A 57,671-nucleotide genomic window follows, 5' to 3' on the forward strand; every position below is an offset into this window, starting at 1 on the left:
TTCCTCCTTCGCTCTGCGTGAGCTGTTGAGGATCTATTGGATCCAGCGAATGCCAGTATCTGGCCTGGCATCGTAAGAGGCGCACGCAGAGGAAGAGGGCGTCAGCGTGATCTCGCGCTGCTGAGGCCCCCAAGCGGGATGACGGTGCTGGCCCGTGTGCTGTCGCTGAACGTCCGCCGCCCGCGCCTGGACAATGACCTGTGAGCGACCGCGGAGCGGCACTTCGATGTAGCCCAACTGACCGGTGGCGATGGAGATGCGTGTCACGGTGGACACCTGCGTGGGTGCCTCACGAACTGTCGAGCCAGTCGAACTACTTCATCAAACCGCTCGCCGCGTGCAGCAACACCCCAACCAGGCCGCCGACCAGCGTCCCGTTGATGCGGATGAACTGCAGGTCGCGCCCGATCTGCAACTCGATCTTCCGTGACGTGGCGTCGGCATCCCAGGCCGCGACCGTGCTGGCAATCAGTCGCGCCACTTCCTCGCGCGCCTGCTCCACCGAGTAGGTCACGAGCTCCACGATCCAGCCGTTCACCTTCTCGGCCAGCACCGCGTCTTCCAGCACCTTGTGGCCCAGGCCCGTGAGCCAGCGCTCAATCTGATCGGGTTCGCGCTCGGCGTCGTCAGCGAGACGCGCGGCATAACTGCCCAGTCGGCCCTTCACATCGGTCCACACTTCGCGCGAGAACTCGGCCACTCCCGGATGGTTGAGCACATCGAGCTTGATCTGCTCGGCGCGCGCCATGGTTTCCGGATTGTCGCGCAGATTGGCCACGAAACGCTCCACGGCCTCATCGTAGCGCTGTCGCAGTGGATGGGCCGGGTCAGCGGCGACTGCCACCAGCGTCTTCTCCACGCCGCTCACGATCTTGTCGCCAAGACGGTCCTCCACGGCCCCCGGCACCCACCACGGGCTTTCCTTGCGGATGCGATCGCGAATGAGCTCCTCGTTCTCCTCGAGGAAGCGCGCGGCGAGGCGCAGCGCATCGTCGAGCAGGGCCTGATGACGCCCACCCGTGGTGAGCAACTCGAAGGCCCGTGCAACCAGCGGACCGGCCTGCATGGCGCGCAGTCGCGACACGATGCCCTTGTCCACGAGCGCCTGCACATCTTCGTCACGCATCACGTTGACGGCGCCCGACAGGCCGTGCGCCGCTGCCGTGGCCAGGCGCCGGGAGTTCTCCGGTCGCGCAATCCACTGCGCCGCCTTCTCACCCAACTTCATGGCCGACAGCTTCTCCTGCACCACTTCGCGCGTGAGAAAGTTGCGTTGCACGAAGTTGCCGAGGGCGGTGCCAATGCGATCCTTGCGCGAGGGCACAATGGCCGTGTGCGGAATGGGCAGGCCCAGCGGATGGCGGAACAGGGCCGTGACCGCAAACCAGTCGGCCAGGCCGCCCACCATGGCGGCTTCGGCAAAGGCGCGCAAATAACCGATGGCCGGATGGTGCGCTTCGTAGATGCGAGCCACCACGTATACAATGGCCACGACCACCAGCATGGCCGACGCCACGCGCTTCATGCGCACAAGACGCACCCGACGAATCTCGTCGTCAGGTGTGATGCGCAGGGCGGCGGGTAACGCCGTTGAGGGCAGCGCCGCTGAGGGCTGCGCCGTCGAAGGCAGAGCCGCCACGGGCTGCGATTCCGGCGAGCGGTCGGTCACCACACGCGGGTCAGCGAGTGGCGGCGGCGTCGCCTACCTTGATGCCGCGCGGGTCGATGGGGGCGGCGGTACCGGCCGGAAGGTCCATGTAGAGCACTACGGGATGGCCGCCAATCTGTTCCAGCGCCAGCGTGACCGTCCGCGCGCCATGCGTCTTGCTGGCAGGCACCTCGTAGCGGCGTGTGGTGGCACCGGCGGGGACATCCACCCGACCCAATCCGTAGCGACGACGTGCCGCGTCGCCCATCAGGTCGAGAAAGTCCGCCGCTTCCACTGGGTTGTCCCAGGTGGTGGCCCATACAAAGGCATCCGTCTGACCGTTGCGAACCACGGCAAAGCGGTCGCCCGCGAGGCCGGTGGCCCCGCGCACGGCCAGCGCATCGTTCTTGAGATGCTGCACCAACGCGAGACGGGTTTCGAACTCGCCGAGTGTGTTCTCGAAGAACACCGTACCGCTGCGCGGCGCGGGCAGCGTGACAGTGCGCGCCATGAACCGCTCGGCAGGCGTGGGCGCGAAATAGGCGTCGTCACGCAGCACCTGCCGCGTGGACGTGGGCAGATCGGTCAGCAGTTCCTTTTCCGGTCGCTTTTCGACAAAGCGACGCACGAAGTCGGCCCCGCCAAGGTACGGGAACAACAGGCCCTCACGAATGGTGCGCGGCGCAGAGCCAAACACGGGCATGCCGACCGACTGATCGCGAATGAGATCGCGAATGCGCTCCCATCCGCCCGGCATGCGCAGCGCCGAGGCCGAGTTGGGATCGATGCGCAACTGCATGTAGACCGCCTGCCCTTCCAGCACCGACTGTGCGGCCGTCTGCCGGTCGGCATCGTCGGTGCGGCCCTGAATGCTATCGATGGGCACATACTGGTCCTGCAAGGCATGCACCAGTTCGTGAGCTACGGTTTGCCGCAGTAGAAGATCGGGGGCGCCATCCACCACGTACAGCACGTCGGTGGCCGGATCGTAGTAGCCCACGATCTGTTCCTCGAGCAATCGCTGCAGCAGCGGCGCCATTTGCATGGTGTCGGGTATCTGCCCGAGCAGGCGATACACCACTTCGAGACCGGCGACCTGCGTGCGACCACGTTCACTTTCGAGCTGCTGGCGCACGAAGCGTCCCACTTCCTCCTTCGAGCGCCGCTCCACCTTGGGCGGTGTCTTGAACGGGAGTCCCAGTTCCTTTTCGATGCGCGGCACGAACTCCGCGACCAGCTCAGCATAGGGTCCATCGCCGGCCTTGGGCTTCTCGCCGCAGGCAGCCAGCAGCGTCATCGTGGCCAGTGCGCCTGCGGCCACAACGCCAGCGGACAACGCCCGCGCGGCGAATCGGACGGATGCGCGCGTTGGCGCGCCGCGGCTCTGCCGCGTCGTCGGGAGTGCCATGGACTTCAGGGAATGAGGATCAGGCCGGAAGCACGCGCTGCAGGTACCACGTCATCAGCGCCTCTCCCCAAAGCAAGACCAGGAGCGCAGCGGGCGCAAGGAACACACCGAAGGGCACGTCGGGAAACTCGAACTCCTCGCCACGACGGCTGCTGCGGATTTTGACAATGGGTCCGACAATACCCACGAAGACCACGGCGCCCAGGAACGCGCCCGCCACAATGGTGAGCAGCGAGCGCTCGGCGCCTACCGCGGCGCCCACCACGGCCATGAGTGTCGTGTCGCCAAAGCCCATGGCTTCGCGCTTCATGATCACTTCGGCCAGCCAGCCAATGATGGTGATGGCTCCGGCGCCCACGCAGGCGCCGATGACCGACGGCCAGGCCGCCGCAAACCGGCTCTCCTCACCCACGAACACATTGGCGAAGGAGAAGGCCAGCATGAGAAGGAGGCCCGACACCGTGAAGCCGTCGGGAATGAGATAGTGCTTGGCATCGGTGATGGCGATGCCGAGCAGAATGGTGGCAAAGAGAGCCACGCGCAGTGCTTCGAAGGTGAGACCGAAGGTCCACACGGACGCCATCCACCCGAGCGCCACCACCAGCTCCACCGCCGGATACTGCACCGAAATGGGCAACGCGCAGCCACGACACTTGCCGCGCAGCATCAGCCAGCTGAGCAGCGGGATGTTCTCGTGCCAGGCAATGGGGCGGCTGCAACGTGGGCAACGTGAGCGCGGCGACACCACACTCAATTCTTCCGGCCAGCGCGAGATGCAGACGTTCAGGAAGGAGCCGATGGAGGCCCCGACGACGAAGGTCATGAACAGCACCACGCCCACCATGCCGGGCACGAAGAGCGGCGCAGCCGGGTCGAGCAAGGGCGACTGCGTGAACGAGGCCTGCAGCGCGGCCAGCACAGAATGGACGGACATGCTCACAGGACGATCAACCGGCGGCCGGGTATCCCGAGCGGCCTCCACGAAAGGCCATGGCGTACAACAGGATGCCGGTGGCCACCCCCACGTTGAGCGACTCGACGCCGGCGGCCATGGGCACGGCCACCGTACGCTGGACGGACGCGGCCACGGCTGGCGTGAGGCCGGCGCCCTCGTTGCTGACCACGAGCGCCTGTGGCGCCGCCACCTGATGCAGCGCGAGTTCCGGCAGCGGGGTGCCATCCATGTCGGCCGCCCAGAGGGTCACGTCATGCTGCGCCATGAACCCGGCGACCGTCGTCCAGTCGAGCAGGTATACCGGATGGGTGAACAGCGCCCCCATGCTGCCTCGCACGACCTTCGCGTTCCACACGTCCACGGTGCCCGGCAGGGCGAACGTGGCCCGTACCCCCATGGCCGCCGCCGTGCGGACCACCGTGCCCACGTTCCCCGGGTCCTGCAGGGCGTCGAGAACCAGAAAGCGGGTCCCGTCGACAAAGGGCGGCGCCGGCATCTCCCACGAGGGAATGGGAGCGATGGCCAGGACCCCCTGCGGCGACTCGGTATCCGCCGCCTCCTGCAGCTCGCGGGCCGAGACCGTGGCCACGGCAATGCGGCGCGCGTCACACATGTCCAGCACGGCCCGTACCCGCTCGTTGCCCTGGGCGTCGTCAGCCAGCAACAGGCCCTGCACTGCCAAGCCGCTGGCCAGCAGCGATTCCACCGTGCGCACGCCCTCGGCCACGAACAGTTGCTGCCGCTCCCGGGCTTTGCGGCGCTGCAGGTCTCTGGCAAGCGTCAGTAACTTCACGGCATCCTCAGGGGTATGATGCGTGGTGCCGGCACCGACGCCGACGCCACCCACACAGCTACCGCACACAATACGCGTCCATCGGCCATGCGCCAATCCGTCCTGCTCGCCTTGAGTCTCGTGCTGACCACATCCTGCGTGCCGAGTACGCCGGAGGAAGTGGCCATGGGGAACGATTACGCCCAGCAGATCGAGCGGCAGCTCCCCATTGTGCGTGACCCGGAGATCGTGCGCTACATCAACGTGCTCGGCGACAGCATCGCGCGCGTGGTGGACAACCGCGAGCTGACCTGGCGGTTCAACGTGGTGGACGAGGCTGAAATCAACGCCTTTGCGGTGCCGGGCGGACACATCTACGTGAACCGCGGGCTGATCGAGCGCACCACCAACATGTCGGAACTCGCGGGGGTGCTGGGCCACGAAATTGCCCATGTCACGCAGCGGCACAGCATGAAGCAGATGGCCGCCGCGCAGCGGGCCAACATCGGCCTCAGCCTGGGGTGCATCCTCGCCCCATCGGCCTGCCAGGGACTGGCTGGCACCGGTGTATCGGCCGTGGCGCAGCTGGGCTTTGCCAAGTTCAGCCGCGACGACGAAACGGAAGCCGACCGCTACGGCGTCAAGTATGTCACGCGCAGCGGCATCGATCCGCGCGGCATGCCGTCGATGTTCCGCATTCTGCTGCGCGAGCGCGATCGCAACCCGGGCAGCGTGGAAGGCTGGTTTGCCTCACACCCTGTCGAGGAATCGCGGGTGCGCACCACCGAAGAAGAAATCGCCAAGATCGACCCGGTGGTGCTGTCCTCACTCACGCGCGACACGCCGTCATTCCAAGCGTTCAAGCGGCGGTTGAGCAGCCTGCCGAGAAGCGCCAGGCCCCGCTGAATCTGCGCGCCTGCGTGTCAGGCGCTTGTCGCCGGCAGGCGCCGCACGAACTCCGTCACCAGCGCCTCAAAACGTGAAGCCACGGCGCGGCCCGCTTCCATGACTTCCTCATGGTTGAGTGGCACGGGCGAGAGCCCGGCTGCGGCGTTGGTAATGCACGAGACGGCGGCCACGCGCATGCCCAGCGCTCTGGCCACAATTACCTCGGGTACGGTGGACATCCCCACCGCATCCACGCCGAGTCGCTCGAGCATGCGCACTTCGGCCGGCGTTTCGTAGGTGGGCCCCAGCAGGCCGCAGTACACGCCCTCCTGCAACGGCACCTGCACGGCGCGCCCTGCGGTGTGCAGCAGAGCACGCAGGTCGCGATCGTAGGGATCAGACATGTCCGGGAAACGTTCGTCTCCTGGCTCGGACGCCCCGATGAGCGGGTTGCGGAACATCAGGTTCATGTGGTCGGCAATGACCATGAGGTCACCGGGCGCGAAGGTGCGCCGCACACCACCGGCTGCATTGGACGCGAGATAGACGGGTGCCCCCAGTGCGTGCAGCACGCGCACCGGGAAAGCGGCCAGCGCCGCGTCGTGCCCCTCGTACATGTGAAAGCGACCCGCGAGCGCCACCACCGGCATGCCACCCAGCGTGCCCACCAGCAACTGACCGGCATGTCCGGCCACCGTGACTACCGGGAATCCGGGCACATGGGAAAACGGAATGCGCAGCGCGTTGTCAATGCGATCGGCCAGACCACCAAGGCCTGAGCCCAGCACGATACCGGCCACTGGCGGGCGCCAATTCGCGCCAACACGCTCCCGTACATACCGCGCGGCCTGCTCGGCGGCAGCAGCGCCGAAGGCCGACTGCTCCTGTTGACTTGTGATGCCGGTCATGCGGCAGCCTCCATGCGATGCAACGACTCCGGGGTATCGGCCAACAGCCGCGCAATATCGCGCTGTGCCTGTTCCTGTAGGCTTCGGCGCTGCGCCAGCGGCAGAAAGGCCGCACCGAAGGCTGCGACTGCCAACCGACCCAGTGTCGCCAGGTCAAACCCGAGATGCTGCATGCAGCCCAGGTACTCGTCGGTGAGTGACACGCCGCTGACAAGGCGATTGTCCGTATTGAGTGTCACGACGGCGCCGAGCGACACGTAGCGGGCGAGCGGATGCGCGGCAAAGGTTGGAACGACCCGCGTCTGCACGTTGCTGGTGGGGCAGACCTCGAGCGGGATCTGTCGGTCCACCACCCAGGCTTCGAGTTCGGCGTCCTCGTGCAAGCGGGTGCCATGCCCTATACGCAGTGCGCCGCAGCGATGCACCGCCTGATGAATACTGTGCGCGCCATCGCCTTCACCGGCGTGCACGGTGACGGCCAGATTGTGCGCCCGTGCATAGTCGAACGACGCAGCATGCTGGTCCGCCGTGTTGCCCGCCTCTCCGCCAGCGAGATCAAAGGCCACCACGCCACGGTTCCGGTAGGCCACGGCCAACTCCGCCATCTCCTGGGTGTGCGGCGCGGGCAGGCTCCGCAGCGCGCACACAATGGTGCGCGCGACGGTGCCCGTTTCACGCTCCCCGCGTGCGAGGCCCTTGAGCACGGCGTCCATGACATCGGTCAGCGAAAGTCCGCCGTGCGTGTTGAGCGCCGGACAGAAGCGCACCTCGATGTAGCGCGTGCCGTCGAGTGCGGCATCGAGCACCAGCTCGTGTGCCACCCGCTCGAGCTCCGACGCACTCTGCATGACGGCCAACGTCGTCGCAAAGCGCGCGAGATAGGATTCGAGATCAGCGGCGTCGTCGGCGCGCATCCAACGCGCCAGATCCGCCACCGTAGTCACCGGCAGAGCGAGACCGCGTGCCTGCGACAGTTCGAGCAACGTCCCCGGCCGAAGCGACCCGTCGAGATGGCAGTGCAACTCCGCCTTCGGCAGACGCTGCACGATTTCCGCGAGCGCGGCGTGGCTCACGTTGTCTCCTCAGTCGCCCGTTCACGCTGCGCGACTACGCGGAAGATGGCCCCGCTTGGCGGCTGCGTATCGGCCTCAATGGGCAGGCCACGACTGTCCGTGAGACGAAGGCGGCCGGCCTCAATGCCTGCCGCGTCCTCAGGGAACAGTGCGCGTACCGCGTCGAGCGCCGTGCTGCCAACCGGCACCGACACGCCCCGCTCGTTCACGAAAACCCGGATCTCTGCGTTGGTCATCAGTTGCTGCCCGAAGTGAGCGGACGGAACCGCGGTGTGCTGTCCGCGCGAATGGGTTGCGGCAGTCGCCGCAGATATTCGGAGAAGGCGTCGATGTCGCGCACGGTCGTGAATTCGGTGGACACCGCACGCGACATGGTTTCGCGGAAATCGTTCTCCACCATGAAGTCGTTGAACACCAGCGTGTAGATGCGCGACGGATTCACCGGTCGGCCGGCGCTATCCTTCACCGCCACAATGCGCTGACCACGCGGGCGCGACAAATCGAAGTCCACGAGGAATCCGCTCATGTGCACATCGGGACCACGATCGTTGAGCGCCGTCTCCAGCATGAACGGCAGGTCGCGTCCCCGCACGCGCACCCGTGCCAGCAGATTGCCGAAGGGCACCACATAGTGCACATCGCCGAACGTGAGCGGCCCCGCGCGCAGGTCGGCACGAATGCCGCCGTTGTTCCACAGCCCGGCGTCGCCCTGCCCCATGACGCGCATGGCATCGGCCAGCAGATTGCCGAGTGCATACTGACTGCCCGTACGCCGCAGCGGCTCGGCAACGCTGCCAACCGGTTCGGTGAGCTTGCCGCGCACCCGAGACACCGAGACCGCCACAATCGAATCAAGCTGCGGGTGCGCCCCGCTTACGGAATCGCCTCGCACGGCCACGATGGCGCTGCGTGCCGCGCCGCCGCCCAGCGGAATATCGATGACGGCAATGCCGCGTCCGCTGGAGGTCGGCTCCACGGCCGGCATGCCAGCAAAATCGAGCGCCAGATTCACGTGGGCGTGCCCCATCACGTAGGCATCGGGTCGATCGGCCCCGAGAGCGCCGAGTCGCTGACCGATCTCGATGCCGCTGCCGCTGCACACGGTGGGGCGATCGCGCTCACAGCGCCCGCCATCGTGAATGACGGCCACCACCACCTGCGCGCCAGCAGCGCGCAGGGCCCGCGTGCGTTCGGCAAACAGCGGCACCGGGTCGAGGAAGGTGAGACTGCCCACCTTGCGCCGACTGGCGGAGCCCGGCGTATGGGTACCGGCCGCACCAACAATGCCGATCTTCACACCGCCGCGATCCACGATGGTGTCGGCACGCAACCACGCGGGCCGCTGCCCATCCGGTCCGCGCACATTCACACCCAGTACCGCGTGCCTGAGCTCAGCAATGCGCTGGCGCAGCGTATCCTGGCCGAAGTCGAACTCGTGATTGCCGAGCGCACCGGCCGCCACGTCGAGGCGATTCATCACGTCAACCGTGGGACGGCCACCAGCCCAATCCGAGGCTGGGGTGCCGGTGAACATGTCGCCCGCGTCCACCACCACATGCTGACAGGCAGGTGCTACACACTCCGCCTGCAGACGGCGAATGGCCGCAGACAGCGCCACGGCGCCGCCGACGGGATTGTTGCCCTGATCAAACGAGGGACGCAGTGCGGCGTGGAAATCGCTCATGGCAATGACACGCACCACGGGCGCCGACGCGGTGCCCACACGGCGCGTGCTCCCAGCGGCACCGAGCGCCCGCCCACCCTGCTCCGCGCTCCGATTGCGGCGCTGCTCGGCAATGGCGAGAGGGCGCACGGCCTCCGGTTCGATGGACCAATTGCGCTCGGCGTAAGTGGCAGGGTCGAGTGTGCCAACCCGCTGCACCTCTTCAATCAGCAACTGCCGAATGTCGAGGCCCTTGTCATGCACCACCGGCGCGCCGGCCAGCATGGCGTAACCACCACCGCCCCCCTGCCGATAGTTGTTGAGGGCCAGCGTGAAACGGTCATCGGGCTGCACAGCCCTGCCCTTCACGGCAAGACCAACGATGCGCTCACCGAGCGGCTTGCGCAGGTCAATGCGGTACGTGGCGCCGGCGACCACATCGAAGTTGAAGCCGGGCACCGACGGGTCCACCAGGCCGCCACCCGGGACCTCACCACCACCAGTCAGCGAGCGGTAGTAGCGCGTGGCGTGTTCTAGAAATGCCTTGAGCTGCGCGCCGCTCACTTGAACGGCCTTGAGCGTGTTGTCGTACGGATACAGGCGCGAGATCTCGGCCAGCGTAATGGCACCGCTGTCGAGTCCTGCTTCGAGGGAGAACACGGCGGTGGCCGACAAGTCCGCGCCTGCCGTCCGCCGCATGACTTCGTTCACAAAATCAGTGATGGGCGCATCCACCACGCGGGCACTGTCTGCCGTCCACGCCGTGGTCGTGCGGCCAACAGGCGTGGTGACCCACTCGAGGGTGTTGCGGTGCGAGGTGGCAGCGGCCGAAAGCACGGCGGGATGCTCCGCGTGACCAGCCACGCGCACCGACGCCCCGCGGTGACCCGTCACGCGCCAGCGACCCTTCTGCTTTTCGAGACTCAGCGTGGCCACACCCACAGAGCCCGCCCAGTTGCGCGGCTGCACCACACGCACGCCGTTGATGACACTGTCCACGACTTCGCGATGTGAGTGACCAAACACCACCACATCGAGCCCCGGCACTTCGTGCGGCAAGCGTGCCGCAACATTTTCCGACGGCAAACCGGTGGCGACGGTGTCGTAGCTGGCCGGCTCGTTCAACCCGGAATGCACCAGGGCCACCACCACGTCGGCCTTTCTACGCCGCGCCTCCGCGACGCTGGCCTTGATGGCCGGCACGATGTCCGTAACCGTCAGGCCCGCGGCCGCCAGATGTTCGCGATCCCACACCATCGAGCCGGGCGTTGTTCCGCCGACAATGGCAATACGCACGCCGCGCCGAGTGATCATGGTCCATGGCGCCACAAACAGCTTGCCCTTCGCGTCGCGCACATTGGCGGCGAGGAAGGGAAATCCGGCCTGACTGACCGCTCGCTGCAGCTGCGGCACACCGTAGTTGAACTCGTGATTGCCCAGCACCGCCGCGTCGTAGCGCATGACGTTCATGGCCGCGATGACCGGATGCACCGGCGTGGGACGCACCCGGGCGGCCACATACGTGAGCGGGTTGCCCTGCAGGATGTCGCCGCCCTCCAGCAGCACCACCCCGTCCGGGTTGGCGCGCCGAAGTGAGTCGACGATGGTGGCCGCGGCGGCCAGTGAGTGGCCCGGGTCCGCGGCGTTGGCGTAATAGTCCCATCCACGCAGCCGGCCGTGCACGTCGGTGGTGGCGGCAATGAGCACTTCCGTGCGGGATTGGGCCTCAAGCTGGCCCGCCGAGGTCTCCCCCGTGCCGTACTCAGCCCAAAGTGGCTGCCCAAGCAGGAGGGCGCCGACCGCCAAATGCCGAAGCCCCAGCGGGGCCCGGACCGGGCCGTTCCGGCCCGTGTCGCCATGTGTTCGTCCCATAGGGGAATGCTAGTCGGTCCGCCCGGGGACGTGGAGGCCAGCTTGCCCCCCCTTCACCGGGCCGCGAACTTCCCGTGACACGCTGCCGTCGGTTCCGGGCCACCGATACAGACTTGTTACCCCGTCGTGGCGGTCCGGTCACGACTGACGTCGAGGTTGGTGATCGTGTCGTGGACGAACCGGAACTTCCGCCTATGAAACCGTTGATCATCGGCATCGCGGGCGGGACCGGCTCGGGGAAATCCACCGTGGCCCGCAAGGTGGCGGAGGCCCTCCCCGAAGCCTCTGTGGCGTTCCTCGAGATGGACGCGTACTACCGGGACTTCCGGCATCTCTCACTCGACCAGCGGCACCAGGTCAACTGGGATCATCCGGAGGCCTTCGACGTTGACCTGCTGGTGACCCACCTCGCGGCGCTGGCGCGCGGCGAGGGGGTGGACATGCCGATCTACGAGTTCGCGTCGCATGCCCGCAGTCCGCACACGCGGCGGATCGAACCGGCAGATGTCATTGTGCTCGACGGCATCCTGTTGCTGGCCGATCACGGCGTGCGCGGCCTGTGCGATGTGAAGGTGTTCGTGGATGCCGATGCCGATGTGCGCCTCATCCGGCGCATCCGGCGCGACACGGCGGCCCGCGGGCGCACGCTCGAATCGGTACTCGACCAGTACCTCACGACCGTGCAGCCCATGCACCTGCAGTTCGTGGAACCCAGCAAACGCTACGCCGACGTCATTGTCCCGCGTGGCGGCAGCAACACGGTGGCGATCGAGATGATCGTTGCCAAGATCCAACGGCGTCTGCACCCGAACGGGGCGATGCCGACCCCACTGCACACGATGGCTGTGCCGGTGGACCCCGGACCGACCTGATCCTTCGATGAATCCAGCGCCGAGCAATCCCGATCGCATTCTGGTGGTGGACGACGAGCCCGAAATCGTCGCCCTCGTGGCCTATCACCTGGCCAAGGCCGGCTATCGGGTGTCCACGGCCTCGTCCGGCCAGGACGCGCTCGAACTCGCGCGCCGCGATCGCCCGTCGCTCATTGTGCTCGATCTCATGCTGCCCGGTATCTCGGGGTTCGATGTGCTGGAGCAATTGCGCGCTGATGACAGCACACGGGACGTGGCTGTGCTCATGCTCACGGCGCGCCGCGAAGAGCCCGATCGCATCCGTGGCCTGTCACTCGGCGCCGACGACTACCTCACCAAGCCCTTCTCACCAGCCGAGCTGGTGCTGCGGGTGGCAGCCATTCTGCGCCGCACCGGCAACACGGTGCCCACCAGTGCCGACGCCCTCGTCATCGGCCCGCTGCAGATCGATCGCGCCGCCATGACCGTGCGCGTGAGCGGCGAGCATGTGGAGCTCACACCAACCGAGTTCAAGCTGCTGCTCACGCTGGCCGAACGCCGCGGCCGGGTGCAGGGGCGCGGCCACCTGCTGGAAACGGTGTGGGAGGCGGCGCCCGATATTCAGACGCGCACCGTCGACATGCACGTGCAGCGCCTGCGCACCAAGCTCGGAAGCGCCGGTGAACTCATCGAAACCGTGCGCGGATTCGGCTACCGTCTCCGGGCCACCCCATCGCGCGCCAGTTGACACGCGCCCCGGCGTGCATCCGGGTACATTGACGCCGTGCGGCTGACTCAACGACTGGCGTTCAACAGCTTCCTCATCATCGCGTTGCTCATGGCGCTCGTGCTCGCCGCCGTGGAGTGGCGCGTGCGCCATCACGTGCGTGCCGAGGAAACGACGCCCGCGGCCTACGACCGCAGCAACGACGAATTGCTGCGACAGATCCGTCGGGACATCGGCATTGCCGGTGTGGCCACGCTGGTCATCGGGCTCATTCTCGCGCGCGCCCTCGCGCGGCCGGTGGCCCGGCCCATCGAGGAACTGCGCGACATCGCGCGCGCGCTGGCCGCCGGCGACCTCTCGCGTCGTCCCTCGCGCACCATAACCGGTGGAGAGGTCGGCGATCTGGCCGAAGCGCTGCGCCGCATGAGCGAGCAGCTCGAGACCCGGCTCTGGGAGTTGCAGTCGGAAGAGGCGCTGCTCGTCGCGCTCACCGAATCGCTCAATGAAGGCGTCGTGGCCGTGGACGCACGGAAGCGCGTCGTGCGCATCAATGATCGCGGTCGACAACTGCTCGGCTTGCGTCAGACCCTGCCCTTCCCCTTCAGCGAACTGCCGTCGGTCGCGGGCCTGCAGGATTCCCTGCAACTCGTGCTGTCCGGATCCGCCACCATCGTGCGGGAAATTCGCGTAGACGAACGCACCATGGTGCTGACCGTGCGCCCGCTGCGCGGCGGCGGAGCCGTGCTGGCCCTGCTTGACTTGACCACCATTCGTCGCCTCGAAACGGTCCGCAGCGACTTTGTGGCCAATGTGTCACACGAGCTGCGCACGCCGCTTACCATCATCAGCGGCTTCGTGGAAACGCTGCAGGACGACGACCTGCCTCAGGAACTGCGCCATCAATTCCTCGGCATGGCGGCGTCCAATGTGCTGCGCATGCAGCGCATCGTGGATGACCTGCTGGATCTTTCGCGCATTGAGTCGGGCGGATGGGTGCCGGATCCGGACTGGCTCGAACTGGATGCTGTGGCCACTGAGGTGCTGGCGCCAATGCAGCAGCGTGCCCAGGCCAAGGGCGTGCAGCTTCGCACAGAGCTGAGGGCGCCGATGGTCTTTGCGGACCAAACCGCGGCGCGGCAGATCCTCAGCAACCTGGCCGAGAATGCCCTGCGTCACACCGCCAGCGGCAAGGTGGAGCTTTTTTCGCAGGTCGAAGACGACGGCACCTGGATTGGCGTGCGCGATACCGGCAGTGGCATTGCCGCCGAACATCTGCCGCGCATCTTTGAGCGCTTCTACCGGGCCGACCCCGGCCGCTCACGCGAGGCCGGCGGCACCGGCCTCGGTCTGGCCATCGTCCGCCACCTCACCGAGGCGCACGGCGGTCGCGTACGCGCAGAGAGCACCGTGGGTGCCGGTACGACCATTGCCGCCTGGTTCCCGACGCCGGCCTCGGGTCCGTACAGTGATCCGTTCGAGGACACCGGCCGACACGAAGGCCAATCGGGCTGACCGCTACTCCGACTGACGTCGCGGGCGCCGACCGGCAAAGGCCTCTCCAACAAGACGCGGCAGAAGCACCGCCGCCGGCCCCTCGAGTGGCAGGATGCTGGGGCCCTTGCGCTGACCTTCCATGGTGGGATTGACCACAATCACCGTGGCGCCATGGGTGGCGGCAATCCACGGCAACGACGCCGCCGGCTCCACCACATTGGATGTCCCAACCGACAGGAATACGTCGCAGGCAATGGCGGCCTGACGCGCCGCCTCGAAGGGTCCCATGGGGATGGACTCGCCGAACCATACCACATCGGGGCGCATGGGCGATCCGCAGGTCGGACATGGCGGCGGCTCGGCGCTGGCCGGTTCGGCAACCTCCACGGAACCCGCGCAGCTGGCACTACAGCGCATATGCAGCAGCGAACCGTGCAGGCGGATGATGTCCCGGCTCCCGGCCCGTTCGTGCAGGTCGTCCACATTCTGCGTAATGAGCGTGGCATGCGACACCCGCTGCGCCAGTGAGGCCAGGGCCAGATGGGCGGGGTTGGGTTGCGCTGCCCGCACGGTGGACCGTCGCCCGGCATACCACTGCCACACACGGCCCGGGTTACTGGCAAACGCCCCGGGCGTGGCCAGCTCCTGCGGGCTGAACTGGGCCCAGACGCCAGTTTGCGCCTCACGAAACGTGGGAATACCGCTTTCGGCCGAAACGCCGGCCCCGGTCAGCACGCAGACATGTTCGGCCGACCGCAGGGCTCGGGCGGCAACGGCAAGCGATTCCGCCCGCGTTTGCGGGTCGGTGGGCGGGGGCGAAGCGACGCGCCGCCGCGGCAGAGTCGGATCTGGTGGCACCATACTGTCGCGACAATACAACCGAAGGGCCGTCCGCACCAGACGGGCGAACGCCCCATACCACAATTGCCACCGCCCAGCGCCGCCCCCGGCCCGATATCCCGTCGTGTCCTGCCGAGGTCTTTGTCACAAGCGCGCACGGGGAGGGCCCACGGCCGTGACCGATTCGTTGCACGCCCGTGCGCTGATCGAGACGTGAGTCACGGAGCTTTGACGACATCCGCCCGACCTCGTGGGGTCGGCCGTTACGCACCGCTTCTTTCATCACGACTCTCCATGCGGACTTACGTCAAGGTGTTCTCCCGGATCGCGCGTCGCTCGATGCCTGCGACCCTGATCGCCGTCGTCCCCGCGCTGCTGCTTGCTCTTTCCGTCTCGTCTCCCATCGGCGCGCAGGGCGCTCCGACGGCCGGAGCCACCGGTCGCATCACCGGCCGCGTCGTCGACGCGGCGAGCGGCCAGGGCATCACCGATGCCGGCGTGCAGGTGGTGGGCACCACGCTCGGTACGCAGACCGGCGTCGACGGCCGCTTCAGCATCGCCAACATTCCCGCCGGTACCGTCACACTGAATGTGCGACGCATCGGCTACGGACCCAAGACGGTCACCGGCATCATCGTGCCGGCAGGTGGCACGGTCGAACAGTCGGTCTCGCTTTCTGCCGCTGAACTGCAGCTCGCCGCGGTGAGCGTGACCGCGACCAAGGAAAAGGGTACGGTCAACGAAGCCCTCAATCAACAGAGGAACGCCACCAACGTGGTGAACGCCATCACCGCTGAACAGATCGCGCGTAGTCCCGATGGCGACGCAGCCGCCGCTGCGCAGCGCGTGAGCGGTGTGACCGTGCAGGACGGCAAGTATCTGCAGGTGCGTGGCCTGAGTGAGCGTTACACCACCGCGTCGCTCAATGGCGCGCGCATTCCGAGCCCGGAGCCCGAGCGCAAGGTGGTGCCACTCGACCTTTTCCCGGCGTCGCTGCTGCAGGACGTCACCACCAGCAAGACCTTTACGCCGGACCAGCCGGGTGACTTCGCCGGCGCGAACGTGAACATCCGCACGCGCGAGTTCCCGGCGCGTCGTCAGATCAACTACTCCTCGAGCTTCGGTTTCGGAGACCGGGTATTCCGTCAGTCGCTGCCCTTTGCTCCGCGCGCCGGTGGCGAGCTGTTCGGCATGGCCTCGTCCAATCGTCGCATCCCCTCGGCCATTTCCCAGGCCAACTTCCTGGGCAATGTGAGTCAGCAGCAATTCAACCAGATGGCGCTTGAACAGCGCAACGTCTGGGCGCCGACGCGGCGTGACGGCGGAATGAACGGCTCCTTCGGCCTGTCCACGGGTGGCAACACGATTCTCGGCAAGCGCATCGGCTACGTACTGAGCGGCAACTACGGCTACAGCGAGGAAGTGCGCGCCAACGAGCGCTACGCCATCGGCAATCAGGGAGCGAACAACACCGTCGTGCCGCTCACCGAACTGCGTGGCCAGACCGGCCGCAGCAGCGCGCAGTGGGGCGGTATTGCGAATGTGTCCACGTTACTCGGCAAGAACTCGCGTCTGTCCCTCAACAGCACCATCACGCGCAGCGCCGACAACGAGGCCCGCACCGATCGCGGTTTTGACGAGAACCTGAACGACAGCATTCAGCGCACGACGCTCCGCTATGTGGAGCGCGGCGTGGCCACACTCACCGGCAGCGGCGAGCACCAGTTGAGTGAGCGCAACAAGACAGCCTGGCAGCTTTCGTACGGCAACACCTCACGCCGCGAGCCCGACCGCTCGGACGTGGTGTACGTGCGCGCCCCCGAAGGCGGTTACCAGATTCTCGCGTCGCTGGACGGTGCGCGTCGTCTGTACTTCGACCTCGAGGAGAACAACCTCACCGGTCAGGTGGACCACACGCTGGCCATCGGCAACGTCGCCAACCAGAACACGCTCAAGGTTGGTGCCTACCTGCGTACCACCGACCGCCGCGCGGACGCACCCATCTACGCCTTCATCTCGCGTGCCTCGCAGGACGTAGTGCGTCAGTCTCCCGATGTGATCTTCGGCGCCGGTCAGGCCTGCGACGGCTGCAGCAACATCAACGTGCAGCCCATCGGTCAGGCCGGTTCCTACTCGGCTGACGATCGCACGGCGGCTGCATATCTCATGGCTGACTGGGGCCTCACCAGCCGCACGCGCATGATTGCCGGTGCGCGTGTGGAGCAGGCGAAGATCGACGTCGCTGCCAGCACGCAGGGTGGCTTCACCACCAACGCCGCGCTCGACAACACCGACGTGCTGCCGTCGCTGCTGCTCAACACGCGCCTCACCGACAATCAGAATCTGCGCTTTGGCGTGACGCGCACGCTTGCCCGCCCCGAGTACCGCGAGCTGGCACCGGTGACGTTCCGCGATGTGCTGGGTGGCGTCAGTGTCACGGGCAACGCCAACCTCGTGCGCTCGCTCATCGACAACGTGGATCTGCGCTGGGAAGCCTTCCCGAATCCGGGTGAAGTGCTCAGCATCGGCGTGTTTGCCAAGCGCTTCGATCGACCCATCGAGCGTCTCGAGCAGGCGACGTCGGGCGCCTATCAGGCGCGCTTCCAGAACGCCCTCAGTGCCACCAACTACGGTGTCGAGCTCGAACTGCGCAAGCAGCTTGGCTTCCTCGGCACCTGGGGTGAAGCGTTCACCGGCTTCAGCAACGTGACGCTCATGAGTTCGCGTGTGAAGCTCGACTCGACGGGCGGCCTCACGGTGACGGACGCGCAGCGTCGCCTCGTGGGTCAGGCCCCGTATGTGGTGAACACCGGCCTCACCTACAGCAACCTCTCGGGCAGCACCAACGCCACGCTGCTCTACAACGTGGTGGGTGAGCGCATCACGGCTGCCGGTGTCGTACCCCTGCCCAACATCGTGGAGAAGCCGCGTCACCTTATCGACCTGTCGCTGCGCATTCCGGTGGCTGGCAGCCTGTCGGCGCGCGTCGATGCGCGCAACCTGCTCGATGCCCGCACGCGGTTCATGCAGGGCAACCTCGAGCGCGAAGGGTTCAACAGCGGCCGCAGCTTCTCGATGGGGCTGAGCTGGCGGCAGTAAAGGCGCGCCGGGCCAGGTGCCCGGTGTGACGCTCGTGACAGTGTGATGCGCATGGCCCGGCACGGTGACACAACCGTGACCGGGCCATGACGCTTTCGCCATATGAGCCAGCGTGATTGTGGTGAGCGGTGTCGACCTGCCGATGCCACGTGTTCCCCAAACCTGGATATCCGATGACGATGACTGCGCGCTTCCGCGCCCTCGCCCTCACCACGCTGGCCGCATTTGCACTGGCGGCCTGCAGCGATGATGAAGACGGCCCCACGACGCCGCCGACGCCGACCAACGGCTCGCTCGCTGTCACCATCTCCGGCTTGCCGACGGGTACGACTGGCACGGTCACCGTGACGGGCCCGAGCAACTTCACGCAGACCCTCACGGCCACGCAGACGCTGAGCGTGGCTCCGGGCAGCTACTCGGTGTCCGCTGCGCAGGTCACCAGCGGTACGACGCGCTACAACGCCACCATCACCGGTTCGCCGGCTACCGTGACGTCGAACGCCACGGCCAATGTGACCGTGGCCTACGCCGTGGCGCAGAACCCCACGGTGGTACTCTCCGGTTCCATTTCCGCCAATCGCACGCTCACGCCCGACACCAACTACGTGCTGCGCGGCTTCGTGTACGTGAACAGCGGCGCGACGCTCACCATCAACGCCGGCACGCGCATTGTCGGTGACACCACGGCCCTCGGCTCCGCGCTCTTCGTGCTGCGTGGCGCGCGCATTCAGGCCAATGGCACGGCCACCCAGCCGATCGTCTTCACCTCGCAGCGCGCGCCGGGCAACCGGTCGCCGGGTGACTGGGGTGGTCTGATCATCGTGGGCAACGCCCGCGCCAACCGCACCGGCAACGTGATTGTCGAGGGCTCGAACGGCTCGGTCGTTGGCGCCGACCCGAACGGCATCGTGTACACCGGCGGCACGGTGGACAACGACAACAGCGGCACGCTGCGCTATGTGCGCGTGGAGTTTGCCGGCTATGCCACGCTGACGGACGCCGAGCTCAACTCCTACACCTTTGCCGCCGTGGGCAGCGGCACGACGGTGGAATACGTGCAGGCGCTGGCCGGCCTCGACGACAACTTCGAGTGGTTCGGTGGCACGGTGAACGGCAAGTACCTCGTGTCCTACGAGTCCGGTGACGACCACTTCGACGGTTCCGAGGGCTACCGCGGCCTCAACCAGTTCATGATCGGTCTCCAGAGCACCTACCTCACACCGCGCGCCGGCGCCGGTGCGGTGTCCAGCGATCCGCAGGGCTTCGAGATCGACGGCTGCAACGGCGGTGGTTGCGTGGCGCCGAGCGGTGCCAATGCGCAGAGCGCCGGCCGCGACGAAGGCCTCTGGAACATGAACGTGTTTGCCAACTTTACCCTCATCGGTCCGGCCTCGGGCGTGACGGTGCCGGGCAGCGGCGGCGTGGGTGCGGTCTTGCGCCGCGGCACGGGTGGCTACTACCTCAATGGCGTGATCGCGCGCTGGGGCCGTGGCGGCATCTCGCTCCGTGACTCCACGACGAACAACCGCTTCCAGGTGGACTCGCTCATCGTGCGCAACCTGTACTTCGCCGAGAACGGCGGTCTCGTGAACGGCAACAACTTCGACGCCGCTGGCAGCAACTTCGGTCAGGAGTCGGCCTTCACGGCCCGCAACTCCAACATCGTGGTGGGTGCGAGCACGGTCACGGCCAGCAGCCTCTTCACGGCACTGCCTGCCACGCCGACCAACGGCGCCAGCCTCGACTGGTCGCCAGCCGCCAACTCGCCCATCGGCACGGGCGGCCTGGCCAGCTTTGCCAACGATCCGCGCATCGCGGCGCGTGTCGGCACCTTCATCACCCCGACGGCGTACCGCGGCGCTGCGGCGCCGGGCGGCACGAAGTGGTGGGAAGGCTGGACCAACTACGCCCGCAACTGATGACCGTTCGACTGCAGTCCGTTCGCCGCACACGGGGTCTCCCGTGTGCGGCGTTCGTTCTTACCGCAGCCTTCTCGGCCTGCGGCGGGAGCGACAACGACTCCGCGCGCACCGCCGCGGATTCACAGGCGGCCCATGTGGCCGAAGTGGCAGCAGCCGGTGGGGTGGTCGATTCCATTCTGCCCATGGCTGAACAGCTTCGGCGTTTTCGCGAAGGGATGACAGCGCCTGATGGCCTGCGCAGTGCCGAAGGCTCACGCGATGCCCTGGCCGCACGCTGGCTCCGCGCCATTGCCGAGAGCGATACCACCACCCTCAATGCACTGCTGCTCGACCGGGCGGAGTTCGCGTATCTGTATTTCCCGAGCTCGCCCATGGCGACGCCACCATACGAGGCGCCGCCGCAGTTGCTCTGGGGGCAGATCCTCGCCAGCTCCAACGATGGCCTGCCCAAGATGCTGCGCCGTTTTGCCGGCAAGTCGCTGTCTGCGCCCACACTGAGTTGCCCGGACTCCGGTGTGGTGGAAGGCGAGAATCGTACCTGGAGTCGCTGTGAACTGTCGTTCCGGGTGAACGGCGCCGAGACTGTACGCGGTCGTTTCTTCGGCACCATCGTCGAGCGTGGCGGACGATTCAAGTTCCTCGGTTACGCGAACGAGCTGTGACGCGCATGACCGTTCCTGACGGCCAACGTCCGCTGCGCGCCGCCGTGCTGCTGGGCCTCGCGCTGCTCGGCGTTGCAGCCTGCAGCCCACGCGATGACCTGGCAGAGAATCAGTCGCAGCCCGTGAGCGACAGTGCCCGCGCGGCGTTCGCCAGCTCCGCACGCGTTGACCTGACTGGAGGTGGGGCCACCTTTCCCTATCCGCTCTACGCCCGGTGGTTCAACGAATACGCCCCACTGGCGCAGGTGCGCATCAACTACCGTGCCGAAGGTTCGGGTGAGGGAATTCGCCACATCATCAACCGCACGGCGGACTTTGGTGCGACCGATGTGCCGATGACGGATGCACAACTCAGTCGTGTGGGCGCGCAGGTGCTGCACATCCCCACCGCCGTCGGGGCTGTTGCCATCACCTACAACCTGCCGGGCGCGGGGCGTCCGCTGCGCCTCAGCGCCGACGTGTTGACGGACATCTTCCTCGGACGCATCACGCGATGGAGCGATGCACGCCTCGCGGCGCTCAATCCGGATCGGACGTTGCCCGACGACTCGGTCATTGTCGTCGTTCGCGACGACGACAGCGGCACCTCGTACATCTTCAGCGACTATCTGGCCACCGTCAGCGCAGATTGGGCACGCCATCCCGGCCGCGGCAGCACGGTCGACTGGCCGGTGGGGCGGGGAGCGCATGGCAACGAGGGAGTGGCCGGCCTCGTCAAGCAAACCGTGGGCGCCATTGGCTATGTGGAAGCCGTGTTCGCCCGACAGAACCGATTGCCGCTGGCGCACCTCCGCAACCGCGCGGGTCGCTTCATTTCACCCATGCCATACGAGATTGCGGCCGCTGCTGACCAGGTGCTTGCGCGCGAAGCCGGACGCATGACGCGCCCCAACGACTACCGTCTGTCGCTGGTGGACGCGCCAGGCCAGGCCTCGTATCCCATTGCCTCCTTTACCTGGCTGGTCTTTTCGCCCGCCGTGCTCGGCGAGCCGCGCACCCGTCAGTTGGTGGACTTCCTGCACTGGGCCCTGCGCGACGGGAGCGCCATCACCTCGAGCCTCGGCTACGTCACCTTACCCACCAGTGTGGCTGAGGACGTGCTGCAGCGCCTCGACCAACTGCCTGCAGCCGCAGCGCGCGCGCATCCGCACTGAGGGCACGTGGCCGGGCCTCCAAGCGCCGGTAGTCTGCACGAGGTAGTTTGTCCTCATGATCTGCGTCTCGCATCACCACTTTGAGCCGGTCGCGCCATGACGGCCCCCGGCGTTTCCCGTCCAGCAGCGAGCGGCAGCGATGTCCGCATCGCCGCCATCGACATCGGGTCGAACTCCGTGCGGCAGATCATTGCGGACGTGTCGTTGGCCGGACAGATCCGCGTCGTCGATGAAATGAAGGCCATGCCACGACTGGGCGATGGCCTCGAGTCCACCGGCCTGCTTTCCACCGATGCCATTGCCCAGGCGGTGGCGGCCGTGCAGCGCATGGTGGTGCTGGCGCGGCAGTTGGGGGCGGTAAGGCTCGAGATCGTGGCCACGAGCGCGGTTCGGGACGCCGGCAACGCCATCGAATTCACCGAGCAGGTGTACGAGGCCACGGGCGAACGGGTGCGCGTGCTCACGGGTGAGGAAGAGGCCCTGCTCTCCTTCCGGAGTGCGCTGGCCCACTTCGAGCTGGGCGCCGGACGTACGGTGGTCATGGATATCGGCGGTGGGTCGCTCGAGCTGGTGCTGTCCAAGGATGGCCTCATTGAGCGCGTGGCCTCCCTGCCCTTTGGCGCCGTCCGCATGACCGAGCGCTTTCTCACACCGGCCGTGCGTCCGCGTCGCGTGCGCGCCCTGCGCGAGTATGTGCGCGATGGGCTCAAGAAGGCGGTGCCCGTGAAAGACTGGCGCGGCGCGCAGATCATCGGGTCGGGCGGGACCTTCACCAACCTCGCCGGTATCGTGCTGGCGCGGCAGCATGTCGCCGTGCGCTCGCCGCACGGTACGCGCGTCACGCGTGTGGAGCTCGAACACGCGCTCGACTGGCTGCAACGCCTCGACAGTGACGAGCGACGACTCGTTCCCGGTCTCAACCCTGCGCGCTCCGACATCATCGTGGCCGGACTCGCGGTGGCCGCCGAAGTGCTGTCCCGTTTTGATCCGCACGACCTGCTCGTGTCCGCCTACGGCATTCGCGAGGGGCTACTGCTGGAGACGGCGCGCGTCACACCGGTGGTGGCAGACCCCGGCGAAGCGCGTGAGCGTTCGGTGCGCGAGTTCGCCGAGCGCTGTCACTACGAAGCGCCGCACGCCAAGCAGGTGCGCGCGCTGTCACTGCAGCTCTTTGATGCCCTCGCACCGCGTCTCGGGCTGTCGGCCGATGACCGTCGCATGCTGGCCGACGCCGCTCTGCTGCACGATGTGGGATACCACATCAACTATGAGAAGCATCACAAGCATTCGTTCCATCTCATTTCGCATGCCGAGCTGCTGGGCATGACACCTGCCGAACAGGTGGCCATCGCGCACGTGGCGCGCTACCATCGTGGCGCACCGCCCAAGCTCAAGCACCCGGGATTCGGTCAGCTGGATCGCAACATGCGCGAGCGCATCACCAAACTGTCAGCCATTCTGCGTTTTGCCGATGGCATGGACCGCGGGCACGTGGCCGCTGTTGGTGGTGTGGCGGTCAAATGGACCAGCGACGCACTGCGCGTGATGCCCACGGAAGCAGACGGCGCCACCAACATTCGTCTCGAATGCTGGGGCGCCAGTCGCAAACGTCACCTGCTCGAAGCCGTACTCGACCGACCGGTCGTGGTGCTGATGCCCGACGGCACCGAGGTCATGACGGACGACGACGGCGAGATCGAGTAACTGCGGGGGGCGGATCGGGCGCGCCCCAGGGGTGGCGAATGAGCGTGGCCTGTGTGGCGCGCGAGTCCTTGCCGCTGGCCTCGCGGCGACGGTACTGCCCATCTGATCCGAGCTCCCAAGCCTGCCGGTTGTCGGCCAGACAGGTCGCCAGCACCCGCTCGAGTCCGGGATGCAACTGTGGATCATCGATGGGCACCATCGTTTCCACGCGCCGATCGAAGTTGCGGGGCATCCAGTCGGCCGAGCCGATGTAATACTCCGGTCGCCCCCCATTGGCGAAGAACGCCACGCGGGAATGCTCGAGAAAGCGTCCGATGATGCTGATGACACGAATGCGCTCACTGATGCCCTTCACGCCGGGCATGAGACAGCAGATGCCCCGCACGATGAGATCGACTTCCACACCGGCCTGCGACGCCCGATAAAGCGCCGCAATCACCTCCGGATCGACCAGCGCGTTCATCTTGGCAATGATGCGTCCACCGCGCCCGGCCATGGCATGTGCCGTCTCGCGGTCGATGAGTTCCAGCACCTTGGCGCGCAGCCCCACCGGGGCCACGGCCAAACGGCGGTAGAACTTCTGCCGTGACACCCCCGTGAGCGAATTGAACAGATCGCTCAAATCGGCGCCGATTTCCGGATGGCAGGTGAACAGGCCGATGTCGGTGTAGAGCCGCGCCGTCTTCGAGTTGTAGTTGCCCGTTCCCAGATGCACATAGCGCCGGATGCCATCCGCCTCACGCCGCACCACCAGCACCGTCTTGGTGTGCGTCTTGAGCCCTGGCAAACCATAGGCCACGTGAATGCCGAAGTTTTCCATCGTGCGCGCGAAGCCGATGTTGTTCTGCTCATCGAAACGCGCCTGCAGCTCGATCAGCACTGCCACCTGCTTGCCGGCTTCCGCTGCCTCGGTGAGCGCCCGCACGATGGCGGTATCGCCCGAGGTGCGGTACAGCGTGAGCTTGATGGCCAGCACCTGCGGATCATTGGCCGCCGCCTCGAGGAAAGCTTCCACCGAACTGCCAAACGACTCGTAGGGGTGATGCACCAGGACATCACGCTCCCTGATGACGTCGAACATGTTGCGCGAATCGCGAAAGGCCGGCGGCGTCAGCGGTGAGTGTGGCGGATCGTGCAGCTCCGGCATGTCGATGCCTGCCAACTGCATCAAGTCACCCAACTCCAGCAGTTCGTCGAGCTCATGCACGTCGGCTGCCTGCAGTGGCGCGACTTCCTGCGTTTCGCTCGCGCCCAGCTCCTCAAGCAACAGACTGCGAATGGCCTCCGGCATGTCGCGCTGGATTTCGAGACGCACCACTTCGCCGAACCGACGCTGAAACACCTGCTGCTCGATGGTCTCCAGCAGGTCCTCCGGCTGGTCCATCTGGCCGAGGTCCAGATCCGAGTAGCGCGTAATGCGAAACAGGAACGAACGCCGGACTTCCATGCCGGGAAAGAGCGACCCCAGGTTGCTCGCGATGACTTCCTCGAGCGGCACGTAGCGATGCCCGTGTCCTGTGGACACCCAGCGCGAGAGCAGGCGCGGAACCTTTACGCGCGCGAAGTGCTCCTTGCCCGTGACGGGATCGACAATGTCCACCGCCAGCGACAGCGACAAATTGGAGATATAGGGGAACGGATGTCCCGGATCCACCGCAAGCGGGGTGAGCACAGGGAACACCTGTGCGTCAAAGAACGCCTGCACGCGTTCGCGTTCGTCATCGTCCAGGGCCGGCATGGGCACGAGCTGAATGCCGCGCACCGCAAGCGCCGGCAACAGTTCGCGGCGCAGCACCGTCCGCCGACGCTCCAGCAGGCTCGCCACGCGCTCGCGAATGGCAATCAGCTGCTCCGCGGGCGTGAGCGGGTCCGAGGCATACTGCGACGCACCGGAGGTGGCCTTTCGCCGCAGGCCGGCCACCCGCACCATGTAGAACTCGTCGAGGTTGGTGCTGAAAATGGCGAGGAACTTGAGCCGCTCCAGCAGCGGCACCCGCTCGTCGAGGGCTTCCTCGAGTACACGGGCATTGAAGTCGAGCCAGGACAGCTCGCGATTCAGATATGGCAGGGCGAGCGAGGTCGCCGAAGACTTCTGCGTGGCCACCACGATGCGCGCGGCCGTCATCGGACGGCCGCGCGCCTCCGGTCAGAGGGGATTGAATGCGGCGAGCAACCAGTAACTCAGCGCGGCCATGGCCGCGCTGGCGGGAATGGTGACCACCCACGCCCAGACAATGCGTCCGGCGAGGCCCCAGCGTACGGCCGAGAGACGATTGGTGGCGCCCACACCGACAATCGCGCCGGTGATGGTGTGCGTCGTGCTCACCGGAATGCCGAACTTGGATGCAGCCAGAATGACCATGGCGCCGCCCGTCTCGGCGCAGAACCCGCCCACCGGACGGAGCTTGGTGATGCGGGTGCCCATGGTATGCACGATGCGCCAGCCGCCAAACAGTGTGCCCAGCGAGATCATCGTATAGGCACTCAGCTCCACCCACACCGGAATGGTGTCCAGCGACGTCACATGAAAGTGCGCGAGGAAACCGGTCTGGTTGGCAAACGTGGCCTGCGTGGCAACGAGCAAGCCCACGATGATACCCATGGTCTTCTGCGCGTCATTGCCACCGTGCGCCAGCGACAGCAAGGCAGAACTGGTGAGCTGCGCCACCCGGAAGAACTTCTCCGACTTGTTCTTGGCGATGTTGCGGAAGGTGCTGAAGACGATGACCATGAGCAGGAAGCCCATGAGTGCGCCAAGTGTGGGCGAAAGAACGATGGCCGAGAGGGTCTCGATCCACTTCTTGCCCCACAGCAGCGCGGCAAAGCCGGCCTTGGCCACCGCGGCTCCCGCATAACCGCCAATGAGAGCGTGCGAGGAGCTCGACGGAATGCCGAACCACCAGGTGATGAGATTCCAGATGATGGCGCCGAGCAGGCCACCGAGGATGACGTTGGCGTCGACGACCGCGAGATCGATGAAGCCCGCAGCCACGGACTTGGCCACAGCGGTACCGACGAAGAACAGCGCCGAGAAGTTGAAGACAGCGGCCCAGACCACGGCGGCCAGCGGGCTCAGAACCCGGGTGCCGACGATCGTGGCGATGGAATTGGCGGAATCGTGGAAGCCGTTGATGAAGTCGAACGCCAGCGCGACGACCACGATGAACAGGACGAAGGTAACCACGTGATATGGGTGCTTCGCGTCAGCTGTTCTTGAGCGCGATGCTCTCGAGGGCGTTGGACACGTCCTCGCACTCGTCGATGGCCTCCTCGAGGGCGTCGAAGATTTCCTTCCACTTGAGCACCTCGATGGCCGGTTCGTCGCGCTCGAACAGCGCACCCACCGACTGGGCGTACAGCACGTCGCCCTCTTCCTCGAGCTGCTTGATGAGACGGCCATGCTCCATCATGCGCTGGCGCTTGGTCACATCCCCTACCGACGCAAGAATCTCCTTGCCGCAGCGCACCAGCACATCGGCCATCTGCACCCCACCGTCGCGCGCCGTGGACACGCGGAACATCACCACGCGGCGCGAGGCCCCGTTGATGAGATCGATGACGTTGTCGAGGCGCTTGGCCAGCAGGTGAATGTCTTCGCGGTCGAGCGGGGTGACAAAGCTCGTGTCGATGCGCTGATTGATCGTGTGCACGATGGCGTCGCCATCGGTTTCGACCTTTTTGATCTGCACCGAGATCTGCGCCGCGTTGGACGGGTTCTCGAACATGGTGCGCAGCAGAGTGGCGGCATCGCCGATGTAGACAGCCTGCTGGCGGAACAGGTCGAAGAACGTCTCGTCTTTGGAGAAAAGCTTCACGGGATCGTGTGGGCTGAGTACGGTTGGCGCCATTGCGGCGCGAGCAGGAAGAATCGCGCCAACCGGCCTGCGGCGCCACGGCATGTCACGAACTCGCGAAGGTTCGTGACACGAGCGATACACGTGCGCGGGAACACCCGCGCAGACGAACAGTTCAGTGCCAAACCGCTCTGGCGTCCGATACCGCACGCCGACGGCGGACAAACTCGTCGCGTGCAAACCAGCGGACGAGCAGCGCTCCGGCCACAAAGCCGCCAACGTGCGCCCACACTGCCACGCCGCCGGAGATTTCGCGCCTGAGGGGCGAGAGCTCGGGCAGTCCGGCCACCACTTGACTGAGGAACCAGAACACCAGCACCAGCCAGGCCGGTAAGCCGACGAAAAAGAACGGGGGAATGAAGGTGCGGACACGCACGCTGGGATACAGCAGCAGATAGGCCCCCATGATGCCCGAGATGGCGCCGGACGCGCCCACGGTGGGCACGGGAGACGCCGGATCCACCGCGAGGTGGGCAAAGGCCGCGGTGATCCCCGTCAGCAGGTAGAAAGCGAAGAAACGCACGCGCCCCATGCTGTCCTCGACATTGTTGCCGAATACCCAGAGGTACAACGAGTTACCGATCAGGTGGCCCCAGCTCCCGTGCAGGAAGATCGACAGGACCGGGGTAAACCAGTTGATCGACTGGTCGTCGATGACGCAGGCCAGCTCCTGGTTGCCGACACGGCCCAGCGGGACGCCAAATCCCAGCGGGGCCCGGCCGGAGATCTCGCCCGGTACAAAGCCCAGATCGCAGACGCTCACCGCCAGCGGGAACGGACTCCCGGCTCCCTGGACGAGGATCCACACCGCCCAGGTGAGCGCCAGAAGCCCGATCGTGACCACCGGGCGGCGCAGCGTCGGGTTGTCATCGGCATACGGAAACATGGCAGCCTGTGGCTCATCTGGTGGTCAAAATGACAGCCTGCCGTTCCGGCAGTCAGAAATCCTCCCCCCAACCTCGTACCTGCGCCGACTAGGCAGAAGATTCTCGGCCCAACCATTGCCAATGGCAAGGGTAGCCGTGGCGGGAACGGGCGAATCGGTCGCCCTGGTACGTACGACCCCGCCACGCCTGGACCTCAATCGAGACTTCCATGGCTGAAAAAGTTATCGGCATCGACCTTGGCACCACCAACTCCGTGGTGGCGGTGCTCGAAGGTGGCGATCCCGTCGTCATTCCGAACGCAGAAGGTGGCCGCACCACCCCCTCGGTGGTCGGCTTTACCAAGGACGGCGAGCGCCTCGTTGGCCAGATCGCCAAGCGGCAGGCCGTCACCAATCCGCAAAACACCATCTTCTCGATCAAGCGCTTCATGGGCCGCCGCGTGGCCGAGGCGCAGAGCGAGCAGGCGCGCGTGCCCTATAAGCTCGTTGCCGGCCCGAACGACGTGGCGGCCGTGGAAGTGGGCGGCAAGCGCTACACGCCGCCCGAGATCTCGGCCATGATCCTGCAGAAGATGAAGCAGACGGCCGAAGACTACCTCGGACATAGCGTATCCAAGGCCGTGGTGACCGTCCCGGCCTACTTCAACGACGCCCAGCGTCAGGCCACCAAGGACGCCGGCAAGATTGCCGGCCTCGAAGTGCTGCGCATCGTCAACGAGCCCACCGCGGCCGCACTGGCCTACGGTCTCGACAAGAACAAGAAGAAGGACGAAAAGGTGGCCGTGTTCGACCTGGGTGGCGGCACCTATGACATTTCCATCCTCGAGCTCTACGACGTGGATGGCACGCGCCAGTTCGAGGTGAAGTCCACCAACGGCGATACGCACCTCGGCGGTGACGACTTCGACCAGCGTGTCATCGACTGGCTGGTGGCGGAGTTCAAGCGCGACCAGGCCATCGACCTGTCCAAGGACCCGATGGCGCTGCAGCGTCTCAAGGAAGCCGGCGAGAAGGCCAAGATGGAGCTGTCGAGCGCGAGCACGACCGACATCAACCTGCCCTTCATCACCGCCGACGCCTCGGGCCCCAAGCACCTCAACTACACGCTCACGCGTGCCAAGTTTGAGCAGCTCGTGGACGATCTCGTGCAGCGCACGCTCGAGCCCATGAAGCAGGCGCTCAAGGACGCCGGCATGCAGCCGAGCGAAGTCGACGAGGTCATCCTCGTGGGTGGCTCGACGCGCATTCCGAAGATCCAGCAGGTGGTCAAGGAGTTCTTCGGCAAGGAGCCCAACAAGGGCGTGAATCCGGACGAAGTGGTGGCCGTTGGCGCCGCCATCCAGGGCGCCGTGCTCACCGGCGAGCAGAAGGACGTACTCCTGCTCGACGTGACGCCGCTCTCGCTCGGCATCGAAACGCTCGGTGGCGTGATGACGGTGCTCATCCCGCGCAACACCACCATCCCGACGAAGAAGGCGGAAACCTTCTCCACGGCCGACGACAACCAGACGACGGTGGAAATCCACGTGCTGCAGGGCGAGCGCGATCTGGCGGTGTATAACCGTACGATCGGCAAGTTCCAGCTCACGGGCATTCCGCCCGCACCGCGCGGCATGCCGCAGGTCGAGGTCACGTTTGACATCGACGCCAACGGCATCCTGCACGTGACGGCGCGCGACAAGGCGACGGCCAAGGAACAGAAAATCCGCATCGAAGCGTCGAGCGGGCTCTCCGACAACGACATCGACAAGATGGTCAAGGACGCGGAGAAGAACGCGGCCGAGGACAAGAAGCGTCGCGAGGAAATCGACACGCGCAACCGTCTCGACTCGCAGACCTACGAAGTCGAAAAGAACGTGAAGGAGTGGGGCGACAAGGTCCCGGCGAATCTCAAGGAGCGCATCGACGCGGCCGTCGAGCGTTCGCGCAAGGCGCTGCGTGGTGACGACATCGCCGAGATCCGCGCGGCCCAGGAAGAGCTGAGCAAGGCCTACAGCGAGGCAGGCCAGGCCTTTTATCAGCAGCAGTCGGCGCCGTCCGAGGCCGAGGGCGCAGCGCCCGAGGGCGAGGCCGCGGCCGGTGCCAGTGGCGCCAAGGCCGAAGACGTGGTCGAGGCCGACTACGAAATCGTCGACGACAAGAAGTAATCCGGCACGGCACCCTCCCCCGAGGGCCGGATCGGCGTATGTTCCATCAGGCCCCGTCGGAAACTCCCGGCGGGGCTTCGGTGTCTGATCTCCGTGTGTAGTTGGACCCTGTGACACCAACCTGACCGAACCATGGCTGCACGCTACTCCCGATTCCGCTTTGCCACCGCCTCCGCTGTGTGCTTCGCCGGCGGTGTGCTCTTTGCGTCCGGCATGGACTGGACGAAGATCAGTTGGGCCCAGAGCACCACCGGCAATCGTCCGGCGGTCGTGCGTGGCCCCTCCAGTCCCGAGGGCACGTCCACGTTTGCCGACATCGCCGAGCGCGTGACTCCCGGCGTCGTTGCGGTGAACACTTCACGCACGGCCCGGCCGCGTGCCAACATGCGCGGCCGCGTGCCGCAGGGCATGGAGGACTTTCTCGAGCAGTTCGGCGCGCCGCAGCCGCGGCAGCAGCGCGGCGAGGGCTCGGGCTTCATCCTGAGCGGTGACGGATACATCGTCACCAACCACCATGTCGTGGCCGACGCCGATCAGGTGTCCATCACGCTCAGCGACGGGCGCATCTTCAAGGCGCGAGTCATCGGCAGCGATTCCACCACCGATGTGGCGGTGCTCAAGATCGACGCGCGTGGTCTGCCCACGCTCAACATCGGCGATGACGAGACCACACGCATTGGTGAGTGGGTGTTGGCGGTCGGCAATCCGCTCGGCCTCGACTTCACCGTCACGGCCGGCATCATCTCGGCCAAGGGCCGCGGCTCGGAAATCAACCTGCCCAACGCCGGCAGCTTCACGGTCTCCGATTTCATCCAGACCGATGCGGCCATCAATCCCGGCAACTCGGGTGGCCCGCTCATCAACATGCGTGGTGAGGTCATTGGCCTCAACAGCGCCATTGCCAGCCAGACGGGTTTCTACTCGGGCTACGGCTTTGCCATTCCCATCACACTGGTCAAGAACGTCACCGACGCGCTCATCAAGGATGGTCGCGTGCGTCTGCCGGTCATGGGTGTGTCCGTCCAAGCCGCGCTCCCCGAGGACGCCGGCATCAACGGCCTCTCGCGCGTTGGCGGTGTGAAGGTCGCGGGCTTCAACCCGGCGGATGCGGGTCCGGCCAAGGCGGCGGGCATCGAGGTCGGTGACCTCATCATCACCGTGGACGGCAAGCCGGTGGATCGTGTGAGCTCGCTGCAGCGCGCTGTGCGTCAGCGGCGTGTGGGCGACGTCATTCCGGTAGAGGTCATGCGCTTCGGCACCAAGAAGACCTTCAAGGTCAAGCTGGTGGAAGCGGAGACCAATGCGGCGCTGGCCGTGAATACCGAGGATGCGGCCAGCAAGGCCAACCCCGCCTCTGGCAAGCTCGGCCTGTCCGTGGAGCCGCTGCCCGCCGATGTCGCCACGCGTTTGCGCACGAACGGTCGTGGTGTGCGTGTGGCCGACGTCGCAGAAGACGGCCCGGCGCGCGATCGCCTCTTTGCCGGTAGCGACATCGTGCTGGCTGTGCTTTATCCCACGCCGCGTCGTGACATTCGCAGCGTGGCCGACCTGCAGGACATTCTTGGTGGTCTCAAGGATGGCGACTACGTGAGTCTACTCGTGCAGTCGCTGGATCCGCGGCTCGGCCAGCGCGTGGTCAACCTGCGTGTTGGTGGCTGATGCCGTAGGCCTGTAGGCCGTCACCACACCTGGCAACATGCGTCGGGGCGTCTGGCCAATGACCAGACGCCCCGATGTGTTTGTGAAACTGGCCTGCGTTCAGCGGAAGAGATACAGCGATGCGCCCACCTGCACCCGTGTGCCAGTCGAACGGAACGTCTCACGCGTTGTGCCCCCATCCGTGATTTCCTGCAGACTCGTCAGGTTGCCAAAGGTCCAAAGGGCCGTGCCAGTCAGCGCAACGCTCGACGACACGTGGAGTTGCACGCCCGCACCAGCCGTTGGCGCGACGCCTTCGAATTCCGTGCTGCCACTCGCTGCACGACCCGTTGCGCCGGCAGTCCCGAATACGCGAATCGGGGAGTCCGCGCCGGGGAAAAGCTGGTAACGCAGCAGCGCGTCATACTGCGACACGGTCACGTTCTCATCGTCGCGCCGACGGTTCAGCACATTGCGGTCGAAGTTCACGAGCACCGACACCTTGTCGCTCATGCCGAAGCCGGCGTGCAGACCAAAGCCGCTGCCGAACTCGAGGTTCTCCGCCGCCTCCTTCACGCTCACCGACGCGCCGGCATACTGCAGACCCACGAACAACCCGCGTCCTGCGCCCGCCTGGGCCTGGGCCGTTCCGGCCACGCCCAACGCGAGCGCCATCATATAGCCCGTCACCCGGCTCCACCGCGTGCGTTTGAGTCTGTGGTGCATGCTGCCTCCTGTTGTGTGATTGCGACTACATTTGGCACGTGACGACTCCTCTCGAACTGTCCCGTACCGAGATGCGCGCCCTGGGCGAGCGCGCGCTCGAGATGGTCATACACCATTTTGCCACGCGGCGTGACCTGCCGCCTGCGACGACCATCACAAAGTCCGATGCGGTCGCCAGGCTGCACACGGACCTGCCCGAACAGGCCACGCCGCCGGAAGACCTGCTGGACCTGCTGGCCCGCGAGGTCTTCCCCAATGCCTTCCACGCCGACCATCCGCGTTTCTACGCGTTCGTCCCCAGCCCCACGAATTTCGTGAGTGCCGTGGCCGATTTCCTGGTCAGTGGCCACAATCTCTTTGCCGGGCACTGGCTCGCCTCCTCGGCGGCCTCGCAAATCGAGCTGACGGTCCTCGAGTGGCTGTGCAGGCTCTGTGGCATGCCGACCGGCAGCAGCGGCATCTTCGTAAGTGGTGGCTCCATGGCCAACCTCACGGCTCTCGTCACCGCCCGCGAGGTCAAGATGGGCGCGCACGATGCGCGGGCCGTTGTCTACTGCTCCGATCAAACGCATTCCTCGTTGTTCAAGGCACTGCGGGTGCTGGGCTTCGCGCGCGATCAGCGCCGCCTCATTCCCACCGACGCGACGCTGCGTTTGTCGGTGCCGGCCCTGCGGGCGGCCATTGAAGCCGACCTGGCAGCAGGACGTCGCCCGCTGTGTGTCGTGGCGAATGCCGGTACCACCAACACGGGCGCCATTGACCCGCTGCACGAGGTGGCCGACCTCTGCGCCGAGCATGATGTCTGGATGCACGTGGACGGCGCGTACGGGGCGGCGGCGGCCTTTACGCCGCGTGGGCGCGCGCTGCTCGATGGCATGGAGCGCGCCGACTCCATCACGCTCGATCCGCACAAGTGGCTGTTCCAGCCGTACGAGTTGGGCTGTCTGCTGGTGCGCGATCCACGTCACCTGGTGCACGCCTTTCACGTGGGGGACGACGACCACGCCGACTACCTCGCCGACGTCGCGCGGCATGTGCAGGCCGACGTCAACTTCTACGACCGGGGCATTCAGCTCACGCGCAGCGCCAAGGCCATCAAGTTGTGGCTCTCCCTCAGGGCCTTTGGCCTGCCGGCGTTTCGTGAAGCCATCGAGTCCGGCTTTCTGCAGGCCGAGCATGCAGAGCGCGTGTTGCGGGCGTCGCCGTCGTGGGAGATCGTCACACCGGCGCAGATGGGCATCATCACCTTTCGCTACCGCCACCCGTCCCTGTCGCCGGCCGCGGTGGATGCGGTGACGGCACGGGCCGTGGATCGCATGCGCCTCGAGGGGCAGGCGCTCATCATGTCCACCATGCTGGGCGAGCGCCCGGCGCTCCGGCTGTGCACGATTCACCCGGCAGGCACGCTGACTGACGTGGAGCGCTCCCTGGCGCAGCTGCTTGGGTTCCTGGAGGCCGAGGCCGCGCTGCCGCAGTCCCCGTCGACTTGATTATCTTGCGATGCTGGGCCCGAGACATCGGGCCCGGTTTGCGGACGTGGCGAAATTGGTAGACGCACCAGCCTTAGGAGCTGGCGGGGCAACCCATCCCGGTTCGAGTCCGGGCGTTCGCATAGCCAGAGTGATGGATACAAGAGGCCCCGCGCGCGACGGAGGCCCGTGATCATCCCGCGCGGTCGAACACAAGAGGACATCGATGACGCGTGCGATGCTGTTCGCCCTGCTGCTCCTGACATCTGGGCCGTTGGCTGCGTCCGCGCAGCGTGATCCCCGCCCTTCCCGACCGCCCTATCCGGTGACGCGTACGGTTGGCGTCGTCGATGACTATTACGGTACGAGAATCCGCGACCCGTACCGTTGGCTCGAGCAGCTCGACGAGCGCGAGGTACGCGACTGGGCGGCGGCGCAGACGGCACTGGCCCTCCCGTATCTGCGCGACAACGACGTGCGACCGTGGTTGCTGACGCGGGTGGACGAGCTGACCGCCTTTTGGCGCGAACCGTCAACGCGCCGCGCTGAACGCGAGGCGCCGCTGGTCACTGACTCATCACTGGCGGCCGGCGAGTCGCTCGACGGCGTATGGGTGTCCCCCGATCGGCGCTATGCGGCGTACCAGGTCTCCACCAACGGCAGTGATTGGTCGGAGGGGCGCATCCGGCGGGTAGCCGATGGCGCCGACCTCGCGGAACGACTTGAGGGCTTGTACGGACACGCGATGCTGTGGACGCAGGATGGTCGCGGCTTCTTTTACGTTCGGGCCTCCAAGCCCGCGCTGACTAGCCGTGCCAAGCGGGCGGGCCCCGGTGTGTACTATCACGTGGCCGGTACGCCGCAGGCGAGCGACCTGGTCATCCTGCGCATGGGTGCCACGGTGACCGACGTGAACGTCGACCAGGAGTTCTCCGCCGACGGCCGCTTCCTCTTCGTTTCCGAAGGGACCGGCCCCTACGTGGATGACCTGGGGCAGATCGACTCGCGCCTGCACGTGCTCGACCTGCGCGATCCGGCGCGCCCGGCGATCGATGGTGCGCTGGTCGCGCTCTCGGCCACACGAGACGCCGCGTACCGCGTGGTGGCCACGCGCGGCGATAGTCTCTACCTGTTCACCGATCGCGGCGCACCGCGGCGCCGACTGGTGGTTTTTTCCATTCGCACACCCGCCGCCCAGCAGTGGCGCGAGGTCGTGCCGCCAAGCGACGATGTGATCGACCGCGTCGAGGAGATAGACGGTCGCTTCGTGGTGCGGTTCGTGCGGAACGTGCAGCACGGAATACGGGTGTACGAACGCGATGGGCGCCTCGTCCGCGAGCTGCCGATCCGGCCGATGTCGACGATCACGAGCATCCAGTCCGATACGGCAGGCGCGCTCGTGGTGCGCGCGGTCGAAGGATTCGTCCCCACGCGACGTCGCTACGCCCTCACAACCGGCCGCGACACGGCGGAGCTCGACCTCAAGACGCCATCACCCGCCGACCCGTACGAGATCCGGCAGGTTTGGTACACGGCGAAGGACGGTGTGAAGGTGCCGATGTTCGTGGCGCACCGTCGTGGACTGGCGATGGACGGCTCTCACCCCACCGTCTTGACTGGGTACGGTGCATCGAGTTCGATCGAGTTGCCGAACTTTGGAGTCGGGGCGATTGCCCTGCTGGAACTCGGCTTCGTGCTGGCGGCGCCATCACTGCGTGGCGGCGGTGAGTTCGGGCGGGGGTGGTACGAGGCCGCAATGCTCGGCCGGAAACAGACGACCTTCGACGACTTCATTGCCGCCGCGGAGTTTCTGATCCGCGAGCGGTATACGTCGGCAGAACGGCTCGCCATCCTCGGCGGCTCCAACGGCGGACTGCTCGTGACGTCTGTCATCAACCAGCGCCCGGAACTGTTCCGCGTCGCCATCGCGAACGTGCCGCCCACGGACCTGCTGCGCTTCGACCCGGGCGCGCACAGCGCGCAGTATGGCTCGCCACAGAACCCTACCCACGTGCCGTTCCTGCGCGCGAGTTCGTCGCTGCACAACGTGCGGCCAGGCGCCTGCTATCCGTCCACGCTGATCACGACCGCCTTCAACGATCAAGTTGTTCCGGCGTGGAACGCCTTCAAATTCGCGGCAGCGCTGCAAGCGGCGCAGTCGTGCGACCGCCCGGTACTCCTGCGCGCCGACACCACCGGAGGGCACGGGGGCATTGGGCTGGCGGACCTCGGCGATACGTTCGGCTTCATCACGAGCCAGCTGGGCGTGAAGCGACCGGGCACGGCGAAGGAGTGATATGTCGGGGTCGGCACGTGAGCTTTCGGCGAGGTGGAAGCGTCGTCGTGTGCGTTCGTCCCGATGTCCTCTACCGCGAAAACCGCGCGATCAGCGCCGCCAGTGTTTCTCCCTGACCAAACAACTGGCGCACCTCGGCGTAGCTGCTGTCTGTCGCTGCGACCAGCCCGTCGGCCAGACGTGCCTCTGTCCATCCGGCGCGGAGGGCCGCGAACGCTGGCGGGTCTCGCTGCTCGAGCCCAACCAGCGCTGTGCGCACGCGTTCGCGCACTGTGGCGGGTAGACTCGCTCGTACCGCCACCGGCCCCAGTCGAATGTCGGGCGATTCCCACAGCACACGAAAACGTGTCCGCTCGCTGTGGGTGAGGCGCGCCAGCTGGCGTTCGTATTCTTCGGTAGCCAGCCCCGCCACCTGCACGGCGCCGGTGCGCAGCAGATCGAACGCCGCCGCGTGCGTGCCAGCATAGGTGACACGTCGCACCTGCGCGTCGAGATCGCCAACCCCGCGCGCGGCCAACGCAAGCCGCGGCACGAGGTTGCCGGTCGTCGAGCCCGGGCTCACGAACGCTACGGCAGTCGTGTGCGCCTTCGCCTTGAGCGCGGCAAGGTCGCGAAGGCCATCATCCGTGGTCGCTAGCACGGCGCTGTAGTGCGTGCGCACTCCGGGTGGCACGTGAAACACGGACACGGCCACGGCGCGCTGCGGCACCGCATCGGCGAGGAGCAGGTAACCGAACGTGTTCGTGACCACCACGTCCACCCGTTCGCGCTGCACCGAGTCGGCCAGCGCCACCGGATCGGGCGCGACCACCACGCGAACAGGACGCTGCAGTGCGTTGCCAAGGTACTCGGCCAGCGGCGACACAGCGGCCCGCCGGTCGACGGTGCCGTAGGCGTACGTGCCAACGGCCAGCGTGTCGTGCGACTGAGCGGGCAGCGCGGTGGGGGCCGCAGCGAGCATGCACCACGCGAGAGCGATGTGCAGGGTCGTGAGCGCGCCGGGCGCCGAACAGTGCGCCGGCGGTGGGCAAAGGATACGTCGCATGCGAGTGCTACCCCGGCGCACCTCACACCGTCATCAGAAAAACGACAGCCCTGCCAGCATTCGCCGACAGGGCATCGTGTCACACCGCATCTCGCCTCATCGCCGCCACAACAACGCGCGACGGCGGCACAGAGACCATTCAGCGAGGCGGGCCGAGGCTCAGGCCGCCCGGTTCGCCGACCGACGACGGCGCGCTGCCGCCAGCGCCAGCAGGCCCGCCCCGGTAAGGGCCAGCGAACCGGGCTCCGGGACGGTCACCGGCGGGGTGACGGGCGGGGTGACGGGCGGCAGAATGCCCTCAACGATCCAGGTGCCGTAGCGCGCCGTTGGATTCGTTGGTGATTGGCTGTTGGACCCGGACCCGCCGATCACGGTACCGGTTTCCAACGTCGTCGCTGTGCTGGAACAGGTCGTCATCACCAGCATCGAACCAATGCTGGTGCCGTTATTCACGAACACAGTCGCACCGGGCGTGCTCGCCGTAATGCAGGCCGCGTCGATGCTGCCGTTGGCCAGCACGTTCAAGGTGAGCTGCGTGAGCGTCGCGCCTAGTGACGTGGAGTTCCCCGAGACGGCGCCAACGGTCAGATACCACACCGACGGCGACAGGTTGTATTGCGCCCCGAAGCCCAACTGGTTCGCAACGTCGAAAGAGAACGTCAGGCGATCAGCTGTCGTGAGCGACCCCGACGCCTGGGCAAAAGTCTGGCTTGTATAGGTGTAGCGAAATCCCTGGGCTTCGGCTCGCGGCGCGAGGGTCAATGCGGCGGCGAGCAGCAGCGCGCTGCCCTTGGCCACGAAATTCGAGAACGACTGACGCTTGTGGGTGGGCATGAAAACAGCGACTCCCTGATGTGAAGGGTCGGGGACTCCCCGAGGCGGGGTAGTCGGAGGGGGGCTGCACGAAGGCTCACGGCAGGGAGCACCGGGTGCCGACCGCGCGCCGACCGCGGAACGGAGATCGACTACCAGCCGCCCGTGCAAGAGTGGGGCCAAACGCATCACAAATCAGATTTTTAGGCCTGCCGGCGGGCTAAACCGCACAACGCCATCGGCTTATCGCACACCGCCACGGTCTGTCCCCACGACAGCGGTCTTGATGAATGCGGCGTTGGGGCCACAGTTCTGGGGAGCGCGCCCTACGAGACGCGCGGGCCGTCGGACAACGCCACGGCCGCGCCAAACCGCGCCACCCCGAACAACCCGATGTCGTGCGCGGTGGCGCCCCCCGTCACCACATCCGCACAGATCTCCCCGATCACGCTGCCGAACTTGAAGCCGTGCCCAGAGCAGGCAGATACCACCAGCAACTCCGGTGCCCCAGGTGCCCGGTCGATGATGAAATGTTCGTCGGGGGTATTCGTGAACAGGCACGCCGCCGACTGCTGCAGCGGGCCGTTGGCGCCGGGGAAATACCGCGATACCGCGGCCCGTAACGCCGCTTCGTCCTCGGCCTCGCACACGCGTGACATGGTGTCCGGATGCACCCGTTCGAAGCGATGGTGGTACTTGCCGATCTTGAAGCCAGGCGCGCCGTATTGCGGGAAGCCGTAGTACTGCCCTTCCTCGGCGTCCATCACGAACACGGGAAAGTTCGCCGGTGCAAACGCCGCCGTGTCGGCGATGCCGAACCACCCCAGCACCTGCCGCTCCGGCTGCAGCACCCCCCGCAGCGCAGGCACCAGATCACCCATCCACGGTCCGGCCGTGAGCACCACCTGACCGGCCGAATACGTGCCCCGTTCGGTGCGCACCGTCACCGAACCAGCGTTCGTCGTCACCTCGATGACGCGCTCATGGGTCCGGATCACGGCCCCATGCGCCTCTGCCCGCGCGGCGTGCGCCTGAATGCACCGCTCCGGGGTAAGAAATCCGGCATCGGGCTGGTACACCGCCATCGCCCCGGGCGCCGGCCGCCAACCCGGAAAGCGCGCCGAGAGTCGCTGGCCGTCGAGCACCTCATGATCGAGACCGTGCACCCGACAGCTCTCCAGCGAGCCGTCGAACACCGGACTGCCCGCCCACCCCACATCGAGCCCGCCCGTCACGTGCAACAACGGCTCGGACAACCCCTGCTCCAGGTCGCGCCAGAGCGTGAACGCCCGCCGCAGCAGCGGCACGTACGACGGGTCCTCGAAGTAGGCCAACCGGATGATCCGCGTCAGCCCGTGCGAGGATCCGAACGCGTGGCCGAGACCGTGCTGCTCGAGCCCAAGCACCCGCTGACCGCGCGCGGCGAGATGATACGCCGCCGCACTGCCCATCCCGCCGATGCCGACCACGATCACGTCGTACGCGCTGGCCATCGAAATCTCTCCATTCGGGACGTGAAGATCCGGGTTTCCCTTCTTGCCGAGCGTCGGTCCACAGCCCATGCTAGCGATACCAGTACATCTCTCCCCAGGAGCCCCGCCACATGGCAGTAACCGATGTCTCCGACCCGCAATACTACCACCGGGTCGTGGATTGCCAGTGGGCCTGTCCGGCCCATACCAACGTCCCCGGCTACATCCGCCTGATTGCCCAGGGGCGGTACACCGAGTCGTATCTCCTCAATCGCGAATCCAACGTCTTCCCGGGCATTCTGGGGCGCGTGTGCGACCGCCCCTGTGAGCCCGCCTGCCGCCGCGGCCGCGTGGAAGAAAAGCCGGTGGCCATCTGCCGGCTCAAGCGCGTGGCCGCCGATCATCGCGACGACATCAGCGCGCACCTGCCCAAGGCGCCGGCGGTCAAGAACGGCAAGCGCGTCGCGCTGGTGGGTGCGGGGCCGGCGTCGCTCACCGTCGCCAACGACCTGCTGCCGCTGGGGTACGACGTCACCATTTTCGAGCGCAACGCCACGCCCGGTGGCCTCATGCGCATCAACATCCCGTCCTTCCGCCTGCCCGCGCAGGTGCTCGACGAGGAATGCGCCTATGTCATCGACATGGGTGCCACCATGAAATACGGCACGGCCGTCACCAGTCTCAAGGGCCTGCTCGACGAGGGCTACGACGCCGTGTTCGTGGGCAGCGGCGCACCCAAGGGCAAGGAACTCGACATCCCCGGTCGCTGGGACGCGCCGGAGTCGGTGCACATCGGCATCGAGTTTCTCGCCAACGTGCACTTCGGACACATCGACAAGCTCGGCCCGCGGGTCATCATCATTGGTGTGGGCAACACGGCCATGGACTGCTGCCGCACCTCCAAGCGCCTCGGCGCCACCGACGTCAAGGTGGTGGCGCGGCGCGGCCGCAAGCACTTCAAGGCCTCGCCGTGGGAACTCGAAGACGCCGAAGAAGAGCTGGTCGAGATCATCGAGAACCACGCGCCCAAGCGCATGGTCGTGGAGAACGGCAGGCTCGTGGGCATGGAGTTCGAAGTCCTGCAGTGGACCGAAGACGCCAGCGGCAAGCAGACGAGCACGGTCACCGGCACGGTCGTCATTCCCTGCGATCAGGTCATTCTCGCCATTGGCCAGGACAACGCCTTCGAGTGGATCGAGCGCGACATCGGCGTGGAGTTCGACGCCAAGGGCATGCCCAAGGTGGACAAGACCACCCATCAGAGCACGCATCCCAAGGTGTTCTTCGGTGGTGATGCCGCCTGGGGCCCCGAGAACATCATCTGGGCCGTGGCGCACGGTCATGCGGCCGCCATCTCCATTGACGCGCAGTGTCACGGCCGCGATGTGAACGATCGGCCCGCCTACGGCATGTCGCTGGTGAGCGCCAAGGTGGGCATGCATTCGTGGGCCTACGACAACGACTACGAGTCGGCCAAGCGCGCCAAGATGCAGCACGAGGACCTGAGCAAGCGCTTCAAAGATCTCGTCACGGAAGTCGAGTTGGGTTTCACGGCGGAGCAGATCGCCACCGAGGTCGGGCGCTGTCTCAACTGCGACATCCAAACGCACTTCACCGCGTCACAGTGCATCGAGTGCGACGCCTGCGTGGACATCTGCCCCACCAACTGTCTCACCATCACCACCAACGGCACGTCCGAAGCCGATCTGCGTACCCGTTTGTCGGCGCCCGCACTCAATACCGATCAGGCCATCTACGTGTCCGATGGCCTGCCGCAGACCAAGCGTGTCATGGTGAAGGACGAAGACGTCTGCCTGCACTGCGGACTCTGCGCCGAACGCTGCCCCACCGCGGCGTGGGACATGCAACTCTTTGATCTCAGAAAGCCCGTGGCGGGCATGCTCGCCGGGATGGCCAGCGTATGAACGGCGTCAACGATTTCTCGTTCAAGATCGGCACCGTCAACGGCACCGGCTCCGCCAGTGCCAACGGTTTGCTCATGCAGGCCATCTTCCGCATGGGCATCCCGGTGACGGGCAAGAACATCTTCCCCTCCAACATCCAGGGGTTGCCCACCTGGTACGAGATCCGCGTCAGCAAGGACGGCTACACGGCGCGTCCGAGCGAAGTGGACCTGGTGGTGGCGCTCAATCCGTCCACCTACGCCAAGGACGTGGCCACCGTCCGGCCGGGCGGCTTCCTGCTCTACGACTCGTCGTGGCCGCTCGATCCCGATCTCGTGCGCGAAGGCATCACCATCATGGGGATTCCCTTCGGCCGCATCTGCGTGGAGAACTTCCAGGGCGATCGCGACCGCACGCTGCTGCGCAACATCGTGTATGCCGGGTCGCTCGCGGCGCTGCTCAACATCGACATGGACGTGGTGTCGGGCATGCTCTCGGAGAAGTACGGCAAGAAGCCCAAGCTGCTCGAGTCCAACCACAAGGCCATCCAGCTGGGCTACGAGTACGCCAAGGCCAACTTCCAGTGCCCGCTGCCCTTCCATCTCGAGAAGATGGATGCCACCAGCGACTCCATCCTCATCGATGGCAACACGGCCTGTGCGCTGGGCGCGGTATTTGCCGGCGCGACCGTAGGCGCGTGGTATCCCATCACGCCGGCCACCGCCCTCATGGAGCAGTTCAAGGCCTTCTGCGAGAAGTATCGCGTGGACAAGGCCACGGGCGAACACAAGTTTGCCATTCTGCAAGCCGAGGACGAGCTGGCCGCTGCCGGCATCATCATCGGCGCCGGTTGGGCGGGTGCACGCGCGTTCACGAACACCTCGGGCCCCGGCATCTCGCTGATGCAGGAGTTCATTGGGCTCGCGTACTACACCGACATTCCGGCGGTCTTCTTCGACATTCAGCGCTGCGGACCGGCCACGGGTATGCCCACCCGTACGCAACAGGCCGACCTCCTGTCACTGGCCTACGCGTCACACGGCGACACCAAGCACTTGGTGCTCTTCCCGGCCAACCCGGGCGAAGCCTTTGAGTTGGCGGTGCAGTCGTTTGACCTGTCGGAGCGCTTCCAGACACCGGTCTTCGTCGCCACCGATCTCGACATCGGCATGAACGACTGGATGGTGAAGCGGCTCAGCTGGGACGACAGCTACCGGCCCGATCGCGGCAAGGTCCTGCACAAGGAAGACCTCGACAAGATCCAGAAGTTCTCGCGCTATCTCGACGTGGACGGCGACGGCATTGCCGCCCGCACACTGCCCGGCGTGGGCGGCAAGGGCGCCTACTTCGTGCGCGGTTCCGGCCACGACAAGCACGCGGCGTACACCGAGGACTCCGACGCGTATCAGGAGCTCGTCGATCGTCTCAAGCGCAAGTTTGAGCACGCGGCCACGGTCATGCCCAAGCCGGTCTTCACGCTTCAGCCTGGCGCCGAGGTGGGGCTGGTCACCATTGGTGGCTGTGACGCCGCCGTACGCGAAGCTGCCGACCGTTTGCGCGACCAGGGGGTAACAGTCGATGTCATGCGCATCCGCGCCTTCCCCTTCGGCAGCGAGGTGCGTGAGTTCTTCGACGCGCACGATCGCAACTTCGTCATCGAACAGAATCGCGACGCCCAACTCCGCGCCCTGCTGGCGGTGGAGCTTGGCATTCCCCGTGACAGCATGACCTCCATTCTCGACTACGGCGGCATGCCGCTTACCGCCAAGGTGGTCGTGGACGGTGTGCTCCGCCATCTCGCGCAGGTGCCCGCATGACCTCGATCGCCAAACCTCCCGTTCGGCACCCCAGCTCACGCACCAACGGCCTCGGCCTCACGTTGCGGGACTACGAAGGCGCCATGTCCACGCTCTGCGCCGGGTGCGGACACGATTCTGTCACCGCGGCCGTCGTGCAGGCTGGCTGGGAACTCGAGCTCGAGCCTCATCGCATCGGCAAGATGAGCGGCATCGGCTGCTCGTCCAAGACGACCGCGTACTTCATGAAGCAGTCGCACGGCTTCAACTCCGTGCACGGCCGCATGCCGTCGGTCACCTCGGGTGCGGCCGCGGCCAATCGCAGTCTGACCTACATCGGTGTGTCTGGCGACGGTGACTCGCTGTCCATTGGGCTCGGGCAGCTGTCACACGCCATTCGGCGCAATGTGAACATGCTTTACCTGCTGGAGAACAACGGCGTCTATGGCCTGACCAAGGGCCAGTTCTCCGCATCGGCCGATGTGGGCTCCAAGTCCAAGAAGGGCGAAGCCAACGAGCAGACCCCCATTGATCCGGTGCTGCTGGCCCTCACCCTCGGCGCCACGTTCGTTGCGCGCTCCTTCTCCGGAGACAAGAAGCAGCTCGTGCCCATCATCAAGGCGGGTATCGCGCACAAGGGCTTTGCCATCATCGACATCATCTCGCCCTGCGTGAGCTTCAACGATCACGAAGGGTCCACCAAGAGCTACGCGTTCACCCGCGAGCATGAGGTGGAAGCCGTGCACACCGACTTCGTGCCCCTGCAGCGCGAAATCACGGTGCCTGAGACGGACGAGGAAGTGCGCACCGTAACGTTGCACGACGGTGGCATGGTTCGTCTGCGCGCCACCGCGTCGGACTACAACCCCACCAACCGCGAGTCGGCCTACGCACATGTGCGGGCCTGTCAGACACGCGGCGAGATTGCCACCGGCCTGCTCTTCGTGGATGAGAACGGGCGGGACATGCATGACTACCTGCGCACGCCGGCCACGCCCCTGGTGGACCTGCCGTTCGAGTCGCTGTGCCCCGGCAAGGCGGCACTCGATTCCCTCATGGAGCGCTATCGCTGAGGCGTCATGACGCATCCTGCGTCCGCGTTCGCGTCGGCCATGCCGGATGGTGATGAACTCGCCGTCCTGCATGAGCTCTTCGCAGCCTTTCCCCCGCGCGCCGAGTACCTGCTGCCGTTGTTGCATCAGGTGCAGGCGCGCGTGGGCTGTGTTTCCCACGCCGCGACGCGCGCCATTGCCGCGCACTTCAATCTCTCACGCGCCGAAGTGCACGGTGTGGTGACGTTCTATCACGACTTCCGCGAGTCGCCTGTTGGCGACACGGTGGTCCAGGTGTGCATGGCCGAAGCCTGTCGCGCGGTGGGCTGTCAGGATCTCGATGCGTACTTGACGCGTCGGCGCGGGGCCGCATTGGGAGAGGTGGTCCCCAACCAGCGCTGGCACGCGCAGGCCACCTACTGCCTCGGCAACTGTGCCCTCGGTCCGTCACTGCGTATTGGCGAGACCGTCTATGGCCGCGTCACGCCGGAGCGACTTGAGCGCTTGCTGGCCGACTACCCAGACACCGCCGCCCACGTGGAGCGACCCGACCCATGACGGCCTGGCGGGTCTACGTCCCCAGTGACACGGCGGCGGCGTCGGTGGGCGCCGATGACGTGGCCGCTGCCGTACAGGAGTGGGCTGCGCGACATGTCGATGCCGAGTTGCAGCTGGTGCGCAACGGCTCACGAGGCGCGGCCTGGCTCGAGCCCCTGGTGGAAATCGACACGGCGAAGGGGCGTGTTGGCTTTTCCCGGCTGTCTTCCGCCGATGTCCCCGCCCTGCTCGATCTGCTGCATGCGGAGCGTGACAGCCAGGACCTGCCCGGCCAGTCACACGCGCACGGCATCGGTCTGGTGGAGGATCATCCGTGGTTCCGTATGCAGCGTCGGCTGATGTTCTCGCGGGTGGGCCGCATCGACCCGCTCTCACTTGATGAGTACCGCGATACCGGTGGTCTCCATGGCTTGCAGCGTGCGTTGCAGCTCGAGCAGCCCGCCATCGTGCAGGAGGTCATCGACTCGGGCCTGCGTGGACGCGGCGGAGCCGCCTTTCCCACCGGCATCAAGTGGCGCACGGTGCAGCAGACGACCGCAGCAACCCGCTACGTGGTTTGCAATGCGGACGAGGGAGACTCCGGCACGTTTGCCGATCGGCTGATCATGGAAGCCGATCCCTTCCGCCTCATGGAGGGGATGATCATCGCCGGCCTCGCCGTGGGCGCGCAGCAGGGCTATGTGTATCTGCGCTCGGAGTATCCGCGCACCATTCGCACGTTCGAAGCGGCGTTGCATCGTGCACGTGAGGCCGGCCTGCTCGGCTCGCGTGTGCTGGACACGCCGCACGCATTTGATATCGCGCTGCGTGTCGGAGCGGGCGCGTACATTTGCGGCGAAGAGACCGCGTTGCTGGAGAGCCTCGAAGGGCGACGGGGCCAGGTGCGCAGCAAGCCTCCACTCCCCGCCGTGGAAGGTCTCTTTGGCTGTCCCACCGTCATCAACAACGTGCTCACGCTGGCCGCCGTGCCGGATGTGCTGGCGCAGGGTGCGGCGCAGTATGCGGGCTTTGGTGTGGACCGTTCGCGTGGCACCATGCCATTTCAGTTGGCCGGCAATGTAGCGCAGGGCGGGCTGGTGGAACTCCCGTTCGGCATCACGCTCCGTGAACTGCTGGAGACCTTTGCCGGTGGGACTCGCAGCGGACGGGCTCTTCGCGCCGTGCAGGTGGGCGGACCGCTTGGCGCCTACCTGCCGGCATCGCAGTGGGACACGCCGCTCAGCTACGAGCACTTCGCGGGTATTGGTGCCATGCTGGGTCACGGTGGCATCGTGCTCTTTGACGACTCGGTCAATCTCGGCGCCATGGCGCAGTTTGCGATGGAGTTCTGCGCCATCGAGTCCTGCGGCAAGTGTACGCCCTGCCGCATCGGCTCCACACGGGGGGTTGAGGTCATTGCCAAGCTGCGCCGAGGCGAGAACGTCCGCGCCAACTGGGAGCTGCTGGGCGAACTCTGCGAAACCATGGAGTTCGGCTCGCTGTGCGCGATGGGCGGCCTCACGCCTCTGCCCGTGCGCAGCATCATGACGCACTTCACCGCCGACCTGCTGACGTCGGCGTCCACGGCTGCGGAATTGACCATCCAGGAATCGGTCACCCAGGAGGTGGCATGATCACCGCACGTATCGATGGCATGGAAGTGGCCGTGCCGCCTGGCACGTCCGTGCTTCAGGCGGCCAGGGCTGCCGGCGTGAACATTCCCAAGCTCTGCGCCACCGACTCACTCAAGGCCTTCGGCTCCTGCCGCTTGTGTGTGGTGGAGATCGAGGGAAGAAAGGGTTTGCCCGCCTCGTGCACCACTCCGCTGGAAGCGGGCATGGTGGTGCGCACGCAGTCGCCCACCGTGGCGCGTGTGCGCCGCAACGTGATGGAGCTGTACATCTCCGATCACCCGCTGGACTGTCTCACCTGCGCGGCCAACGGCGACTGTGAATTGCAGGACATGGCGGGGGCGGTCGGACTGCGCGAAGTGCGCTATGGCTACGATGGTGCCAACCATCTGCAGGCGCAGAAGGACGCGTCGAATCCGTATTTCAGTTTCGATCCGGCTAAGTGCATCGTGTGCTCACGCTGCGTCCGCGCCTGTGACGAAATCCAGGGCACGCTGGCGCTCAGCATCACCGACCGTGGGTTCGCCAGTAAAGTTGCGGCTGGTATGGAGGAAAGTTTCCTCGAGTCCGAGTGTGTGTCCTGCGGCGCCTGCGTGCAGGCCTGCCCAACGGCAACGCTCATCGAAAAGACGGTCATTGACGCGGGGCAACCGGACCGGCAGGTCAAGACCACCTGCGCCTACTGCGGTGTGGGCTGCTCCTTCGTTGCGGAGCTCAAGGGCACCGACGTGGTGCGCATGACGCCTGACAGCAGTGGCGGCGCCAACGAAGGGCACTCCTGTGTGAAGGGCCGGTTTGCGTGGGGGTACGCCACGCATCCTGACCGCGTGCTGCGGCCCATGATCCGCGAGCGTACTTCCGACGATTGGCGTCAGGTGTCGTGGGATGAAGCCATCGCCTTTGCGGCGGCGCGATTCCAGGCCATTCAGGCCGCGCACGGCCGCGAGGCCATCGGTGGCGTCACCTCATCGCGCTGCACCAACGAAGAAGTGTACGTGGTGCAAAAGATGGTGCGCGCCGCGTTCCACAACAACAACGTGGATACCTGCGCGCGGGTCTGTCACTCACCCACGGGCTACGGCCTCAAGCAGACCTTCGGCACGTCGGCGGGCACGCAGGACTTCCGCAGCGTGGCGCACGCGGACGTCATTGTGGTCATTGGCGCCAACCCCACCGATGCGCATCCGGTGTTTGCGTCACGCATGAAGCGGCGCCTGCGTCAGGGCGCCAAGCTCATTGTCATCGACCCGCGGCGCATCGACCTCGTGCGCAGCCCACACATCACCGCCACGCACCACCTGCAGCTCAGGCCCGGCACCAATGTGGCGGTCATCAACGCGTTGGCGCATGTCATCGTCACCGAGGGGCTGGTCAACGAGACCTTTGTACAGGAGCGCTGCGACACGGTATCGTTCGCGCAATGGCGCGAGTTCATTGCGCGTCCCGAGCATGCTCCGGAAGCAACCGAGTCCATCACCGGTGTTCCGGCAGCCGAACTGCGCGCCGCCGCTCGTCTCTACGCCACCGGCGGCAACAGTGCCATTTATTATGGCCTGGGCGTGACCGAGCACAGCCAGGGCAGCACCATGGTCCTGGGCATCGCCAATCTGGCCATGGTGGCCGGCCAGGTGGGCCGCGAGGGCACGGGCGTCAATCCCCTGCGTGGACAGAACAACGTGCAGGGGTCCTGCGACATGGGATCCTTTCCGCACGAACTTCCCGGCTACCGGCATATCTCGGATAGTGCCGTGCGCGGTGTCTTCGAAAGTGCCTGGCAGGTGTCACTCGACCCCGAGCCCGGCCTGCGCATCCCCAACATGCTGGCCTCGGCGCGCGGTGGCACGTTCCGTGGCATGTTCATCCAGGGTGAGGATCTCGCGCAGTCCGATCCCGACACCACACATGTCGTGCAGGCACTTGAAGCCATGGACTGTGTGGTGGTGCAGGACCTGTTCCTCAACGAGACGGCCAAGTACGCACACGTGTTCCTGCCCGGCACGGCCTTTCTCGAGAAGGACGGCACCTTCACCAACGCCGAACGACGCATCAACCGCGTACGTCCCACCTCGCCGCCGCGCAGCGGACTGCACGAGTGGGAGGCCGTGTGCCGACTGGCCACGGCCATGGGCTATCCGATGAGCTACCCGTCCGCGTCGGCCATCATGGATGAGATTGCGGCGCTCACGCCATCGTTCTCCGGCGTGTCCTTTGCCTATCTCGACGAGGTGGGCAGTGTGCAGTGGCCCTGCACCGCCGAGACGCCGCGCGGAACACGGATCATGCACGAGCAGGGCTTTGTGCGCGGCAAGGGGCGCTTCCTGCTCACACAGTACGTGCCCACCGATGAGCGGTCCACGCGGCGCTATCCGCTGCTGCTTACGACCGGTCGCATTCTTTCGCAGTACAACGTGGGCACCCAGACACGTCGCACGGCCAACAGTACCTGGCACACCGAAGACGTGCTGGAAATCCATCCGCACGACGCGGAGCTTCGTGGAATCGGCACAGGGGATGGTGTGCAGTTGGCCAGTCGAAAGGGCGCCATCACGCTGCATGCGCAGGTGACCGACCGCGTACCGGAAGGCATTGTGTACACCACCTTCCATCATCCCGAAGCCGCAGCCAACGTGGTTACTACCGAGTACTCCGACTGGGCCACCAACTGCCCGGAGTACAAGGTGACGGCCGTCGAGGTGCGTCCCGTTGACTGAGGCCGCTGCGCGGACTCGGCAAGCAGGTGTGGTCCACGAATCCGTTCACATCGGCCGTGGTGTCGCCGAGCGGACGGTCTCGTGGGGTATTGTGGACGAAGCCGCGGTGCAGATCATGCTGAACGGTCAGCCGCTGGTGGTGCTCATGGCGACGCCTGCCGACCTGGCCGATCTCGCGCGCGGTGTGCTGCGCACCGAGTTTGGTGTGATCGAACCCGCATCCATCGCGTCGGTGCAGGAGCATCACCTGTTGGGTGAGTATCGGGTGGAGGTGCAGCTGAACGCCAACCTGGCCAGTGTACAGCATTCACCAAACCAAACGGGCATGCCCAACAGCAGTTGCGGCCTCTGTGGCATGGAGAGCCTCGCGCAGCTGGCCACCCGCACGCAGGCCCTGCCCCGCGTCCATCCCCCGGCGATACCTGACGGCATCGTGCTTTCCGCCTTCGCCCAGATGCATCAGCGCCAGCCGCTCAACGCCCTCACGCACTCCGCACACGCCGCCGCCTGGTGCCTGCCGTCCGGCGAGGTCGTGCTCGTCCGCGAGGACGTGGGACGTCACAATGCGCTCGACAAGCTCGTTGGCGCACTCTACGGGCCCAATGCAGACCCGGAGCTGGCGCGCGATGGGTTTGTCGTGATGTCCAGCCGCGGCAGCTATGAACTGGTGCACAAGACGGCGCATACCGCAGCGCGGCTTCTTGCCACCTGGTCGGCCCCAACCAGCATGGCGCTGCAGTGGTCGAGACATCTGGGCCTGCCCCTCTGCAGCGTGGCCCGTGACGGGCGTACTGAGCCGCAGGTGGCCCACTTTGAGCACGCGCCAGCCTCGATCTCAGCACCAGCACCGGAGTCTTACCATGCCCACCGGTGATCACCACGTGAATGACGGCCCACCCGATGTGCTGCGCATGGCCAACCAGATCGCAGCCTTCTTTGCGCCTTATCCGGAAACCGATGCCGTGGCCGGCGTACTCGATCACATCGAAAAGTTCTGGGCCCCATCCCAGCGCAAGGAACTGCTGGCGCTGGTGACGGGGCTCGCCCCCGCGTCGGAGTCATGGCATCCGCTGGCACGCCGCGCGGCGGAGCAGCTGCTGCGTCGCATCGATGAGTAGCTCGCTGCTGCCGGGAGTGAACGCGAGAGTGAACGCGAGAGTGAACGGCATGCTGAACACGCGTGTGGCGGTCTCACCGTGATCGCGGCCGACATTACGGCCGCGGACATCACGGCGGTAGTGCTCTGTGGAGGCGAGGGTCAACGCATGGGCGGCGCAGACAAGCCCTTGCTGCCTTTTGGCGGTCGTCCGTTGGTCCAGCACGTTCTGGACGGTCTTGACGGCTCCGTCTCGCAGGTGCTGCTGGTGGCCAATCGATCACTCGATGCGTATCGCCAGCTCGCACACGACCGGCTGCCCTTCGGGCCATGTGAGGTTATCTGCGATGCGGAACCGGGACTCGGCCCGCTGGCCGGCATTGCCGCCGCCGCGCATCACCTGCCAACGCCCTGGGCGTTTGTGTGCGCGGGCGATGTCCCGTTCGTCTCCGCCGCACTGGTGCAGCGTCTCGTGGGACACCGCACCGGGTACACGGACGCAGCACGCGTGGCGCACGATGGCGAACGGCGACAACCACTGTTTGCGCTCATTCCGCGTGCGGTCATGCTCACGGCGGCGGACGCCCTCAAGCACTCGGAGTCTCGCTCAGTGGCCGGCTGGCTCGCGGCGCACGGTGCGGAATGTGTTCCGGCTGCGGATCTCGCCAACCAAATGATCAGCATTGACGAGCCGTCGCAGCTCCGTCAATTGGGCTGACGGAGCTGCAACCACGTCGGACGTGTCAGGCGCCGACGTAGGGCCGATACACCGGTTCGTACATGGTGTCACTGACCGCCACGGCAATGTCCACGGGACGCGGCGCGCGTGCGAGCCCACGATCGAACGCAATGCGGGCCACCTCCACCGCGATCGCGCGCGACACCTCACGAATGCGGGACAGCGCCGGATAGATGCGCCCCATGGCCAGGTCATCGGCCGTGACCATGTCCGCCAGGATCCTCGCCGCAGCCGCAAACATTTCCTCGGTCACGCGCGTGGACTGGGCCACCAGCACACCCAACCCGACACCTGGGAAGATGTACGCGTTGTTGCCCTGCCCCGGCACATGGGTGCGCCGCTTGTGGGTCACCGGCGCAAAGGGGCTACCGCTCGCGAACACGGCGTGACCATCGGTGGCCGTATAGGCCTCGCGCGCCGTGCATTCAGCCTTGGACGTCGGGTTGGACAACGCCATCACCACCGGACGCGGATGATGTCGGGCCATGGCCTCGAGCACCGCCGTGGTGAAGGTCCCGGGTGTGCCGGACACACCAATGAGCGCGTGCGGCTTGAGCGTCTCCACCGCTTCGAGCAGGCTGCGTGTTGGCGCATGGTCGTGCGCGAAACGACGCTTGTGCGAGGCGAGATCCGTGCGTGAAGACTCCACGAGGCCCTTGCTGTCCACGAACCAGCAGTGGCGGCGCGCTTCATCCACCGACATGCCGTCCTCTACCAGCGCTTCCACCACCAGATCGCCGATGCCGATGCCCGCTTCGCCTGCGCCAAGGAACAGCAGGCGCATGTCGCGCAGCGGTACACCAACAAGGCGCGACGCCGACAACAGACCCGCCAGCGTCACCGACGCGGTGCCCTGGATGTCATCGTTGAAGGTGCAGACCTTGTCGCGCCAGGTCTCGAGCAGGGCAAACGCATTGTGGTTGCCGAAGTCCTCGAACTGGATGCACGCGAGCGGGAAGCGTTCCTGCACGGCCTCCACGAACTCCGTGAGCAGCGCATCGTACTCCGCTCCCCGAAGCCGAGGCTGTCGCAGGCCCATGTATGCGTCACTTTCGCGCAGCTCGGCGTTGTCCGTTCCCACGTCAATGGCGATGGGCAGACACTGATGCGGCGGCACGCCGGCGCAGGCCGTGTACAGCGTGAGCTTGCCGATGGGAATGCCCATGCCGTTGGCCCCGAGATCGCCAAGACCAAGAATGCGCTCGCCATCGGTCACCACGATCATGCGCACATCGTCGCTGGGCCAGTGCGCCAGCACTTCGCGCACCCGCCCACGATCTTCGGCGCTGATGAAGAGCCCGCGGCTGCGCCGGAAGATGCGTCCGAACTCCTCGCAGGCCTGGCCCACCGTGGGCGTGTACAACACCGGCATCAGCTCCTCGAGATGATCCATCACGAGGCGATAGAACAACGTCACGTTGCGATCGTTCAGCGAAACGAGATACGAATACTGGTCGAGCGGCGTGGGACGCGAACGCACGCCTGGCAGGATGCGCGCCAACTGCTCGTCCTGCGTCATCACTCGCGGCGGCAGCAGGCCGCGAAGGCCAAGCGCGTCGCGCTCGGCCTGGGTAAAGGCCGTACCCTTGTTGAGTTCGGCGTCGTTGAGCAGTGCCGAGCCGCGCTTGGCGACCGGCAGTTCTGTGGTGGTCATGAGTCGTTGGAAAAGCGCGTCGGTCAGACGCGCGAAAGAATCCAGCCGGGAACGAGCGTCAGCAGCAGCGTCGCTACGCCGCACAACACGCCGGCCGCACGGGAGAGGCCGTCACCGGGGAGCAGGGGCTGTCCAGCCGCCGGCAGCGAGCCCTCGGCCACGGGGCGCATGAACACGCGCTGCACCACGCGCAGATAGAAGAACAGTCCGAGGAAGCTTCCCACGAGGCCCAGCACGGCGTACACCGGATAGCCGGCCGTCACCACGGTGCGGAAGATGAGGAACTTGGCCGTGAAGCCCGGGAAGGGCGGCAGGCCCGCCAGTGAAAACATGGCCACCGCCATCAGCGCCGCGGCCATGGGCCGGTGTCTGAACAATCCGTCGAGTGAGCCCAATGTATCACGGGTCACGTCGTTGCCGTGCGGCGGCAACACGGCGAAAGCCAGCAGATTGCCGGCAGCGTAGGTGACGAGATAGAACACCACGGCGTCGCCGCGCGTGGCCGGATCACCCAGAAAGGCGTAGAACAGATAGCCCGCGTGCGCGATGGAGGAGTACGCGATCATGCGGCGCAGGGAATTCTGGCGCATGGCGGCCACGTTGCCCCACACGATGCTCGCCAGCGGCAGCACGGCCAGCAGCTGCACGAGGGGCCCCTGCACCGTCACGCCCTGGAAGAGCTGCAGACCCACCACGAGTACGGCGGCCTTGGACAACGTGGCCATGTACGCCGTCACCGGTACACTGGCGCCCTCGTAGGTATCGGGTGCCCACCCATGAAACGGCACGACCGCCCCCTTGAGGAACAGCGCCGCTACCACGAGCACCAACGCCGTCGTGGCCACCGGGTCCGCCATGGTCATGGCCTCTGCCACGGCCGAGACCTGCATGCTGCCGGTGGTCCCGTACAGCAGGGCGATGCCCATGAGCAACACCGCGGAGGCGGTGCCACTCAGCACGAGATACTTGAGCGCCGCTTCCGCACTTTCTGCCCGGCGCATGGCCAGCACAATGAGCGCGTAGACGGGCACCGAGAGCATCTCGAGCCCGAGAAAGAGCACCAGCGCACTCTGCGCACTGGGCAACAGACTGAGCCCATACAACGAGGCCAGCAACAGCAGCGGAAACTCCGCCCCCTCGAAGTCGGTGCGCGACATGAGCAGCACCGGAATGCTGAGCGCCAGCAGCAACGCCTTGGTGACATACACACCAGGCGTGACCAGCAACTGCCCGTCGAACAAGTTGGCGTTCAGGCCCTGTGCGGCCAGCACAAACGACGCCACCACGGCACCCAGCACGGCCACGACGCCCACCCCTAGGGCCACGGCGGTCACCACACCGCGACGCCCGAGAGACAGCACGATCAGCGTCAGCATCCCGAGCAGCAACAGATGCTCGGGCAGCAGTGCGAGAAGAACCTGATTATCGGGCATCGGCGGGCACCCGGGAAGTCATGACCTGCTCCTGATAGCGGCGCGCCGCCAACTCCGTTTTTCGCAGCGCTCCGTCGGGGAACAGTCCCAACAGGAAGACGGCGACCACCAGGACTCCGAGCACACTCATCTCACGGGGCGTGACGTCGGCCAACGGCTGATGCGGCGCCTTGGGTGCACCAAAGAGGAAGGTGAGCGCAAAGCGCAGCATATAGAGCGCACCAAGCACCACGCCCGACACGGCCGCCATGGCGAGCCAGAGCGGGAGGTTGTTGCCATCGAGGTGCTGTGGCCAGGCGGCGTTGAAGGCACCCAACAGCACAAGGAACTCACCCGTGAACCCGCTGGTGGTGGGCAGGCCCACCGAGGCCAGCATGAACAACACGAAGAACAACGCGTACATCGGCATCTGCCGCGCCAAGCCGCCGTATGCGCTCAGCTCACGCGTATGGCAGCGTTCATAGACGACGCCGACCAGGAGGAAGAGACCGGCCGCCACGATGCCATGACTCACCATCTGCACGATCGCGCCCTGAATGCCTGCGAGGTCGAGACTGAGCAGGCCCAGCATGACATAGCCCAGATGGCTGATGGACGAGTAGGCGATGATCTTCTTGATATCCTGCTGCACCAGAGCCAGACAGGCACCGTACACGATGCTCACCACCGACAGCGTCATGAGCCATGGCGTGAACAGGCGCGTGGCGTCGGGGAACAGCGGGAAACCCAGTTTGATGAAACCGTAGGTGCCCATCTTGAGCAGCACACCGGCCAGAATCACCGAGCCCGGCGTGGGCGCCTCAACGTGCGCATCAGGCAGCCAGGTGTGCAGCGGCACCATGGGCACCTTGATGGCAAACGACAGCACGAAGGCCGCCAGCAGCCACACCTGCACCTCGACGGGAAGTGCCACACGCAACAGATCGGCGAAGGCGAATGACGCCACCCCGCCCTGCTGCTGCAGCGCCCACACCAGGTAGATGATGGCGCCAAGCATGAGAATGCTGCCGAACGCGGTGTACAGCACGAACTTCATGGTCGCGTAGGAACGCCGCGCCCCACCCCAGATTCCGATCATGAAGAACATCGGAATGAGCATGGCTTCCCAGAACACGTAGAACAGGAAGAGATCCTGGGCCACGAGTGCTCCCATCATGGCAAACTGTAGCAGCAGCAGCATGGCGTGAAACAGCGCCACATCCTTTTCGATGCTGCGCCACGCCCCAACGACCACCAGTGGCCCGAGGAAGGCGGTGAGCAGCACCAGCAGGATGTTGAGCCCGTCGAGACCGACGTGGTAGGCCACGCCCCAGTCGGCAATCCACGGGATGTTGGTCGCCGCCTGCAAAGCGAGATCACTGCCATCGAACTGGCGATACAACCAGAGCGCCATCACAAACTGCAGCAGCATCACGCCGGTCGTGACCAGACGTGAAGTCGTGGCGTTCCCGCGCACCAGCGCCAGCGGCAACAGCCCGGCCACCGGCAACCACAGCACGAGATTGAGCAGCAGCGCATCAGACACCGCGCCACCCCCACAGCACCACGGCCACCAACCCAACCATCACCAGCAACGCATACCATTGCAGTTGACCCGTCTGCAAACGGGACAGACCGCCTGCGAGACGCTGCGTCAGACCGGCCAGCCCGTGCAGGCTGCCGTCCAGCAGCATGCGGTCACTGCCGCGCAGCAGCACATGCTCGGAAATCCATACCAGCGGTCGCACCAGCAGGCGGTCGTACAACTCATCCACGAAGTACTTGCCTCGCAGCAGGGCACCGACCGGCGCCATGGCGCGCGCAATCGCGTTCACCCGTTCGGACGGCCCGCTGTACAACCACACGGCCAGCGCCACACCGGAAACCGCAATGCCGATCGACACATACAGCAACGTGTGCTCGTGATGCTCGAGCGCCGGCACGATGGCCGGCAGCGGCAGCATGGGCGAGAGGAACTCGGGGATATGGATATAGCCACCAACCGCCGAGAGCAGCGCCAGCACGCCAAGCACACCGGTCATGCTGAGCGGCGACTCGTGCACATGGTGTTCCACCTCGGGCGCCATGCGCGAGGCGCCGAAGAATACCAGCCACAGCAGACGGAACATGTAGAACGCCGTCAGGAACGCCGTGAGCGCGGCGAGCGCCCACAGCCACGCAGCCCCACCCGACTGACTGGCATACGCGAACCAGAGGATCTCGTCCTTGGAGAAGAAGCCCGCCAGTCCCGGCAATCCGGCAATGGCGGCCGTGGCCACCAGGAAAGTCCAGAAGGTCACGGGAATGTGGCGCCGCAGGCCACCCATGCGGCGAATATCCTGCTCACCGCCAAGCGCATGAATCACACTACCGGCGCCAAGGAAGAGGCAAGCCTTGAAGAACGCGTGCGTGACCACATGAAAGATGGCCACGCCATAGGCGCCCACGCCGAGCGCCAGGAACATGAAGCCCAGCTGCGACACGGTGCTGTACGCCAACACCTTCTTGATGTCGGTTTGCACCAGCGCGATCGTGGCCGCCATGAACGCCGTGAGCACACCCACCACGGCAATGAGTTGCGAGGTCTCGGGCGCCATGATGTACACCCCCGACATGCGCGCCACCAGATACACACCCGCCGTCACCATGGTCGCGGCATGAATGAGCGCGGACACGGGTGTCGGGCCAGCCATGGCATCGGGCAGCCAGACGTAAAGCGGAATCTGCGCCGACTTGCCGGTCGCGCCGATGAACAGGAACAGCCCGACCAAAGCCGCCGGCAGAATGGCGCCCTGCCCCGCGAGGATGGCCTGGTTGATGTAGTCCATGTCCAGCGTACCAAACGTGCGATACAGCAGGAACATGCCCAGCAGAAATCCGGCATCACCAATGCGATTGGTGATGAAGGCCTTGCGACCGGCCACCGCATTGGCCGGCTCATCGAACCAGAAGCCGATGAGCAGGTACGATGCGAGCCCGACGCCCTCCCAGCCGACAAAGAGCACCAGCATGGAACGGCCCAGCACCAGCAGCAGCATGAAGAACAGGAAGAGATTCAGGTAGGCAAAGAAGCGCCCGAAGCTCTTGTCGTCGTGCATGTAGCCGGCCGAGTACACATGGATGACCGACCCGACACCAGTGACCACCAGGGTC

Annotated in this window: 43 protein-coding genes and 1 tRNA gene (1 of these 44 cut by a window edge); 23 read left to right on the forward strand and 21 right to left on the reverse strand. The window is 65.9% G+C overall.

Annotated elements, in window-relative coordinates; translation table 11 throughout:
* Positions 1–313: 313 nt before the first annotated feature.
* From B2747_RS01270 to B2747_RS01285, 4 genes are read right to left on the reverse strand one after another with little or no spacing between them, the layout of a single operon-like run.
* Positions 314–1,669: a DUF445 domain-containing protein gene (locus tag B2747_RS01270; protein ID WP_291155781.1), complete on the reverse strand. Its 1,356-nt coding sequence runs from the start codon at positions 1,667–1,669 to the stop codon at positions 314–316.
* Positions 1,670–1,679: 10 nt separating this feature from the next.
* Positions 1,680–3,056 (reverse strand): hypothetical protein, encoded by a 1,377-nt coding sequence (locus tag B2747_RS01275; RefSeq protein ID WP_291155784.1) that lies wholly within the window; start codon positions 3,054–3,056, stop codon positions 1,680–1,682.
* A gap of 19 nt (positions 3,057–3,075) precedes the next feature.
* The gene (locus tag B2747_RS01280) at positions 3,076–3,990 is read right to left on the reverse strand and encodes a prepilin peptidase (protein WP_291155787.1); all 915 of its coding nucleotides are present in this window, start codon (positions 3,988–3,990) and stop codon (positions 3,076–3,078) included.
* Between the two features lie 13 nt (positions 3,991–4,003).
* Positions 4,004–4,804, reverse strand: coding sequence for a TrmH family RNA methyltransferase (locus tag B2747_RS01285; protein WP_291155790.1), 801 nt, complete (start codon positions 4,802–4,804; stop codon positions 4,004–4,006).
* An 87-nt stretch (positions 4,805–4,891) separates the two neighbouring features.
* Here B2747_RS01285 and B2747_RS01290 point away from each other — a divergent pair, with 87 nt between their 5' ends.
* On the forward strand, positions 4,892–5,689 hold the full coding sequence (locus B2747_RS01290) for a M48 family metallopeptidase (protein ID WP_291155792.1): 798 nt from the start codon (positions 4,892–4,894) through the stop codon (positions 5,687–5,689).
* A gap of 17 nt (positions 5,690–5,706) precedes the next feature.
* Here B2747_RS01290 and B2747_RS01295 read toward each other — a convergent pair whose 3' ends face one another.
* Genes B2747_RS01295 through B2747_RS01310 form a run of 4 tightly spaced genes read right to left on the reverse strand, consistent with a single transcriptional unit; the run spans position 5,707 to position 11,187 of the window.
* Complete coding sequence (locus B2747_RS01295) at positions 5,707–6,579, reverse strand: purine-nucleoside phosphorylase (RefSeq protein ID WP_291155794.1); 873 nt, start codon at positions 6,577–6,579, stop codon at positions 5,707–5,709.
* Positions 6,576–7,652 (reverse strand): adenosine deaminase, encoded by a 1,077-nt coding sequence (add, locus tag B2747_RS01300; RefSeq protein ID WP_291155796.1) that lies wholly within the window; start codon positions 7,650–7,652, stop codon positions 6,576–6,578. The genes B2747_RS01295 and add overlap by 4 nt, the downstream gene beginning before the upstream one ends.
* Positions 7,649–7,888, reverse strand: coding sequence for a hypothetical protein (locus tag B2747_RS01305; RefSeq protein WP_291155799.1), 240 nt, complete (start codon positions 7,886–7,888; stop codon positions 7,649–7,651). Before B2747_RS01305 ends, add begins: the two co-directional genes overlap by 4 nt.
* The gene (locus tag B2747_RS01310) at positions 7,888–11,187 is read right to left on the reverse strand and encodes a 5'-nucleotidase C-terminal domain-containing protein (RefSeq protein ID WP_291155802.1); all 3,300 of its coding nucleotides are present in this window, start codon (positions 11,185–11,187) and stop codon (positions 7,888–7,890) included. Before B2747_RS01310 ends, B2747_RS01305 begins: the two co-directional genes overlap by 1 nt.
* A 194-nt stretch (positions 11,188–11,381) precedes the next feature.
* Between B2747_RS01310 and udk the strand changes: the two genes are divergently transcribed.
* Genes udk through B2747_RS01325 form a run of 3 tightly spaced genes read left to right on the forward strand, consistent with a single transcriptional unit; the run spans position 11,382 to position 14,277 of the window.
* Complete coding sequence (gene udk / locus B2747_RS01315) at positions 11,382–12,059, forward strand: uridine kinase (protein WP_291155804.1); 678 nt, start codon at positions 11,382–11,384, stop codon at positions 12,057–12,059.
* A gap of 7 nt (positions 12,060–12,066) precedes the next feature.
* Complete coding sequence (locus tag B2747_RS01320) at positions 12,067–12,786, forward strand: response regulator (RefSeq protein ID WP_291155807.1); 720 nt, start codon at positions 12,067–12,069, stop codon at positions 12,784–12,786.
* A gap of 36 nt (positions 12,787–12,822) precedes the next feature.
* Positions 12,823–14,277: a sensor histidine kinase gene (locus tag B2747_RS01325; RefSeq protein ID WP_291155810.1), complete on the forward strand. Its 1,455-nt coding sequence runs from the start codon at positions 12,823–12,825 to the stop codon at positions 14,275–14,277.
* A 3-nt stretch (positions 14,278–14,280) separates the two neighbouring features.
* Here the strand turns inward: B2747_RS01325 and B2747_RS01330 are convergent, their stop codons facing one another.
* Entirely contained in the window at positions 14,281–15,120 is an 840-nt protein-coding gene (locus tag B2747_RS01330; protein ID WP_291155813.1) for an SIR2 family NAD-dependent protein deacylase, read from the reverse strand.
* Between the two features lie 318 nt (positions 15,121–15,438).
* Here B2747_RS01330 and B2747_RS01335 point away from each other — a divergent pair, with 318 nt between their 5' ends.
* The 5 genes from B2747_RS01335 (at position 15,439) to B2747_RS01355 (ending at position 23,640) form a co-directional block, all read left to right on the forward strand.
* Positions 15,439–18,198 (forward strand): TonB-dependent receptor, encoded by a 2,760-nt coding sequence (locus tag B2747_RS01335; protein WP_291155816.1) that lies wholly within the window; start codon positions 15,439–15,441, stop codon positions 18,196–18,198.
* Between the two features lie 173 nt (positions 18,199–18,371).
* Positions 18,372–20,117 carry a hypothetical protein gene (locus B2747_RS01340; RefSeq protein ID WP_291155819.1) on the forward strand — a complete coding sequence of 582 codons (1,746 nt, stop codon included), beginning with the start codon at positions 18,372–18,374 and terminating at the stop codon, positions 20,115–20,117.
* On the forward strand, positions 20,117–20,782 hold the full coding sequence (locus tag B2747_RS01345) for a hypothetical protein (RefSeq protein WP_291155822.1): 666 nt from the start codon (positions 20,117–20,119) through the stop codon (positions 20,780–20,782). The genes B2747_RS01340 and B2747_RS01345 overlap by 1 nt, the downstream gene beginning before the upstream one ends.
* Positions 20,783–20,787: 5 nt before the next feature.
* A complete protein-coding gene (gene pstS, locus B2747_RS01350; RefSeq protein WP_291155825.1) occupies positions 20,788–21,936 on the forward strand; it encodes a phosphate ABC transporter substrate-binding protein PstS in 1,149 nt (382 codons plus the stop codon).
* Between the two features lie 96 nt (positions 21,937–22,032).
* Positions 22,033–23,640, forward strand: a complete 1,608-nt coding sequence (locus B2747_RS01355) for a Ppx/GppA phosphatase family protein (RefSeq protein ID WP_291155828.1) — start codon at positions 22,033–22,035, stop codon at positions 23,638–23,640.
* On the opposite strand, the gene ppk1 is transcribed toward B2747_RS01355, so the two are convergent.
* The 4 genes from ppk1 to B2747_RS01375 form a co-directional block, all read right to left on the reverse strand.
* The gene (ppk1, locus tag B2747_RS01360; protein WP_291155832.1) at positions 23,609–25,765 is read right to left on the reverse strand and encodes a polyphosphate kinase 1; all 2,157 of its coding nucleotides are present in this window, start codon (positions 25,763–25,765) and stop codon (positions 23,609–23,611) included. The genes B2747_RS01355 and ppk1 overlap by 32 nt on opposite strands.
* 21 nt (positions 25,766–25,786) lie before the next feature.
* Positions 25,787–26,824, reverse strand: a complete 1,038-nt coding sequence (locus B2747_RS01365; RefSeq protein WP_291155835.1) for an inorganic phosphate transporter — start codon at positions 26,822–26,824, stop codon at positions 25,787–25,789.
* A 19-nt stretch (positions 26,825–26,843) separates the two neighbouring features.
* Positions 26,844–27,455, reverse strand: a complete 612-nt coding sequence (locus B2747_RS01370; RefSeq protein ID WP_291155838.1) for a DUF47 domain-containing protein — start codon at positions 27,453–27,455, stop codon at positions 26,844–26,846.
* Positions 27,456–27,609: 154 nt separating this feature from the next.
* The gene (locus B2747_RS01375) at positions 27,610–28,380 is read right to left on the reverse strand and encodes a rhomboid family intramembrane serine protease (RefSeq protein WP_291155841.1); all 771 of its coding nucleotides are present in this window, start codon (positions 28,378–28,380) and stop codon (positions 27,610–27,612) included.
* A 209-nt stretch (positions 28,381–28,589) separates the two neighbouring features.
* Here B2747_RS01375 and dnaK point away from each other — a divergent pair, with 209 nt between their 5' ends.
* The gene (dnaK, locus tag B2747_RS01380; RefSeq protein ID WP_291155844.1) at positions 28,590–30,527 is read left to right on the forward strand and encodes a molecular chaperone DnaK; all 1,938 of its coding nucleotides are present in this window, start codon (positions 28,590–28,592) and stop codon (positions 30,525–30,527) included.
* Between the two features lie 132 nt (positions 30,528–30,659).
* Entirely contained in the window at positions 30,660–32,186 is a 1,527-nt protein-coding gene (locus tag B2747_RS01385; protein WP_291155847.1) for a trypsin-like peptidase domain-containing protein, read from the forward strand.
* Between the two features lie 99 nt (positions 32,187–32,285).
* Here B2747_RS01385 and B2747_RS01390 read toward each other — a convergent pair whose 3' ends face one another.
* Positions 32,286–32,891: an outer membrane beta-barrel protein gene (locus B2747_RS01390; protein ID WP_291155850.1), complete on the reverse strand. Its 606-nt coding sequence runs from the start codon at positions 32,889–32,891 to the stop codon at positions 32,286–32,288.
* Between the two features lie 38 nt (positions 32,892–32,929).
* Here B2747_RS01390 and B2747_RS01395 point away from each other — a divergent pair, with 38 nt between their 5' ends.
* The 3 genes from B2747_RS01395 to B2747_RS01405 all read left to right on the forward strand — a co-directional run bounded on the left by B2747_RS01395 (position 32,930) and on the right by B2747_RS01405 (position 36,656).
* A complete protein-coding gene (locus tag B2747_RS01395; RefSeq protein ID WP_291155853.1) occupies positions 32,930–34,381 on the forward strand; it encodes a pyridoxal phosphate-dependent decarboxylase family protein in 1,452 nt (483 codons plus the stop codon).
* 40 nt (positions 34,382–34,421) lie between these two features.
* Positions 34,422–34,503: transfer RNA gene (locus tag B2747_RS01400), tRNA-Leu, on the forward strand.
* Between the two features lie 83 nt (positions 34,504–34,586).
* Entirely contained in the window at positions 34,587–36,656 is a 2,070-nt protein-coding gene (locus tag B2747_RS01405) for a prolyl oligopeptidase family serine peptidase (RefSeq protein ID WP_291155856.1), read from the forward strand.
* Between the two features lie 70 nt (positions 36,657–36,726).
* Here B2747_RS01405 and B2747_RS01410 read toward each other — a convergent pair whose 3' ends face one another.
* From B2747_RS01410 to solA, 3 genes are all read right to left on the reverse strand, one after another.
* Positions 36,727–37,701 carry a phosphate/phosphite/phosphonate ABC transporter substrate-binding protein gene (locus B2747_RS01410; protein WP_291155859.1) on the reverse strand — a complete coding sequence of 325 codons (975 nt, stop codon included), beginning with the start codon at positions 37,699–37,701 and terminating at the stop codon, positions 36,727–36,729.
* 159 nt (positions 37,702–37,860) lie between these two features.
* The gene (locus tag B2747_RS01415) at positions 37,861–38,535 is read right to left on the reverse strand and encodes a PEP-CTERM sorting domain-containing protein (protein WP_291155862.1); all 675 of its coding nucleotides are present in this window, start codon (positions 38,533–38,535) and stop codon (positions 37,861–37,863) included.
* Between the two features lie 305 nt (positions 38,536–38,840).
* Positions 38,841–40,007: an N-methyl-L-tryptophan oxidase gene (solA, locus tag B2747_RS01420; protein WP_291155866.1), complete on the reverse strand. Its 1,167-nt coding sequence runs from the start codon at positions 40,005–40,007 to the stop codon at positions 38,841–38,843.
* Positions 40,008–40,117: 110 nt separating this feature from the next.
* On the opposite strand from solA, the gene B2747_RS01425 reads away from it, so the two are divergent.
* The 9 genes from B2747_RS01425 to mobA all read left to right on the forward strand — a co-directional run bounded on the left by B2747_RS01425 (position 40,118) and on the right by mobA (position 51,431).
* Positions 40,118–41,911: an FAD-dependent oxidoreductase gene (locus B2747_RS01425; RefSeq protein ID WP_291155868.1), complete on the forward strand. Its 1,794-nt coding sequence runs from the start codon at positions 40,118–40,120 to the stop codon at positions 41,909–41,911.
* Positions 41,908–43,707 (forward strand): 2-oxoacid:acceptor oxidoreductase subunit alpha, encoded by a 1,800-nt coding sequence (locus tag B2747_RS01430; RefSeq protein ID WP_291155872.1) that lies wholly within the window; start codon positions 41,908–41,910, stop codon positions 43,705–43,707. The genes B2747_RS01425 and B2747_RS01430 overlap by 4 nt, the downstream gene beginning before the upstream one ends.
* Positions 43,704–44,759: a 2-oxoacid:ferredoxin oxidoreductase subunit beta gene (locus B2747_RS01435; RefSeq protein WP_291155874.1), complete on the forward strand. Its 1,056-nt coding sequence runs from the start codon at positions 43,704–43,706 to the stop codon at positions 44,757–44,759. Before B2747_RS01430 ends, B2747_RS01435 begins: the two co-directional genes overlap by 4 nt.
* Before the next feature lie 6 nt (positions 44,760–44,765).
* The gene (locus B2747_RS01440; RefSeq protein ID WP_291155877.1) at positions 44,766–45,296 is read left to right on the forward strand and encodes an NAD(P)H-dependent oxidoreductase subunit E; all 531 of its coding nucleotides are present in this window, start codon (positions 44,766–44,768) and stop codon (positions 45,294–45,296) included.
* Positions 45,293–46,909 (forward strand): NADH-ubiquinone oxidoreductase-F iron-sulfur binding region domain-containing protein, encoded by a 1,617-nt coding sequence (locus B2747_RS01445; protein WP_291155880.1) that lies wholly within the window; start codon positions 45,293–45,295, stop codon positions 46,907–46,909. The genes B2747_RS01440 and B2747_RS01445 overlap by 4 nt, the downstream gene beginning before the upstream one ends.
* A complete protein-coding gene (fdhF, locus tag B2747_RS01450) occupies positions 46,906–49,617 on the forward strand; it encodes a formate dehydrogenase subunit alpha (RefSeq protein WP_291155883.1) in 2,712 nt (903 codons plus the stop codon). Before B2747_RS01445 ends, fdhF begins: the two co-directional genes overlap by 4 nt.
* Positions 49,618–49,645: 28 nt before the next feature.
* Positions 49,646–50,491, forward strand: coding sequence for a formate dehydrogenase accessory sulfurtransferase FdhD (locus B2747_RS01455; protein ID WP_291155887.1), 846 nt, complete (start codon positions 49,646–49,648; stop codon positions 50,489–50,491).
* On the forward strand, positions 50,478–50,735 hold the full coding sequence (locus B2747_RS01460; protein WP_291155890.1) for a formate dehydrogenase subunit delta: 258 nt from the start codon (positions 50,478–50,480) through the stop codon (positions 50,733–50,735). Before B2747_RS01455 ends, B2747_RS01460 begins: the two co-directional genes overlap by 14 nt.
* Before the next feature lie 78 nt (positions 50,736–50,813).
* Positions 50,814–51,431 carry a molybdenum cofactor guanylyltransferase gene (gene mobA / locus B2747_RS01465; RefSeq protein WP_291155892.1) on the forward strand — a complete coding sequence of 206 codons (618 nt, stop codon included), beginning with the start codon at positions 50,814–50,816 and terminating at the stop codon, positions 51,429–51,431.
* A gap of 25 nt (positions 51,432–51,456) precedes the next feature.
* Here mobA and B2747_RS01470 read toward each other — a convergent pair whose 3' ends face one another.
* The 4 genes in view from B2747_RS01470 to nuoL are tightly spaced (at most 23 nt apart) and all read right to left on the reverse strand, a layout consistent with a single transcriptional unit that may run on beyond the window.
* Complete coding sequence (locus B2747_RS01470) at positions 51,457–53,106, reverse strand: NAD-dependent malic enzyme (RefSeq protein WP_291155895.1); 1,650 nt, start codon at positions 53,104–53,106, stop codon at positions 51,457–51,459.
* Between the two features lie 23 nt (positions 53,107–53,129).
* A complete protein-coding gene (locus tag B2747_RS01475) occupies positions 53,130–54,539 on the reverse strand; it encodes an NADH-quinone oxidoreductase subunit N (RefSeq protein ID WP_291155899.1) in 1,410 nt (469 codons plus the stop codon).
* Entirely contained in the window at positions 54,529–56,064 is a 1,536-nt protein-coding gene (locus tag B2747_RS01480) for a complex I subunit 4 family protein (protein WP_291155902.1), read from the reverse strand. The genes B2747_RS01475 and B2747_RS01480 overlap by 11 nt, the downstream gene beginning before the upstream one ends.
* On the reverse strand, positions 56,057–57,671 hold the 3' portion of the coding sequence (nuoL, locus tag B2747_RS01485) for an NADH-quinone oxidoreductase subunit L (RefSeq protein WP_291155905.1). Its footprint extends 281 nt past the window's final position; only the last 1,615 of its 1,896 coding nucleotides appear in the window; its start codon lies beyond the right edge, outside the window; its stop codon occupies positions 56,057–56,059. The genes B2747_RS01480 and nuoL overlap by 8 nt, the downstream gene beginning before the upstream one ends.

This window comes from Gemmatimonas sp. UBA7669 (assembly GCF_002483225.1).
Taxonomy (GTDB): domain Bacteria; phylum Gemmatimonadota; class Gemmatimonadetes; order Gemmatimonadales; family Gemmatimonadaceae; genus Gemmatimonas.

Excerpts from the sequence above, each read along its gene's own strand:
- B2747_RS01275 (WP_291155784.1), bottom strand. The coding sequence starts at position 3,056 with ATGGCACTCCCGACGACGCGGCAGAGCCGCGGCGCGCCAACGCGCGCA.
- B2747_RS01280 (WP_291155787.1), bottom strand. The coding sequence starts at position 3,990 with ATGTCCGTCCATTCTGTGCTGGCCGCGCTGCAGGCCTCGTTCACGCAG.
- B2747_RS01290 (WP_291155792.1), top strand. The coding sequence starts at position 4,892 with ATGCGCCAATCCGTCCTGCTCGCCTTGAGTCTCGTGCTGACCACATCC.
- B2747_RS01295 (WP_291155794.1), bottom strand. The coding sequence starts at position 6,579 with ATGACCGGCATCACAAGTCAACAGGAGCAGTCGGCCTTCGGCGCTGCT.
- B2747_RS01305 (WP_291155799.1), bottom strand. The coding sequence starts at position 7,888 with ATGACCAACGCAGAGATCCGGGTTTTCGTGAACGAGCGGGGCGTGTCG.
- B2747_RS01310 (WP_291155802.1), bottom strand. The coding sequence starts at position 11,187 with ATGGGACGAACACATGGCGACACGGGCCGGAACGGCCCGGTCCGGGCC.
- udk (WP_291155804.1), top strand. The coding sequence starts at position 11,382 with ATGAAACCGTTGATCATCGGCATCGCGGGCGGGACCGGCTCGGGGAAA.
- B2747_RS01320 (WP_291155807.1), top strand. The coding sequence starts at position 12,067 with ATGAATCCAGCGCCGAGCAATCCCGATCGCATTCTGGTGGTGGACGAC.
- B2747_RS01330 (WP_291155813.1), bottom strand. The coding sequence starts at position 15,120 with ATGGTGCCACCAGATCCGACTCTGCCGCGGCGGCGCGTCGCTTCGCCC.
- B2747_RS01335 (WP_291155816.1), top strand. The coding sequence starts at position 15,439 with ATGCCTGCGACCCTGATCGCCGTCGTCCCCGCGCTGCTGCTTGCTCTT.
- B2747_RS01340 (WP_291155819.1), top strand. The coding sequence starts at position 18,372 with ATGACGATGACTGCGCGCTTCCGCGCCCTCGCCCTCACCACGCTGGCC.
- B2747_RS01345 (WP_291155822.1), top strand. The coding sequence starts at position 20,117 with ATGACCGTTCGACTGCAGTCCGTTCGCCGCACACGGGGTCTCCCGTGT.
- pstS (WP_291155825.1), top strand. The coding sequence starts at position 20,788 with ATGACCGTTCCTGACGGCCAACGTCCGCTGCGCGCCGCCGTGCTGCTG.
- B2747_RS01355 (WP_291155828.1), top strand. The coding sequence starts at position 22,033 with ATGACGGCCCCCGGCGTTTCCCGTCCAGCAGCGAGCGGCAGCGATGTC.
- ppk1 (WP_291155832.1), bottom strand. The coding sequence starts at position 25,765 with ATGACGGCCGCGCGCATCGTGGTGGCCACGCAGAAGTCTTCGGCGACC.
- B2747_RS01375 (WP_291155841.1), bottom strand. The coding sequence starts at position 28,380 with ATGTTTCCGTATGCCGATGACAACCCGACGCTGCGCCGCCCGGTGGTC.
- dnaK (WP_291155844.1), top strand. The coding sequence starts at position 28,590 with ATGGCTGAAAAAGTTATCGGCATCGACCTTGGCACCACCAACTCCGTG.
- B2747_RS01385 (WP_291155847.1), top strand. The coding sequence starts at position 30,660 with ATGGCTGCACGCTACTCCCGATTCCGCTTTGCCACCGCCTCCGCTGTG.
- B2747_RS01390 (WP_291155850.1), bottom strand. The coding sequence starts at position 32,891 with ATGCACCACAGACTCAAACGCACGCGGTGGAGCCGGGTGACGGGCTAT.
- B2747_RS01405 (WP_291155856.1), top strand. The coding sequence starts at position 34,587 with ATGACGCGTGCGATGCTGTTCGCCCTGCTGCTCCTGACATCTGGGCCG.
- B2747_RS01410 (WP_291155859.1), bottom strand. The coding sequence starts at position 37,701 with ATGCGACGTATCCTTTGCCCACCGCCGGCGCACTGTTCGGCGCCCGGC.
- B2747_RS01415 (WP_291155862.1), bottom strand. The coding sequence starts at position 38,535 with ATGCCCACCCACAAGCGTCAGTCGTTCTCGAATTTCGTGGCCAAGGGC.
- solA (WP_291155866.1), bottom strand. The coding sequence starts at position 40,007 with ATGGCCAGCGCGTACGACGTGATCGTGGTCGGCATCGGCGGGATGGGC.
- B2747_RS01425 (WP_291155868.1), top strand. The coding sequence starts at position 40,118 with ATGGCAGTAACCGATGTCTCCGACCCGCAATACTACCACCGGGTCGTG.
- B2747_RS01430 (WP_291155872.1), top strand. The coding sequence starts at position 41,908 with ATGAACGGCGTCAACGATTTCTCGTTCAAGATCGGCACCGTCAACGGC.
- B2747_RS01435 (WP_291155874.1), top strand. The coding sequence starts at position 43,704 with ATGACCTCGATCGCCAAACCTCCCGTTCGGCACCCCAGCTCACGCACC.
- B2747_RS01440 (WP_291155877.1), top strand. The coding sequence starts at position 44,766 with ATGACGCATCCTGCGTCCGCGTTCGCGTCGGCCATGCCGGATGGTGAT.
- B2747_RS01445 (WP_291155880.1), top strand. The coding sequence starts at position 45,293 with ATGACGGCCTGGCGGGTCTACGTCCCCAGTGACACGGCGGCGGCGTCG.
- fdhF (WP_291155883.1), top strand. The coding sequence starts at position 46,906 with ATGATCACCGCACGTATCGATGGCATGGAAGTGGCCGTGCCGCCTGGC.
- B2747_RS01460 (WP_291155890.1), top strand. The coding sequence starts at position 50,478 with ATGCCCACCGGTGATCACCACGTGAATGACGGCCCACCCGATGTGCTG.
- B2747_RS01470 (WP_291155895.1), bottom strand. The coding sequence starts at position 53,106 with ATGACCACCACAGAACTGCCGGTCGCCAAGCGCGGCTCGGCACTGCTC.
- B2747_RS01475 (WP_291155899.1), bottom strand. The coding sequence starts at position 54,539 with ATGCCCGATAATCAGGTTCTTCTCGCACTGCTGCCCGAGCATCTGTTG.